Source organism: Streptomyces sp. NPDC047315 (genome assembly GCF_040643215.1).
Lineage (GTDB): Bacteria > Actinomycetota > Actinomycetes > Streptomycetales > Streptomycetaceae > Streptomyces.
Genome location: NZ_JBEYTZ010000041.1, coordinates 1 through 57671, shown reverse-complemented (window position 1 = coordinate 57671; position 57671 = coordinate 1). Strand labels below are relative to the sequence as shown.

At 71.4% G+C, this 57671-nt stretch carries 40 protein-coding genes and 3 pseudogenes (1 of these 43 running past the window's edge); 19 read left to right on the top strand and 24 right to left on the bottom strand.

Going from position 1 to position 57671, the window contains the following annotated elements; translation table 11 throughout:
- The 5 genes from ABZ842_RS33775 to ABZ842_RS33755 all read right to left on the bottom strand — a co-directional run.
- On the bottom strand, positions 1-688 hold the 5' portion of the coding sequence (locus ABZ842_RS33775) for a condensation protein (RefSeq protein ID WP_361545750.1). Its footprint begins 689 nt before the window's first position; only the first 688 of its 1377 coding nucleotides appear in the window; the start codon lies at positions 686-688; its stop codon lies beyond the left edge, outside the window.
- Positions 685-5034: an alpha-(1->3)-arabinofuranosyltransferase family protein gene (locus ABZ842_RS33770; protein ID WP_361545748.1), complete on the bottom strand. Its 4350-nt coding sequence runs from the start codon at positions 5032-5034 to the stop codon at positions 685-687. Before ABZ842_RS33770 ends, ABZ842_RS33775 begins: the two co-directional genes overlap by 4 nt.
- The gene (locus ABZ842_RS33765) at positions 5031-5828 is read right to left on the bottom strand and encodes a class I SAM-dependent methyltransferase (RefSeq protein WP_361545745.1); all 798 of its coding nucleotides are present in this window, start codon (positions 5826-5828) and stop codon (positions 5031-5033) included. The genes ABZ842_RS33770 and ABZ842_RS33765 overlap by 4 nt, the downstream gene beginning before the upstream one ends.
- Before the next feature lie 6 nt (positions 5829-5834).
- On the bottom strand, positions 5835-7076 hold the full coding sequence (locus ABZ842_RS33760; RefSeq protein WP_361545742.1) for a glycosyltransferase family 4 protein: 1242 nt from the start codon (positions 7074-7076) through the stop codon (positions 5835-5837).
- 414 nt (positions 7077-7490) lie between these two features.
- The gene (locus tag ABZ842_RS33755; protein WP_361545740.1) at positions 7491-8468 is read right to left on the bottom strand and encodes a DUF3068 domain-containing protein; all 978 of its coding nucleotides are present in this window, start codon (positions 8466-8468) and stop codon (positions 7491-7493) included.
- A 337-nt stretch (positions 8469-8805) separates the two neighbouring features.
- On the opposite strand from ABZ842_RS33755, the gene ABZ842_RS33750 reads away from it, so the two are divergent.
- The 4 genes from ABZ842_RS33750 to ABZ842_RS33735 all read left to right on the top strand — a co-directional run bounded on the left by ABZ842_RS33750 (position 8806) and on the right by ABZ842_RS33735 (position 12758).
- Positions 8806-8958 carry a hypothetical protein gene (locus tag ABZ842_RS33750; protein ID WP_361545737.1) on the top strand — a complete coding sequence of 51 codons (153 nt, stop codon included), beginning with the start codon at positions 8806-8808 and terminating at the stop codon, positions 8956-8958.
- Positions 8959-9036: 78 nt separating this feature from the next.
- A complete protein-coding gene (locus ABZ842_RS33745; protein ID WP_361545788.1) occupies positions 9037-10272 on the top strand; it encodes a helix-turn-helix domain-containing protein in 1236 nt (411 codons plus the stop codon).
- Positions 10273-10455: 183 nt separating this feature from the next.
- Positions 10456-11496: a hypothetical protein gene (locus tag ABZ842_RS33740; RefSeq protein WP_361545734.1), complete on the top strand. Its 1041-nt coding sequence runs from the start codon at positions 10456-10458 to the stop codon at positions 11494-11496.
- 167 nt (positions 11497-11663) lie between these two features.
- Complete coding sequence (locus tag ABZ842_RS33735) at positions 11664-12758, top strand: endonuclease/exonuclease/phosphatase family protein (protein WP_361545731.1); 1095 nt, start codon at positions 11664-11666, stop codon at positions 12756-12758.
- A 145-nt stretch (positions 12759-12903) separates the two neighbouring features.
- Here the strand turns inward: ABZ842_RS33735 and ABZ842_RS33730 are convergent.
- The 7 genes and pseudogenes from ABZ842_RS33730 to ABZ842_RS33700 all read right to left on the bottom strand — a co-directional run.
- Positions 12904-13090, bottom strand: a pseudogene (locus ABZ842_RS33730) (pyridoxamine 5'-phosphate oxidase family protein); the annotation flags it as partial.
- Positions 13054-14208 carry a cytochrome P450 gene (locus ABZ842_RS33725; protein WP_361545729.1) on the bottom strand — a complete coding sequence of 385 codons (1155 nt, stop codon included), beginning with the start codon at positions 14206-14208 and terminating at the stop codon, positions 13054-13056. The pseudogene ABZ842_RS33730 and the gene ABZ842_RS33725, both read right to left, overlap by 37 nt.
- Entirely contained in the window at positions 14205-15185 is a 981-nt protein-coding gene (locus tag ABZ842_RS33720) for a methyltransferase (RefSeq protein ID WP_361545726.1), read from the bottom strand. Before ABZ842_RS33720 ends, ABZ842_RS33725 begins: the two co-directional genes overlap by 4 nt.
- Positions 15186-15187: 2 nt before the next feature.
- A complete protein-coding gene (locus ABZ842_RS33715) occupies positions 15188-22516 on the bottom strand; it encodes an amino acid adenylation domain-containing protein (protein WP_361545723.1) in 7329 nt (2442 codons plus the stop codon).
- A complete protein-coding gene (locus ABZ842_RS33710; RefSeq protein WP_361545720.1) occupies positions 22513-23085 on the bottom strand; it encodes a DUF6875 domain-containing protein in 573 nt (190 codons plus the stop codon). The genes ABZ842_RS33715 and ABZ842_RS33710 overlap by 4 nt, the downstream gene beginning before the upstream one ends.
- Positions 23079-24347: an NAD(P)/FAD-dependent oxidoreductase gene (locus ABZ842_RS33705; protein WP_361545717.1), complete on the bottom strand. Its 1269-nt coding sequence runs from the start codon at positions 24345-24347 to the stop codon at positions 23079-23081. The genes ABZ842_RS33710 and ABZ842_RS33705 overlap by 7 nt, the downstream gene beginning before the upstream one ends.
- Positions 24344-26035 (bottom strand): non-ribosomal peptide synthetase, encoded by a 1692-nt coding sequence (locus ABZ842_RS33700; protein ID WP_361545785.1) that lies wholly within the window; start codon positions 26033-26035, stop codon positions 24344-24346. Before ABZ842_RS33700 ends, ABZ842_RS33705 begins: the two co-directional genes overlap by 4 nt.
- A gap of 339 nt (positions 26036-26374) precedes the next feature.
- On the opposite strand from ABZ842_RS33700, the gene ABZ842_RS33695 reads away from it, so the two are divergent.
- Complete coding sequence (locus tag ABZ842_RS33695) at positions 26375-27373, top strand: ParB N-terminal domain-containing protein (protein ID WP_361545714.1); 999 nt, start codon at positions 26375-26377, stop codon at positions 27371-27373.
- On the opposite strand, the gene ABZ842_RS33690 is transcribed toward ABZ842_RS33695, so the two are convergent.
- Positions 27281-28624 carry an MFS transporter gene (locus ABZ842_RS33690; RefSeq protein WP_361545712.1) on the bottom strand — a complete coding sequence of 448 codons (1344 nt, stop codon included), beginning with the start codon at positions 28622-28624 and terminating at the stop codon, positions 27281-27283. The genes ABZ842_RS33695 and ABZ842_RS33690 overlap by 93 nt on opposite strands.
- Before the next feature lie 32 nt (positions 28625-28656).
- Complete coding sequence (locus ABZ842_RS33685) at positions 28657-29808, bottom strand: sulfatase-like hydrolase/transferase (protein ID WP_361545709.1); 1152 nt, start codon at positions 29806-29808, stop codon at positions 28657-28659.
- A 174-nt stretch (positions 29809-29982) separates the two neighbouring features.
- Between ABZ842_RS33685 and ABZ842_RS33680 the strand changes: the two genes are divergently transcribed.
- The 7 genes from ABZ842_RS33680 to ABZ842_RS33650 are packed head-to-tail and all read left to right on the top strand — an operon-like array spanning position 29983 to position 37978.
- On the top strand, positions 29983-31647 hold the full coding sequence (locus ABZ842_RS33680; RefSeq protein ID WP_361545706.1) for a radical SAM protein: 1665 nt from the start codon (positions 29983-29985) through the stop codon (positions 31645-31647).
- A gap of 3 nt (positions 31648-31650) precedes the next feature.
- Positions 31651-32682: a sulfotransferase gene (locus ABZ842_RS33675; RefSeq protein ID WP_361545704.1), complete on the top strand. Its 1032-nt coding sequence runs from the start codon at positions 31651-31653 to the stop codon at positions 32680-32682.
- Positions 32679-33422, top strand: a complete 744-nt coding sequence (locus ABZ842_RS33670; protein ID WP_361545701.1) for a methyltransferase domain-containing protein — start codon at positions 32679-32681, stop codon at positions 33420-33422. The genes ABZ842_RS33675 and ABZ842_RS33670 overlap by 4 nt, the downstream gene beginning before the upstream one ends.
- 1 nt (position 33423) lies before the next feature.
- Complete coding sequence (locus tag ABZ842_RS33665; RefSeq protein WP_361545698.1) at positions 33424-33876, top strand: rubrerythrin family protein; 453 nt, start codon at positions 33424-33426, stop codon at positions 33874-33876.
- The gene (locus tag ABZ842_RS33660; protein WP_361545695.1) at positions 33873-35804 is read left to right on the top strand and encodes a methyltransferase domain-containing protein; all 1932 of its coding nucleotides are present in this window, start codon (positions 33873-33875) and stop codon (positions 35802-35804) included. The genes ABZ842_RS33665 and ABZ842_RS33660 overlap by 4 nt, the downstream gene beginning before the upstream one ends.
- Positions 35797-37050: a sulfotransferase gene (locus ABZ842_RS33655; protein WP_361545692.1), complete on the top strand. Its 1254-nt coding sequence runs from the start codon at positions 35797-35799 to the stop codon at positions 37048-37050. The genes ABZ842_RS33660 and ABZ842_RS33655 overlap by 8 nt, the downstream gene beginning before the upstream one ends.
- Entirely contained in the window at positions 37031-37978 is a 948-nt protein-coding gene (locus ABZ842_RS33650) for an arginine deiminase family protein (protein ID WP_361545689.1), read from the top strand. Before ABZ842_RS33655 ends, ABZ842_RS33650 begins: the two co-directional genes overlap by 20 nt.
- A gap of 19 nt (positions 37979-37997) precedes the next feature.
- Here ABZ842_RS33650 and ABZ842_RS33645 read toward each other — a convergent pair whose 3' ends face one another.
- Positions 37998-38408, bottom strand: coding sequence for a DUF6027 family protein (locus ABZ842_RS33645; RefSeq protein ID WP_361545686.1), 411 nt, complete (start codon positions 38406-38408; stop codon positions 37998-38000).
- A gap of 75 nt (positions 38409-38483) precedes the next feature.
- Between ABZ842_RS33645 and ABZ842_RS33640 the strand changes: the two genes are divergently transcribed.
- Complete coding sequence (locus ABZ842_RS33640) at positions 38484-38615, top strand: hypothetical protein (protein WP_361545683.1); 132 nt, start codon at positions 38484-38486, stop codon at positions 38613-38615.
- 801 nt (positions 38616-39416) lie between these two features.
- On the opposite strand, the pseudogene ABZ842_RS33635 reads toward ABZ842_RS33640, so the two are convergent.
- From ABZ842_RS33635 to ABZ842_RS33625, 3 genes and pseudogenes are all read right to left on the bottom strand, one after another.
- A pseudogene (locus ABZ842_RS33635) lies at positions 39417-39699 on the bottom strand (GNAT family N-acetyltransferase); the annotation flags it as partial.
- 62 nt (positions 39700-39761) lie between these two features.
- On the bottom strand, positions 39762-40097 hold the full coding sequence (locus tag ABZ842_RS33630; protein WP_361545680.1) for a hypothetical protein: 336 nt from the start codon (positions 40095-40097) through the stop codon (positions 39762-39764).
- Positions 40098-40711: 614 nt separating this feature from the next.
- The gene (locus tag ABZ842_RS33625) at positions 40712-43222 is read right to left on the bottom strand and encodes a SpaA isopeptide-forming pilin-related protein (protein WP_361545677.1); all 2511 of its coding nucleotides are present in this window, start codon (positions 43220-43222) and stop codon (positions 40712-40714) included.
- A gap of 360 nt (positions 43223-43582) precedes the next feature.
- On the opposite strand from ABZ842_RS33625, the pseudogene ABZ842_RS33620 reads away from it, so the two are divergent.
- Positions 43583-43738, top strand: a pseudogene (locus ABZ842_RS33620) (IS5/IS1182 family transposase); the annotation flags it as partial.
- A gap of 103 nt (positions 43739-43841) precedes the next feature.
- On the opposite strand, the gene ABZ842_RS33615 reads toward ABZ842_RS33620, so the two are convergent.
- Entirely contained in the window at positions 43842-45200 is a 1359-nt protein-coding gene (locus tag ABZ842_RS33615) for an MFS transporter (RefSeq protein ID WP_361545674.1), read from the bottom strand.
- Between the two features lie 116 nt (positions 45201-45316).
- Between ABZ842_RS33615 and ABZ842_RS33610 the strand changes: the two genes are divergently transcribed.
- Positions 45317-46255, top strand: coding sequence for a LysR family transcriptional regulator (locus ABZ842_RS33610; protein ID WP_361545671.1), 939 nt, complete (start codon positions 45317-45319; stop codon positions 46253-46255).
- Positions 46256-46326: 71 nt separating this feature from the next.
- Here ABZ842_RS33610 and ABZ842_RS33605 read toward each other — a convergent pair whose 3' ends face one another.
- Positions 46327-46956 carry a TetR/AcrR family transcriptional regulator gene (locus tag ABZ842_RS33605; protein ID WP_361545668.1) on the bottom strand — a complete coding sequence of 210 codons (630 nt, stop codon included), beginning with the start codon at positions 46954-46956 and terminating at the stop codon, positions 46327-46329.
- A 239-nt stretch (positions 46957-47195) separates the two neighbouring features.
- Here ABZ842_RS33605 and ABZ842_RS33600 point away from each other — a divergent pair, with 239 nt between their 5' ends.
- Positions 47196-48560, top strand: coding sequence for a flavin monoamine oxidase family protein (locus ABZ842_RS33600; RefSeq protein WP_361545665.1), 1365 nt, complete (start codon positions 47196-47198; stop codon positions 48558-48560).
- Between the two features lie 135 nt (positions 48561-48695).
- A complete protein-coding gene (locus ABZ842_RS33595) occupies positions 48696-50183 on the top strand; it encodes a sulfatase-like hydrolase/transferase (RefSeq protein ID WP_361545663.1) in 1488 nt (495 codons plus the stop codon).
- Between the two features lie 48 nt (positions 50184-50231).
- Here the strand turns inward: ABZ842_RS33595 and ABZ842_RS33590 are convergent, their stop codons facing one another.
- The 4 genes from ABZ842_RS33590 to ABZ842_RS33575 are packed head-to-tail and all read right to left on the bottom strand — an operon-like array spanning position 50232 to position 55683.
- A complete protein-coding gene (locus ABZ842_RS33590) occupies positions 50232-51308 on the bottom strand; it encodes a zinc-binding dehydrogenase (protein WP_361545660.1) in 1077 nt (358 codons plus the stop codon).
- Between the two features lie 34 nt (positions 51309-51342).
- The gene (locus ABZ842_RS33585; protein ID WP_361545657.1) at positions 51343-52803 is read right to left on the bottom strand and encodes an aldehyde dehydrogenase; all 1461 of its coding nucleotides are present in this window, start codon (positions 52801-52803) and stop codon (positions 51343-51345) included.
- Positions 52804-52838: 35 nt separating this feature from the next.
- Entirely contained in the window at positions 52839-54710 is a 1872-nt protein-coding gene (locus tag ABZ842_RS33580; RefSeq protein ID WP_361545654.1) for an alkyl sulfatase dimerization domain-containing protein, read from the bottom strand.
- A 52-nt stretch (positions 54711-54762) separates the two neighbouring features.
- Positions 54763-55683, bottom strand: a complete 921-nt coding sequence (locus tag ABZ842_RS33575) for an acyl-CoA thioesterase domain-containing protein (RefSeq protein WP_361545650.1) — start codon at positions 55681-55683, stop codon at positions 54763-54765.
- A gap of 175 nt (positions 55684-55858) precedes the next feature.
- On the opposite strand from ABZ842_RS33575, the gene ABZ842_RS33570 reads away from it, so the two are divergent.
- The gene (locus tag ABZ842_RS33570) at positions 55859-57049 is read left to right on the top strand and encodes a lipid-transfer protein (RefSeq protein WP_361545647.1); all 1191 of its coding nucleotides are present in this window, start codon (positions 55859-55861) and stop codon (positions 57047-57049) included.
- Between the two features lie 58 nt (positions 57050-57107).
- The coding region (locus tag ABZ842_RS33565; protein ID WP_361545644.1) for an SDR family NAD(P)-dependent oxidoreductase at positions 57108-57671 on the top strand (564 nt) is incomplete at its 3' end.

Below are 57671 nucleotides of genomic sequence, written 5' to 3'. Positions count from 1 at the left end.
CGGGCGGGCGGCGCGGTACGGCCAGGTCGACCACCAGCAGGCCGTTGCCCGGGCCGCCGGGCGGGTTGCCGCGCGCCACGCGGGCGGGCGGCACCCAAGGGGGCGTCCCCGGCGGCGCCGCGGCCCGGCCCCCGGGAGGGGTACGGACCGGGGGCGCCGCGTGCGCGGCACGCCGACCGCCGTACAGCTCGGCGGCCGTCGCGAGGACCCGCAGGGCCGCGGGGGCGTCCAGCGCGGTGTGGTTGACGGTGAGGAACAGGGCCGTACCGCCGGGACGTTCCGGGTCGTCGACGACGTCCACCCTGATCGGCGGGGACGCCGACAGCGGAGGAGCGGAGGCCAGGCAACGCTCCCTGGCCCGCTCCAGCGCCTCGGGCTCCGGCTCCGGAACCGTCACCACGTCCACGCCCGGGTCCGGCTCCTCGGTGAGTTCCCAGAAGTAGCGGCGCCGGTACCAGGGGCCGGGTGCCTGGCGCACCTGGGCGCGCGGGTGGCGGCGCAGGGCTTCGGCGAACGCCCGCCGCAGCCGCGCCGGGTCCACCCGCCCCGGCAGCCGGACCTCGATGTGGATCGACTCGGGCTCCTCCTGCCGGAGGCAGTGCCGCTCGACCTCGTCGACGACGGGGAAGGGCACCAGGACGGGCCGCGCGGCCGGCACGCGACGCACGGGCCCGTCCACGGCCGTCACTGGTCGTCACCTCTGGGAGTGCCGGGGGCACCGGACTTCCCGGGGTGTGCCGAGGCGTCGGGGGCGGGCAGACCCTGCTGCTCGGCACTCGGCTGAGGACTCGGCTGAGGACTCGATCCGGTACCGGCACCCGCCCCGGAGCCGGAGCCAGGACCAGAGCCTGAGCTGGGATCGACTTCGGCCGTCCGTCCGAACCGTCCGAGACCACCGACGGTCACCAGGGCCGCGAACAGCGCGATGAACGCGAGGAGCTGGGCAACGTACCCGAACGCCCCCTCCCCTGCGGCCGGAGCCTCACCGGCGCCGGTCGCCGCCGCGACCCCCGCCCCCGCCATCGCGGCGAACGCGATCGGCACCAGCAGCGCGTGCCGCCGCAGGGCGACCAGCGCGAGCGCCGGCACCAGCAGCGCGAACCAACCCGCGACCACCACGGCCACCACGGTCACGGCCGCCAGGCCGAGGACCGTCCCCGGCCCGCTCGGCACCGTCGCCGTCGCGGCCTGGGCCGTGCGTTCGGGGTTCTCCTCGCGCCTGCGGTACAGCACCAGCCCGATCAGCGCGAGCAGGGCGACGCCGCTGACGACCAGCCCGATCTCGTACGTCCGGGTCGGCTCGTACGACAGCTTGACCGTGCCGCCCTCGCCCTCCGGGACCTCGAAGCCCTGCTGCCAGCCGTCGAGCCGCAGCGGCGTGAGCTCCTTGCCGTTGAGCGTGGCCTTCCAGCCGTCGTTGAAGTTCTCGTACGTCGTGAGGTACGAGGCGGCGCCCGCACCGACGGACACCTCGCGGCGGTCGTCCTGCCAGTCGCCGACGGTGAGGTCCCGGCCGTTCGCCGCCGGCGCGGCCGGCTTGCCCCGGGTGAGGGTCACGCCCGTGATCGCGAGCGGGCCCGCGTCCCCGGCCTCCACCTGATGTGCGCCCTCGTCGAGTGCCAACTGTAACTTCTCAACGCCTTGTTGACAGAGTGTCACATCGATGGGGCGGCGTTCCACGAGGTCCCTGACAGTGCCCTTCGCGCTGGTCGCATGGAGGGTTCCGTCGACTGCCAGGGTGGGTCCATCGCCGCACTTCAAGGTGAACGGGCGGTTGGCAGCCGTCTCCTTCGTGCGGTGGTTGGCGAGGAACGGGACGTGCAGTTCGCTCAGGCCCACGGGGAGCTGGAGGTCGTCGTCGGCGAGCGGGTTGTACAGGGTCACCGGCGCGGTCCGGGTGATCTTGACGGTGATCCGGTTGGTCGTGATCGGGTCGAACCGGGCCCACCCGTTGTCGTCGACGTCGGCGGTCGCCGCGCCGTGGGGGGAGCTGATCTCGATCTTCGTGGGTCGGGCGGAGAGCCCGCCGGCGCCGGCCAGCACCAGCGAGTCCACGGACTTCATGCCGCGCCACTTCAGATGGATCACCGGCTTGTCCCCGGCGATCCAGGCGGTCGTCAGATCGCCGTCGGTGAGGTTCCGCGCCGACAGCTCCGCGCCGAGCCGGGCCGTGGAGTCGGCGGTCGCGACGATCTGCCGCCGCTGCTCGGGCGCCACCTGGTACAGGAGCCTGTCGAGCTGCTCGCCGGGCACCGGCACCGCGCTGATCGCGACGTCGTGCGCTCCTGCCGTGCCGGTGGTGAAGGAACGGTGCAGCCCCGGTTCCGTACCGGCCGGGGAGAGCCCGCCCGGGTCGGAAGGCCGGTGCAGCGAAACCGTCTCGGCCGCCGCCTTCGAACCCGCGCCGTCGGTGGGCAGCTTCAGCATCCGCGTCACGGTGACGTCGGGGACGGCGATCTCGGCGAACCCGGCACCGGTCAGCCCCGGCCGGTCGGCCACCGCGTCCATGATGGTGAGCTTCAGCCAGCTCGTCTCACCCGGCGGCGCGGCGATCTTCTGCGTCTTGCCGTCGGCCGACAGCGTGCTGATCACGCTGTCCTGCTCGGTCTCCACCTTCACCCGGGTGGCGGCGGCCCGCACCCCGTCCTGCGGGAGCGGGGTCACCTCAAGAGACGACGGCAGCTGCTGCTTCCCGTCGAACGCGATGCGCAGCCACTGCCCCTTCGAGCTGCCGGGCGCGCCCTCGGCCCACGCCGTGTCGGGGTTGCCGTCGAAGGCGTTCACCGGGTCGTACTGCGGCAGGTGGAACAGCCAGTTGCCGCTGGAGGACGCCGTCACCTCACGCGCCCCGCGCAGCTCCGCGACCGTCTGTCGCTCGATCCCCTTCTTCGGCAGGATCTGGCGCGGGGCGTCCCCGGGGTCCTGCACGCTGTCGGCGTGGTTGCGCTCGTTCTCGGTGTACGTGTACGAGGTGTTGGTGTTCACCAGGCCGAACCGGGTGTCGGCGCGCCGCAGTCCGTCGGCGGTGACCTGGAGCGCCGGTTCGTCGACGCCGGGGTGGTCGTCGCCGGTCAGCACGGTGGGCCGGTTGCGCAGCGCCGGGTCCGCGGAGAGCGGCAGCAGCGACTCGGGCCCGCCGGACACCACGGCCGTGTCGGCGGCGGCGTACATTCCGGCCCGGCCGGGCTGTTCGGAGCCCTTGGCGGGCGCGAAGATCTCCACCGCGCGCTGCTGCGGGTAGAGGCCCTCGACCTGGAGGGGGGTGTCGTCCGCGATCCGGCCGCCGGTCATGACCGGGCCGAGGCCCTGCACCCGCTGGTAGCCGGACTGTTCCAGGGCGCGCTTCACCGTCGGCGTCGGCACGTAGCCGAGCTGGTCCGGGTCGAGGTCGTTGCGGACCACGACGTAGTGCAGTCCGGCCCGGCTCAGGTAGTCCCGCAGGCCCGGTATCGCGGCGCCGGTGAGCAGGGCCTGCTCCACGGCGTCCATGGCGCGCCGGTTCCCGGCGGTGCCGAACGGCACGTAGTCGCGCTGGGCCCAGGGGGATTCGGCGAGGACGTCGAGGGGCTGGTCGATGGGCGAGCCCCAGGTGTAGATGCCGTGCGCGGTCGCCGGGACCACCAGGGCGCGGCTCTCCGGGGAGTTCTTCTCCAACCAGTCGGCCGTGGCCTCCCAGTACGTCGGCAGCTTCTTGAACGAACCCGGTTGCAGGACGGACCCGTTGACGTACGGCAGGAGGAGCCCGGGCAGCACGAGCACCGCCGCGATCAGCGGGGCGAACCGCCGCTCCCACCGCACTCCGTGCCCCGGACGGGCCCCGCGCTCCCGCGCCACGACGGCCGTGAGGTGGACGAGCCCGAGGACCAGGGCGAGTGCGAGCCCCGGCTGGAACTTGTAGATGTTGCGGAACGGTGCCAGCGCTCCGTCCAGCAGATCCTGTACCGGCCCGGCGAACGGGGCGCCGAACTTCCCCGCGTAGCCGGAGAGGGTGAGCAGCGCGACCGTCAACACGGTCAGCACCAGCCAGCGGCGCTCCGGCAGGTCCCGTCGGGCGAGCCCGGCAAGCCCCAGGGCGGCGGCCAGCGCCGAGCACACGATGACCGGGGCCGACGCCGCGACGCTCCACCCGGCGGGCAGCCAGGCGTCACCGAAGTGCAGATACGCCACCCAGTTCCCGGCGCCGCGCAGGGTTTCCGTCGCCGCCATCGTGTCCGTGGTGACCTGTGACGTCTCGATGTACGGGAGGAAGTTCTCGCCGTACGCGCTGAAGATCAGCAGTGGGACCACCCACCACAGCGTCGCCAGGACGACCCCCGGCACCCACCACGCGATGAGCTTCAGCTTCCGCGGGCCGTTCGGTCGGGACAGCAGGTAGAGGCCCACGGGCAGCAGTGACGCGAGGGTCGACACCGCGTTGACGCCGCCCATGAAGGGGATCAGCACTGCGGAGCGCAGCGCGGCGACCCGCGCGCTGTACCGGTCGTCGGTGAGCGGCAGCAGCACCCACGGCAGCAGAGCGCCGGGCAGCGCGGCGGCCGACGTGGACCCGACGACGATGGTGAACGTCGGCCACAGCGCGTACACCACGGCGCCGAGCAGCCGCGTCGAACGGGTGCCGACGCCGAGGCGTTCGGCCAGCCGCAGCGCTCCCCAGAAGGCGGTGGCCACGATGAGCGACAGCCACAGCCGTTCCGCCAGCCACACCGGCAGCTGCACCAGATCGGCGAGGCCGTAGTACGGGAGCATCGGGAAGGCGTACCCGATGTACTGGTTGGCGAGCCCGCCGAAGCCGGCGCGGTCCTGCCACAGCTGCCCGAGGTCGGCGATGAACTGCCACGGGTCGGCGGCCACGCCGAGCTTCGTCTCGAACGTCATGCGCCCCGGCGACACCGCCAGGAAGAGCACGAACACCGCGGCCCAGAATCCCAGGAGCCACCGGCGCGACCGGGGCCCGTCGGGCGGGTCCTGGGTCGCGCCGGTGGTCCGGACGACTGCCGGAGGGGGAACCTGGGCCGCTGGGGCCGTACTGGTCATGGACACCGCCGAAGAATGAGGAGGAGATTCCAGGTAGCGAACTCACGTAGGACCGGCACTCGGGTCACCGCTCCGGCCAGGAACGGCCAGTAGCGGGAGCGGGCGGCGACCACCGTGACGTCGGTCCTGGCCCGTACCTGGCGCAGGGTGGGACCGATGTGCACGGCGAAGAGGTTCTCGCCGAGGGTGTGCTTGGCGGGGCGGCCGGTGCGCCGTTCGTGGCGGGCCCGTGCCCTCGTGGCGCCCAGGTAGTGCCAGGGCGCCCATTCGTGACCGCCCCAAGGGGACAGCCAGTTGGTGAACGAGACGTAGATCAACCCGCCGGGGCGGGTCACGCGGGCCATCTCGCTGAGGAAGGTCTGCGGATCGTCCACGTGTTCAAGGACGTTGGAGGAGAAGCACACGTCGGCCGAGCCGTCCGCGAGCGGCAGCAGGAAGCCGTCCGCGACGACCGCCCCTTCGGGCGGCTTCGACCCCAGCTCCGCAAGGTCGGGCTCGAAGAGGTAGCTGTGCGCGCCGCGCCGACGGAACTCCTCGGTGAAGTACCCGCGCCCGCCGCCGATGTCGACGACGGTCCGCCCGCTGACGGGCCCGTCGTACGCCTCGACCTGGTCGGCGGCGTCCCGCGCCAGCAGCTCGTAGCACGTCTTGGGGTCCTCCTGCTCGCGCAGGAAGGCACGCAGCAGTGCGAAGGAGCGTTTGAAGGAGGGGTCCTTCATTGTGGTGCGGCGGGCGGCCGTGGGCGGGGCCTCGGCTTCCGCCGCGTCGCGGAGCTTTGCGTCGGGGGTCGTCATCTGTCCTCACCTCCGCCGGGAGTGCGCGGCGGACCGCGGAGCGGTTCCCGGGGCCGACCGGGGCGTACGGGCCGGGCCGCACTGTCCTTGGCCGTGGCCGTGCCCTTGGGCGGCGGCTTCCACGGCGACGTCTCGGAACGCCCGTACCGTGTTGGCCCAGGTGTACTCCGCCGCCAACTCCCGTGCGGCCCGGCCCATCGCCGTCCTGCGCTCTTGGCTGAGCGCCAGTGAGGACCAGGCGGCGGCGAACGCGCTCTCCCCGCGGGCCAGCACGCCGCTGACCCCGTCGGTGACCGAGTCCCGCAGCCCCGGCACGTCGAAGCCGACCGTCGGGGTCGACCGGATCGCGGCCTCCGTGACCACCAGGCCCCACCCCTCCACTGCCGAGGGGTGCAGCAGCAGCCAGGCCGAGCAGAGCAGCCGGTGCTTCTCCGCCTCCGAGACCCGGCCCGCGAACTCCACGCCGACGCCGGCGCGTTTCATCAGCCGGCCCCGCTCCGGACCGTCGCCGACGATGACGAGCCGGCCGCCGGTCACCGGTCTGACCCGCTCCCACAGCCTCAGCAGCAGATCGATCCGCTTGTACTCCACGAGCCGACCCATCGCGAGGAACAACGGCTCGGGTGAGCGCGGGAGTTGGGGTCCGGGCGCCTCGACACCGTTGTGCACCACGCGTATCCGGTGCCGGTCGACGCCGATGTCGCGCAGCGCCCCGGCCGTGGACGGAGAGACCGCGACCATCAGGTTCCGCTGCTGTGCCTCCTTGAGGGCGAAGTGCTCCAGCCGGCGCCCGAGGCGGCCGGCGGGCGCGAGGGCCCGGCCGCCGAAGCGCATGTCCCACAGGTCGGTGTGGACGTGGTTGACCAGGCACAGCGTCGGACCGCGATGCCACAGCGGCGCCAGATAGGGCATGCCGTTGCACACCTCGACCAGCAGATCGCAGTCGCCGACGTGCTGGTCGATGGCCCTGCGGGCCCGTAGGAAGTGGCCGAGGTCGCCGCCCGCCGACACCACGCGGTAGTCGCGTCGGGCGGCGGGGCCGCCGCAGACGAGCGTGACCTGGTGGCCGAGTCGGGTGAGCCCGTCGGCCAACCGGTCGACCAGGATCTCGGAGCCGCCGGCAGCGGGATTGTCGAGGTCGCGGCGGGAGAGGAACACGATGCGGCGCGGCTCGGCGGGCAGCGCCACTTGAGGCTGAGCGGGCCGGGGACCGGCCGTGCGCAGTGAAGCGGGCACGTGCTGGGGCATTGGTGCTCCGACTCGTCTCAGGGGGCGGATCCGTGCGGCGGTCGTGGTGCGGGGATCACTTTCGGCACGGGAGGGCGGACGGACGAAAGGTTGGGGACGGAGGAATGACACGGGTGACACGGGGTGGGACGGGATGGGGCGGTACTCGGGGACGTACACGGCGGTACGGAGTTCAGCGGGTCGGGACTGGTGGGGCCGGGTCCGGGACCGCGCCGGGTGCTGCTCGGCGCGGTTCCGGCGGGGTTCCGGCTCCGTGGGGCGAGCGGGCCCGGAGGGTGCCGAGGCCGCTCTGATGTGCTGTGGTCATGCACGGATGGTGTGTTCGGGTGGGTGGATGGACAGTTTTCGCCCAGTGGTTCGCTGCGGCTACTCACGGAGGTGACAAGTTCCGCACCTGTTACCGGCCGTACTTCATCAGGGGGTGACAGATTCCGGTACCGGGGTTGCTGCTGTGTCCGCAGGACGCCCCCGGTACACCATGACCAAGCCCGCCGCGGCCAGCAGCAGCCCAAGGCCGCCCGCCCCCGCGGGCGCCGTCACACCCACCAGTTGGAGCTTGTCGTTGTCGGCCTTCGCCAGCTCGACCTGCTTCTTCTGCGTCTCCTCGGTGAACGCGATGCGCTTGCTCTCCAGCAGCACCACGGCATCGGACTTCGCACCCGGCGCCCGCAGCGTCTTCTTCGGTCCGATCGACGCGAACAGGATCCGCCCGGTCTTCTGGTCCGCGACGAGCTCGATGCCGTGGTTGGCGTACCACTCCTCGGCGTGGACCTGACCTCGCGCCGGCTGCCCGACGAGCACCCCCGGCACCTGCCGCGTCCCGGTCTTCACCGGGTCGACGGAGCCGGTGAACAGGTAACCCTCGTGGCCCTGGACCTTGGTCTTCTCCTTGAACGCGAGCTCCACGGTGCCGCCGAGCGTGCTGTCCCACCATCGGTAGGGGCGCTGCTTCACGTCGAACGGGAACTTCAGATACGCCTCGCCCTCGAATCGCGGGGTCTCCCCGCAGCAGTGCACGGGGGCGTTGGTCTTCCGGTCGGTCACCCAGCGTTCCACGGTCCACTGGAACGCGTCGTGCGGATCGGACGCGGGCAGGGAGTCGTCGGTGTCGACGCTCGTGGACACGTCCCAGATGGCCCGGCCGCTGTCCTCGCTGTCGGCCACGTCCCCGCGGACCTTCCGGGTGATGGTGAGCTTTGTCTCATCGACGGTTTCGACCTTCTTGGCGTCGAAGTAACTGCCCTGACCTGTGAAGACCGTGGTCACGTCGGTGTCGATCGGGGTGCGCTGGGCGCGCGGCTCGACATACCAGGCGAGCATCGCGGCCAGCACCAGCAAGAAGGTGCCGATGCCCAGCAGAACGAGCGAAAGGGGTGAGGTGGTACGTCGCATCCGGGCACTCCAGAAGGGTTCGAGGCGGCTCGACACGGTGGTGGACAATCTCGGAAACTCTCGGAAAAACTCGGCAGGAAACAGGGGCAGAAGCAGGGGTCACGAGGTGACGGAACGTGTGCGCGCGGGTGGGAAAAGTGCAGCCGCGGTATGGGCCGGGAACCGTAGGCGCACCCTTGACTAGGTGTCAATGCATTGCAGAGACTGACCCCAGCCGGTCGGGGCCGGCACGCGCCATCACGAAGGGCACCATCGGGGACTCGTGAGCACTGGCGCCGATCGTGTGGTTCATCCAGGGTGGGAACGACCTTTCGACCGGAGAGGCTGGACCCCCAGCATGCCCAGACTGTTCGCCGCCGCACTGACCGCCGTGGCCGCCGCGGCCCTCGCCGTGGGCGCAGCCCTCGGCGTCGTCGCCCTGCTCAACGCCACCCCGGACCAGCCCAACACGCCCCTCGTCACCTACGAGACGGCCCCACGGGAGCGCTGACCCTTGCCCTCACCCCTCCCGGCCGTCGATCCCCCGGGCACCACCGCGGCTTCCGTCGGCGAGGACCGCACCGCTGCGCTGCCCGGAGCCCGATCGGCCTGGCACGACGTACCGCGCGGCAAAGTGCGCCAGTTCGCTGCGCTCGCCATCGCCGAGGCCCCCACGCTGGCCGAGGAGATCCTGCAGGAGATCCGCCGCGAGTACCCACACGTCCCGCTCATCCTCGACGACTCCGGCGAGCCCAAGTCCCTCATCGGCATCCGGCGCGCCATCGAGATCTTCGTACTGCACCTGGAGACGGCCGAGGACCGGCCCCGCGTCCACCCCGAGGTCTTCCAGGACTTCGGCCGCGGCGAGGGGATCGGAGGCCGCAGCCTCGACTCGCTCCAGGCCATCTATCGCCTGGGCGTCCGCCTCACCTGGCGGCGCCTCGCCGAGATCGGCCAGCGCGTCGACATCCCACCACCGGCCATGTACGAACTGGTCGACGCGGGTTACGAGTACCTCGACGGCCTCGTGGACCAGTCGGTGCGCGGCTACGCGGAGGCCGCTGCCCGGCAGGCCGGTGAACTCCTGCGGCTCCAGCGCGAGCTCATGGAGCTCCTCCTCGCCGAGCACCGCCCCCGCTCCGCCGCCGGCCCGCACGAGATCGCCGCCGCCCTAGCGGAGCGCGCCGCGCGGATCGGCTGGCCGCTGCCCGCGAAGGTCGCGGCCGGGGTGCTGCTGCGCCCCGCCCGTCAGGCCGTCGCCCCCGCCGTCGGGCAGGGCGTCCTGCTGGACATGGAAGCCGAACAGCCCCGCATCGTCGTCCCCGACCCCGACGCGGCGGGCCGCCCCGAACTGCTGCGGCGCGCCATGACCGGCTGGGCCGGCGCGATCGGACCGCCGGTCCCCCTGGTCGACGCCGCCAAGTCGCTGCGGTGGGCGGAGGCCGCCGTACGCCTCATGGAACGCGGCCTGCTCCCGGCGGGAGAGGTGCTGCACTGCACCGAGCACACCGAGGCCCTCGTGCTCCTCCAGCCGGAGGAACTCATCGACGACCTGGCCCGCCGCACCCTCGCACCCCTGGCCCACCGCGGCAGAACCCACGCGCGCCGTCTCGCCGAAACCCTCCTCGCCTGGCTGGAGACGCGCGGCGGCGCCCCCGAGATCGCGGGGCGCCTCGGGGTCCACCCCCAAACCGTCCGCTACCGGCTCCGTCAGATCCGGGAGCTGTGGGGAGACGAGATCGACGACCCCGACCGCCGCTTCGAGCTCGAACTGGTCCTCCGCGCCCAGCGGTTGCGGGGAGAACTGGGCCGCTACTCCCCCTGACCCGCGGCATCCTCCGCGGGCAGGACGACAGTTGGCCTGGGCAACGTCCATGACGAGCCCGGTACGGGGTCACGTGATATCGCCGTTTGCTCTCATCGCTCCCCGCCCCTTCGTGTTGTCATGGTCCCTTCTTTCGCTCCTTCCGGAGGGGGAACCTTGAGACCGTATTCACGCTCCAGAATCGTGTTGTCGGCCCTCGCGCTGCTCGTGACGAGCGGGGTGGTCCTGCCGGCGGCAGGTGCTGCCCCTGCAAGCGCCGGTGAAGAGGACCGGCTGACCCGACTGGCGTCGACTGCCGAGCCCTGCCCCATGCGCATGCTCGCCGCACCGCCCGGGACCCTGCGAGCAGCGGTGACGGGCTCCGACCCGACCGGACGGTTCCAAGTGGGCTACGCCTGGAACGGGACGGGTAACTACCGCCTCGTCCGATGGACGGACGGTGTGCCGCAGGACCTGGGAGCGGAGCACGGGGGTGCCGGCAACGGGATCAACGTGCACGGCCACGCCGTCGGCTACGTCAGCGAAGACGCCACCGGCAAGATCACCGCCTGGTCGTACCGAGGCACGGGATTCAGCAAGCTCCCCGGCCTGAGCGCCGAGGCAGGCAGTCTGGCCTTCGCCATCAACGCCGGCGGCACGGTGGCAGGGGCGTCGCGAGGCGCCAACGGCGACGTTCCGGTCACCTGGACCCCGGACGGCAGCGTGCGCCAACTGGCCCTGCCTCCAGGCCACACCCGCGGACAAGCACTGGGCATCGACGACGACGGCACGGTGGTCGGCTGGTCCGCGGACCAGGGCCCGCAGCACGCGGTCCGCTGGCTTCCCAACGGGGTGGTGGAGCAACTGCCCCAGCTCCAGCCGGGCAACGGGCACGGCACCACCGCCGCTTCCATACGCGGCGGGCACATCATCGGCCAGGAGATCGCGGGGACGACTGTCGTTCGCACCCTGGCGGTCGTCTGGCGCAAGGGTGCGGCGACAGCAGAGTCCCTCGGTGAAGGAGAACCGCAGGCCGTCAACCCCTCGGGGGCGGTCGTCGTGAGGCCCACGCCGGACGTCAAGCTGCGGTTGATCGAGCCGAACGGCACGGTGCGCGCCCTGCCCACCGACACCACTCCCTACCCCACGGGAGAGGTCACGGCCCTCACCGATGACGGTGTCGCCTACGGCCGCTGGAACAGCACGCCCGTCAGTTGGGACTGCCGCACTCCCCGTACCGCGTGACACCCTCTGGGTGGGCCCTGCCGCCCACTGCCTGACCGCCATTGATCATTCAACATCTGACGTTGCGCCTCGGTTCACGTCTCAGACACTAGAGACCACGACAGTGTGTCCCGGCCCGTTCGAACCGTGGACGGGCCGTGGACACAGGCACTTACTGGAGGTCGTTGATGGTCAGGCGTCGCGAACTGCTCGGGATGGTCGGCGCGACCGTCGGGGCGGGAGTGTTGGCCGCGGGCACGGCCGAGGCCGCCCCGCAGAGCGGGCTGAAGCACGGCAAGCCCACGCGTCGAACGCTCAAGGTCATGCAGTTCAACATCTGGCACGGCGGCAACCAGGTGCCGGGCGGGCGGGCCGGCATCGCCGACACCATCGCCGCGGTCGAACCGGACGTGGTGATGCTCAGCGAGTCGAACCCGGAGCGGGTCGCCAACCTCCTGGCCGATCTCGCCGACCGCGGGCTGACCTACTTCGACAACCGGAACCCCGTCGATCCGGCGGTGATCTCGCGCTACCCGATCGTCGAGCACGCCTCCTTCCCGTACTGGTCGAAGGCGGTCATCTCGGTCGACGGCACCGAGGTCGCGGCCTACTCCGGCCACCTGGAGTACCGCTACTACGTCAACTACCTGCCGCGCGGCTACGGCGGCGGGACCCCGTCGCCCCTGGAGACGGCCGAGTACGGCTGGGGCGAGATCCCCACCGGTCCGATCACCGACGTCGACCTGATCACGCGGCTCAACGCGGCCTCGGGACGCACGAAGGTGACGAAGACGGTGCTCGCCGACGCCGCGAAGGAGCGGGCCAAGGGCCGGCTGACGCTGCTGGGCGGCGACTTCAACGAGCCCTCCCACCGGGACTGGGACCGTCGCACCCGGAACCTGTTCGACCACAACGGCACTATCGTCCCGTGGTCGACGACGAAGGCCATCGAAGAAGCTGGCTTCCGCGACACCTACCGCGTCATCCACCAGGACCCCGTTCGCACACCAGGCTTCACCTGGCCGAGCGACAACCCGGGCGCCGACGTCAGCAAACTCACCTGGGCACCGAAGGCCGACGAACGCGACCGCATCGACTTCGTCTTCTACCACCCCGACAAGCGGCTCCGGCTCCTCGACAGCGTGATCGTCGGACCGTCCAGCACCATCGTGCGCAGCAAGCGGGTCAAGGAGTCGGGCAAGGACACGTTCTGGGAGCCCACCTGGACCTGGCCGTCCGACCACAAGGCCGTGCTCAGCACCTTCCGGATGACCACCCGCTGAGCGGGCCCACCTCCCGAGGGCCGCGGCCCCGAAGTCGCGGCCCTCACCGGCCTCACCCGCCCAGCTCTCGTCCAGTCCCGGAGCGGCCGACCGGAGCGAACGGCTCCGGGCTAGAAGGTGTAGCGGGTGTGGATGAACACCTGGCCGCCGTGCCCTCGACCACCATGTCGATGCCCCCCGGCGAGCGCGTTGTTCCCGGTGGTGAGCACGCAGTGGGCACGATCTGCCGGGTTCTTCGCCTTCTGCTCGCCAGTTCCGGTACTGAAGTGCAACGCCCAGTCGCACCAGGCGGCGATCAGCGGCGTGACGTGTAGACGGCCGGCCGGCCGGACCTGGGGGTGAAGGTGACCGGGAGGGCCCGGGGGCCGCGGAACGTCGGGGCGTAGCCCCAGTCGAGCTCGCCGCTCGGGACGTCCAGGGTGAGGTCCGGCAGGCGGTCGAACAAGGTGGTGATCGCGATCTCCGTCTCCAGCTTCACCAGATGGCTGCCCAGGCAGGTGTGCGCGCCGTGGCCGAACGCCAGGTGCGGGCGGGCATCGCGGGTGAGGTCCAGGGCGTCGGGGTCGGGGAACCGGTTCGGGTCGCGGTTCGCCGACGCCAGCGACAGCAGCACCACGTCGCCCTCTCCCACGCGGGTGTCAGCGATCGTCATGTCCTCGCCCGCGTACCGGTACTCGGCCACGTGGTCCGGTGGGTCCAGGCGCAGCAGCTCGTTGATCGCCGGGGACCAGTCGATGTCGCCGCCGAGCAGGGCGGCTCGCCGGCCGGGGTGGTCGAGCAGGCGCAGGATGGTGGTGCCGAGGAACTGGATCGTGGTGATGTGACCGGCGCCGATCAACGTCATGACCATCACCTCCAGTTCGTCCCCGGTCAGCGCGCCCGACTCGATCAACCGCGTCGGCAGGTCGTCCCCCGGGTGCGAACGCTTGTAGGCCACCAGCTTCCGGACGTAACCCAGCACCTCGGCCAGCTTCGCCTCGTCGCGCGGCTGCTGGAACTTCGCGCGGTACCACATGTCCAGCACCTCGGCGGCGGGCGCGCGCTCGGCTTCCGGGACGCCGAGCAGGTCGTGCACGACGGCGACCGGGACCTGCCGGGTGTACTCGGCGACGAGGTCAGCGCGCCCCCGCCCGGCGAACGACTCGACTGCGTGCGCGCAGGTCCGGGCGGTGCGTTCGCGCAGGCGGGACACCGCGGCGGGGGTGAACGCCGCGGCTATGAGCCGGCGGAGCCCGGCGTGTCGGGGGTCGTCCAGGTTGGACAGACCGGGCGGGTGCGGGTCGGGGTTGACCGGGGCTCGGCTGCTCAGGCGGCGGTCCGCCAGGCAGGCGCGGACGTCGTCGTACCGGGTCACCAGCCACGTCCGGCCCGGGACGTGCGGGTCGTCGACGGGGCAGACCGGGTCGTGCTCGCGCAACCAGGCGTAGCCCGGGTACGGGTCGGCGGTCACGAGGGCCGGCCGGCGATCAGCAGCTTCTCCAGCGGGGACGCGGCGAGCGGCACGACCCGCGTCTCGGTGAGCCCGGCCTCGCCCAGCCATGCCGCGAGGTCGGCGTAGCGGTGCACGCCGCCGCCTTGGCCCTGCCACAGGGTCAGGTCGAACGTGCCGAGGAACCCGGCGGCGGCCGGACCCAGCCCCGCCGGTGGTTCCCGGTCGTGGTCGAGGATGGCGACGCTTCCCGTCGGGGACAGCGTTTTCGCCGCGCGCCGGATCAACTCGCGGCATTCCTCGGGTTGGTGGCCGTGCACGACGTTGAAGAGCAGCACCAGGTCGTACCCGGAACCCAGGTCGTCGGTGAGGTAGTCGCCCGCCCGCGCCGTCACCCGGTCCGGCGGGGCGTCTTCGCGCAGGGCCGCGATCGTCTCGGGCAGGTCGAAGACGGTGGCCCGCACGTCCGGACGACGACGGCACAGTTCGACGGTGTGGTCGCCGTGGCCGCCCCCGATGTCCAGGACGGTCGCCGCGGGCGGCAGCGCGGCGGCGATGTCATCGGCCAGGTCCGCGGCGGCGCCGGCGAACATCCGGCGCAGGCGGGCCGCGGTCGCGGGGCGCTCGCGCAGCCAGGCGTAGAAGCCGCGGCGGGGCGTGCCGGTGCGGATGGTGTCCTCGACGTCGGCCCAGTACTCGAACAGGACCTCGTGCCAGAACAGTTCGACGTCCACCGGGCCGGGCGTCGCGGCGGTCGTGACCCCGTCGCAGTCGTCGTGCCGCAGGTAGCCGAAGGTCACCAGCACGTCCACCAGGCTGCGCACCCCGGCCGGGTCGCCGCCGATCGCGGTGGCCAGTTCCTCGACGGTCAGCGGGCGGGCTTCCAGCGCGGTGAACACCCCGAGCCGTACGCCGGCGATCATGGCCCGGTACCCGGCCGCGCCGAGCCGGTCCAGTACCGGAGCCGGGACACCAAGGGATTCTTCGGGCAAAGGCATGATCATCCACTTCCGGAAAGCGCGCCGGCACCGGTGAGGAAGTCCAGGTGCCTGCGCAGCATTCGCTCGTCGGCCGGGGGGAACCCCACCCCTGCCCCGGCCGCGGCGGCCCAGGTGCGGGAGCAGTCGAACCGCGGGTGCGGGCGGGGGCGTTCGGGCAGGGAGAAGGCGAGCGGGGCGAAGGGCCCGGCCGGATCGGCGAGCATCCGCTCCCGCCATCGGTCGTACGGCACCACCTCGGTCGGGTGACCGGCCGCGGTGAGGGCGGCGGCGAGGGCGGCCCGGGTGAGGCCGCCGTCGCCGTGGTAGTGGTGGTCGCGGCAGAGGTGGTTCGGGGCCTGGGAGAGCGCGACGACCGCCGCGGCCACCGTGTCCACGGGGACCATGTCCAACACCTCGGCGGTGTCCGGGACGGCACCCGCGGTGACGCATCCGGTGAGCCAGCGGCTGAACGCGGAGCGCGGGTCGGCGGCGCCGGTGGCGGTGTCGCCGACGATGGCCGCGATGCGGTGGATCGAGACGGTGAGGCCGTGGCCGCGGGCGGCGGTGGCCATGGCGTCGGCCACCCATTTGCTGAGGTCGTAGCCGCTGGTGAGGCCGCTCGGGTCGGTGGGAGCGTCGGCCTCGGTGATGACGCGGCCGTCGTAGGCGTCGCCGAGGAAGACGCCGAGGGTGGAGATCAGGTGCAGCGGTGCGCCGCTGTCACCGGCCAGGCGCAGGATCGCGGCGGTGGCGTCGACGTGGGCGGGCTTGAGGGCGCTGTAGGGCGCGGCGAAGTGCGGCACGGCGGCGTTGTGGTAGATCGCGTCCACGGTCGTGAGGGTGTCGTGGTCCTCGGTGGACAGACCGAGGCCGGGTGCGGCGAGGTCGCCGGGGACCGGGATCACGCGCTCGTTGACCGGCAGTCGGTCGATCGAGCCCTGGCGGACCAGGCAGTGGACCTGGGCGTCGGTCCGGGCCAGGAGTTGGTCGAGGAGGTGGCGGCCGAGGAAGCCGGTGGCGCCGGTGAGCAGGATCCGGCGCGGCGTGCCGGCCGAGGGGACGCCGGGGGGCTGGCCGGTGCGGAGACGGACGTCGGGTGGGGGGACGGCGTCGGCGCGCAACCGGTCGACCGTGGGCAGGTCCGCCGGGGCACCGTCGTCGACGGCTGCCGCGAACGCCGTCAGGGTGGGGGCGGTGAACAGCGTGCGCATCGGCACCGTGACGCCGAGCCGGTCACGGACGGCGGCGAGGACGTGGGCGGCGATGAGCGAGTGCCCGCCGATGGCGAAGAAGTCCGCGGTGCGGTCCACGTCGGACCGGTCGAGAACGGTGGCCCAGATGGCGGCGACGGCGCGCTCAGTGGCGGTCCGGGGCGGATCCGCCGGGGCTGTGGGGTTGGTGCGGGGTTCGGGGAGGGCGGTGTGGTCGACCTTGCCGGTGCTCTTGGTGGGAAGTGCGTCGAGGACGACCACGGTGTCCGGCACGAGATGCGCGGGCAGTCGCTCGGCGCAGAAGGCGCGCAGGCCGGCAACGTCCGGGACGGCGACCCGCGCGTCGGGGGTGGTCGCATCGGGTGCGTTCCGGGCGGGTGCGGTCGGGGGCGGGGTCGGGGCGCCGACGTAGCCGATGAGGCGGTCGCCCCTGGCCACCACCACGGCCTCCGCGACGGCCGGGTGCGCGGCGAGCACGGCCGCCACCTCCCCCGGCTCCACCCGGTTGCCGCGGATCTTGACCTGGTCGTCGGCCCGGCCGACGAACTCGAACGTGCCGTGCGGGCTCAGCCGGGCGAGGTCGCCGGTCCGGTACATGCGGGCGCCGGGGTGGGCGCCGTACGGGTCGGCGAGGAACGCCGCGGCGGTCGCGGCCGGTTGTCCCCGGTACCCCCGGGCGGGCGCCGTCCCTCCGATGTAGACCTCGCCGACCACGCCGACGGGCACCCGGCGCAGGGCCCGGTCGAGGAGGTGGACGCGGACGTTCGGCAGCGGGCGGCCGATCGGCAGCCGGGTGGGGTGCTCTCGGCCGTCGACGGTGCGATGGCTGGTCGCGCAGACGGTGGCTTCCGTCGGGCCGTAGTGGTTGTGGAGGGGGACGCCGTGCTTCGCCCACGCCTGGACGGTCGCCGCCGAGACCACGTCGCCGCCGACCATCATGATCTCCAACGGAAGGCGTTCCCCGGCGAGATCGGCCACCCAGCGCTGCCAGAGGGGAGCCGCAGTGTCCACCGCGGACAGTCGGTGCTCGACGCAGAGCCCGAGGAGGTCCGCTCCGGTGAGGCCGCCCGGGTCGGGGTGGATGACCAGGGTGGCCCCGGCCGCGAGGACCGGGAAGATGTCGCCGAACGCGGCGTCGAAGTGCGGGGGCGGGACCATGAGGAGGCGGTGCGCGGCGGTGAGGCCGTGTTCGGCGATGAACGCGGTGGTGAGGTTGAGGAGGGTGTCGTGCTGTACTTCGACGCCCTTGGGTTCGCCGGTGGAGCCGGAGGTGTGGACGACGTAGGCGAGTTGGGACGGGTGGACGGGCGTGGGTGGTTCGTGATGGCCGGTGGCGGCGAGGGCGTCGCGGGTCAGGACGGCCCTCGCACCGCTGGCGGTGATCAGGGCGCGTTGGCGGGAGGGCGGCTGGGCCGGGTCCACGGGGACGAAGCAGCCGCCCGCCTTGAGCACGCCGAGGATCGCGATGATCGCGTCGGCGCTGGACGGGATGGTGATCGCGACCGGGTCCTCGCTCCGGATGCCGGCCTCGCGCAGGTGGCGGGCGACGGCTGAGGATCTGCGGTCCAGCTCGCGGTAGGTGAGGGGTGCGGCGGCGAGGTCGAGTACGGCGGTGGCGTCGGGGGCCTGGGCGGTGCGGGCCGCGATCAGGTCCACGACGGTCGTGACGGCCGGTCGGGTGTGGACGGCCGGGCCGGTGGACGGCGCGTCCGGTCCACCGAGGGGGGCCGGCTCGGACCGGGTGCGGAGGGCGGTGTGGACGGCGCTGTCGGCCGGGGACAACAGGTCCAGGTGGGCCAGCGGGACACCGGGGTGGCGGACCACGGCCGCCATGACCGCCAGCACCTGGTCGGCGATCCTGCTGATCGTGTCCGCCTCGTACCGGTCGGTGCGGTAGTCGATGAGGGCGGGCCAGTCGCCCTCGCGTTCCCTGATGTGGAGGGTGAGGTCGAAACGGCTGGTGGCCCGGTCGATCGGCAGCGGGGTGCTGGTCAGGCCGGTGAAGGTGACGGGTGCCGTCTCACGGTTGAGGACCAGCATCGTCCGGAACAGGGGGTGGTGGTCCTCCCGTGAGGTGCGGACCGTGGTGAGGATGTCGGCCAGGGAGACGTCGGCGTGGTCCATCGCGTCGGCCACCACCGAGGTGGCGTCGGCGAGCAGGTCGCGGGGGGTGGCTCGACGGTTCGTGCGGAGCCGCAGCGGGAGGGTCGTGACGAACATGCCGATCACGTCGTCCCACCCGGCCGGGCGGGTGCTGACCGGGGCGCCGACGACGAGGTCGTCACCGCCGTCCCGGGTGGAGGAGACGACGGCGAAGACGGCGAGGAGACCGGCGAAGGTGGTGGCCCGCTCGCCCCGGCACCAGGTGGCGAAGCGGCGGGCGAGCCCGGCCGGGACGGTGAACCGGTGAGTGGCGCCGGGGGCGGCGCCCGCGCGGCGGGGGTGAGCCGGGCCCTGGCCGGATTCCGGGTGCGGCGATCCGCCCGACGTGGGGGTCGGCGCCGTTCCGTACGGATGGTCCGGCGGGGGTCCGGAGGCAGGCGGGGCGTCGCGGAGGGTTTCAGCCCAGAACTCGGTGGTGCGTTGCCGCGGACCCACGGCTGGCGGCGCGGGGATCGTTGGCCCCGGTGCACTGGTCTTCGTGCTGAGCGAGGCCCTCGGCCCCCGGACGTCCGTGGCACCGGGCACGGGCGAGGAAGTCGGGTCCACGGTGGTCAGGGTCGTCAGCAGGATCGATATCGATGTGTCGTCGCAGATGATGTGGTGAGCGGTGATCGTCAGGAGACGGGTCGTGGGGCCGGTTCTGATCAGATGGGCTCGCACCAACGGGCGCCGGGTCAGGTCGAAGGGGTGGTCGGCGTCCCGGGCAGCCAGGCGTTCGGCCTCCGGCCACGGGTCCGCATGAGCGCTCAGGTCGGTGGTGCGCCAGGCCCTCGCCAGCAACTCGTCCGTGTAGGACGCCGCGCTCAGCTGCGGGGTCTCGTCATGGACGACGACCGCCGATCGCAGGACGGGATGGGCGGCCAGGGTGTGGGCGAACCTGGCGCGCAGGTCCGCCTCGTCGAGCGCGCCCTCCAACCGGAACGCGGCGTGTACGACGTAGGCGCCGTCGTCCTGGCCCGCCTGGTCGGTGATCCACAGCCCGTGCTGCGGGCCGGACAGCCGTCCTGGTGCAGCGGGCGCCACCCCCGGGATGTCCCGGATCTCTGAGTTCTCCGGAGTATCGGGGTCGCCCCGGCCCGTCTCAACCGCGGCGGCCAGGGCGGCGACGGTGGGGTTGGCGAACAGGGTTCTGATCGTCACCTCCACCCCGACCGACGCCCCGATCTTGGCGACGGCCTTCACCGCCGCCAGGGAATGGCCGCCCGACAGGAAGAAGTCGTCGTCGCGGTTCACCGGGCGACCCAGCAGGCGCGCGAAGACCTCCGCGATCGTGGTCTCCAGACCAGGGTGGGGATCAGGCGCTGCGACGTCCAGCGCCGGTGGGGGCAGGGCGCGTACGTTCAGCTTCCCGGAGCTGGTCAACGGGAACGCGTCCACGGACACCATCGCCGACGGCACCAGGTAGGCCGGAAGGACACGGCTCAGCCGCTCCCGCACCCCCGGCCAGCTGGGCGGCCCGGCGGTCGGGATCACATAGGCCACCAGACGGTCGCCGTCACCGGCCACACGGGCGTCGTCGACCTCCGGGTCCGCCCGCAGCGCCGCCTCCACCTCGGCCGGTTCCACCCGGTGACCACGCACCTTGAGCTGCGCGTCCACCCGCCCGACGAACTCCACGACACCGCCCGGTCGACGCCGCGCCAGGTCGCCGGTCGCGTACATGCGCGCGCCGGGGACCGGCGAGAACGGGTCGGCGATGAACCTCGTCGCCGTCCGGCCCGGCGCGCCGAGATAGCCGCGCGCCAGCGGGAAGCCGCCCAGGTACACCTCGCCGACCACGTCGTCGTCGACCGGTCGCAGGCCCGCGTTCAGCAGATGCAGGGCCACGCCGTCGAGCGGGTCGCCGATGCCGAACGGGCTGCCTTGGCGCACCCGCTCGGCGGTCGACCAGATCGTCGTCTCGGTCGGGCCGTACGCGTTCCACAGCCCGGCCCCGCCCAGTGACCCGGCCAGCGCTTCGGCCAGCTCCGGCGTCAGCACCTCACCGATCGACACCCGGACCCGTACGCACTCCGGCACTCCCCCGGCCGCCACCAGCACCGCCCACACCGACGGGGTGACCTGGACGGCCGTGACCGCCTCGGCCTTCAGACGGCGCGCCAGCGCGGGACCGTCCACGACGGTCTCCGGCGGTATCGCCACCACCCGGGCGCCCACCGTCAGCGGCCCCACCAGCTCCCACACCGAGATGTCGAACGCCGGGGAGATCACGGCCGCCACCACGTCCCCGGCGCCCAGCCCCACCAACGCCGTCGACCGGGCCAGCATCCCGGCCACCGCGCGGTGCGGCACGCCCACCGCCTTCGGGCGGCCGGTCGACCCGGACGTGTGGAACACGTACGCCAGTGACTCGGGTGCGATGCCGGGATCGACGCGCTCGAACTCACCCGGCAGATCCGGGAGTTCGGTCAGCACGACGCGGGCGGCCCCGGTGACGGCCCGGCGCCTCGGCTCGGGCCACGACGGTTCCACCGGCACGTACACCGCGCCCGCCCGCCAGATCCCGAGGACGGCCACCACCAGGTCCGTGGCGCGCGGCAGGTCCACCGCGACCCACGCCTCCGGCCCGGCGCCCTTCGCCCGCAGCACCGAGGCCAGCGCCGCCGAACGGCGCTCCAACTCGGCGTAGGACAACTCACCCACCGAGAGGCCGTCCGCGTCGAACCGGATCAGCTCCAGGACGGTCGACGGCGCCGGAGCACCGGCCGGCCCGGCCACCGACGCGGCCACCGCCGAAGACCCTGCCGTCAACGTCGACAACCGGCGATCGGGGTCGGCGCTCGCACGGTCCAGCAAGGCCAGCAGCCGACCGGCGAAACCGTCGACCGTCGCACCGTCGAACAGGTCCGTGTCGTGCTCGGTGACCACTGCCATCTCCGCGCCGCCGGACTCCACCATCACGGTGAGGTCGACGTCGGCCGTGCCCGTGTCCGGCGGCAACCGGTCGACCCGCACGCCGGGGAGCACCACCTCGGGCGGGTCCTGCATCACGAGGTGTGCCTGGCACAGCGGCGCGTGGCTCGGGTCGCGGGACGCGCCGACCGCCTCGACGAGCCGGTCGAACGGGACCTGCGCGCCGCCCAGTCCCGCCGCGACCGCGCGGCGGGCCCTGGCCACCAGCTCGCGGAACGTCGGATCGCCGCCGATCCCCACCCGCAGCGGCACGGGGTTCACGAACATCCCGACGACGCCGGCGAACTCCGGCCCCGGCCGCCCGGACACCAGGGTGGCGACCACCACGTCGTCCTGGCCCGCCGTCGTGCCCAACGTGGCGGCGTACGCGGCCTGCAGCACGACGAACCGGGTGGCGCGCGTGGCGCGGGCGAGCGCGTCGACCCGCGCGGTGAGACCTTCGGGGACGGCGTGGCGGCGCAACTCCCCCCGGAAGGCGCGCATCCTCGGGCGGGGCCGGTCGGTGGGCAGGGTGAGCAGGTCCGGCACGCCGTCCAGGTCGGACACCCGTCGGGACGGGTCGTCGTCGATGACGTCCGGCGGCGCTCCGGGGTCCGGCAGCGGCCGGGTCGGGTCGGCGTACAGGGCGCTGATCTCCGTGCACAGCAACGACAGTGACGTGCCGTCGACGACCGCGTGATGCGTGTTGATCACCAGGACGTGGTCGGTCGGCGTGATCCGGCCCAGCCGGATGCGGAACAGCGGTCCGGTGCGCAGGTCGAACGGCTCCCGTGCGGCCCGTGCCGCGAACGCCGCGGCGTCTGCGTCCGGCACGGTCCGCACGACGACGTCCGCGGCGCCCGCCGGACCCACCCGCCCGACCGGCTCGCCGTCGACCTCGTCGAACGTGGTTCGCAGCAGCGGGTGCCGGGCCACCACCAGATCCGCCGCGCGCTGGAGCGCGTACACCGACACGGGGCCGGTCAACCGGAACACCGCCGGGTTGTTGTGCAGGGGTGCGCCATCGGCGAACGCCTCAAGGAACCACAGTCGCCGGGCCCCGGGCGGGAGCGGGACCGTCATCGGGGCGCTCCCCGTTCTCCGAACCGGCGCCGGTACGCCGCCAGATGCTCCGGGTCCGCCCGCAGGAACGGCGCGTCGGCGGCCACCATGTGCCGCACCGCCAGCAACGGCAGCGGGCTGCGCAGCGGCCGGAAGTCCGCGTTCCACAGGCCGGGCACGGACGGCGGTCCCGGGTGGAACTCACCGATCATCAGGCCGCGTTCCACGAACCCGGGCTTCAGCTCCCGCTGCATGCGGTCGATCTCCCCGGGCGTGACGTCCGGCAGCACCACCAGGACCGTCCGGTATCTGGCCTGCGGCCCCTCACGCGGCGGCAGGTCGGGGAACCAGTCGCGGTAGGCGGTCATCACCGCCCGCAGGTCGGGCCGTCCGGGGTGTACGGCGAGGAAGAGCCCGCCCTTCTTCAGCGAGACGGCCGTGTACGGGCAGACGTCGCCGCCCCGCCCCAGGTCGGGGTGGGGTCGGCACAGGTAGGACCGCGCCCACGCCAGCACCACCTCGCCCGCGGCAGGCAGGTCCGGGTGATCCGGCTCGAACAGCGCGACGTCACCCGCCGGGTGGCTCAACATCTCCCGCTCCGCTTCCGCCGCGCCGCAGCGAGCAACGCGACTCCGCCGAGCCCGGCGAGTCCACCGAGGAGGCGGTCCTGGCGGCGGGCCCGGGCGAGCGCGTCGCCGTACGGGAGGCTGCTGTGGCTGATCATCGCGTACAGCGTCCGCCACCCCGGCAACAGGCGGCCGAGGGCGAAGTCGATCCGCTTGCGGGCCAGGAACACCGGTGACCGCACCCGGTCGCGCAGCTCCACGAAGTTCTGCGCGGACAACTCGGCGAGCACGTCGGTGTGCGGGCGGCGACGGGCCTCGAACGCGGCGAGCGCGTCGTCCGGGGCGTGCTCGGCGAGACACGTGTCCAGCACCGCGCAGTCCTCGAACGCGGCGTTCATCCCCTGGCCGTAGAAGGGGAACACGGCGTGCGCGGCGTCGCCGACGAGGACGACGCGGTCGTGCTGCCACGGCGCGGTGCGCACCGACACCAGGCTGCCCGGCTCGTGGGCGAGGAACTGCGTGACCAGGTCCGGCACCAGATCGGTCAGGTCGCCGAACTCCTCGGCCAGGAACGCCCCGGCCCGCGCCGGGTCGCGCAGGCCCGAGAACCCGGTGTCGCCGTCGAACGGCAGGAACACGGTGCCGGTCAGCGATCCGTCCGGGTTGGGGTGGGCCACCACCAGTCCCCGTCCGCTCGGCCACACGTGCAACGCTTCCGGTCGGTCCACGGCCGGGATGGTGAACTCCCGGTAGCCCCAGTCCAGGTGCGTCTGGTGGAACTCGGCGCGCACCCGGCGGTGCAGGTGCGTGCGCACGGTCGAGTACGCGCCGTCCGCGCCCACGACGAGGTCGGCCGAGAACGTCCGGGCCGGGGTCCGCACCTCCGTGTCGGCCAGGCCGGTGACGCGGTGCCCGAACCACAGCCGCACCCGGGGAACCGATTCGGCGGCGTCGAGCAGGGCGATGTTGAGGTCGTGGCGGCGGACCGAGTGCAGGACCTCGGTGTCGTCCGCGCCGTAGGGCTGGTAGGTGACCCGGCCGCCGTGGTGGACGATCCGGCCGCGCATGGGAACCGCTTTGGCCAGGGCCTCCTCAAGGAGGCCGATGTCGCGCAGCGCCGCCCGCCCGCGTTCGGACAGTCCGACGCTGATCGACGCGGCGTCCGGACCGTTCGTGTCGCGCGGGTCGCCGCGCCGCTCCACGATGTCCACCCGGTGGCCGTGGCGGGCCAGCCGGATCGCCAGCATCGTTCCGGCCATGCCCGCCCCGACGATGACGACGTTCATGTCCGGCCCCTGACCGAGTCCATCGAGTCCACCGGGTCCACCGAGGCCGCCGCAGCCACAGGGTCCACCGCGGACAGGGCTTTGGCGAGGTCGGCGGGTGTGGAGGCGTCGAACACGGTGGCCACGGACGCGTCCACGGTCAGTTCGACCCGGATCCGGCTGACCAGCGCGGTGGCCATGAGCGAGGTGCCGCCGAGGGCGAAGAAGTCGTCGTCCGGCGCGACCGGATCCACCGACAGCACCTCGGCGAACAACCGGGCGAGGTCGTCGGCGAGCACGCCCGACGCCCGCGGCGCGGGCTCGGCGAACGCGGCCCGGTCCAGCTTTCCGTTGGGGGTCAACGGGAAGTGCCCGACCGTCTCGATCACGTCCGGGACGAGGTGCGTCGGCAGTCGCTCGGCGAGGTGTGCACGCAGGTCCGGCACGCTCGCCCCGCGCGGCACCACGTAGCCCACCAGGTAGGCGCCGAGCGGTCCGGAGCGGGCGACGACCGCCGCCCGCGCCACCGCCGGGTGCGCGCCGAGCACGGCCTCCACCTCGGCCGGCTCCACCCGGTGGCCGCGGATCTTCACCTGGTCGTCGGCCCGGCCGAGGAACAGCAGGTCACCGTCGGGCAGCACGCGGACCAGGTCGCCGGTGCGGAACATGCGCGACCCGGGCGGACCCCACGGGTCGGCGACGAACCGCTGCGCGGTCGGCCCGGGGCAGCCCAGGTAGCCGCGCGCGACCCCGGCGCCGCCGATGTACAACTCGCCCTCGGTGGCCGGGGCGCACGTCTTGTCCAGCACCCGTAGTTCCGTGCCGGGGATCGCCGCCCCGATCGACACCACCGGGCCGCTGGTGAGCGGCGCGCTCATGGTGGCGCACGCGGTCGTCTCGGTCGGGCCGTAGGCATTGATCATCCGGCGGCCGGCGGACCACCGGGCGACGAGGTCCGGGCCCAGCGCCTCCCCCGCGACGATCAGGCAGGCGACGGAAGGCAGCGCCATGTCCGGCTGGGTGGCGAGCGCGCTCGGTGGCATGCACACGTGGGTGACGCCGTGTTCGGCGACGAACCGGGCGAACGGTTCGCCGGGCGGAAGGCCCTCGGGGGGCGCGAGAACGAGCGTGGCCCCGGTGAGCAGTGCCATGCACAGGTCAGCGACGGCCACGTCGAAGCCGACCGACGCGTACTGCAACACCCGGGCGCCCGGTCGGGCACCGAAGCGTTCCCGTTGCGCCGCGACGAGATGAGCGATCCCCGCATGGGGAAGGATCACGCCCTTGGGCCTTCCGGTCGAGCCGGAGGTGTAGATGACGTAGGCGGCGCACGCCGGATCGGGCTCCGCAACCGGGGCGGATCCGGTCACCGCCGCGGCCTCCAACTCCCGCAGCTCCTCCGGCGTCAGCACCAGGGCGGGACGGGCGTCGGCGAGCACGGCGGCCACCCGGTCCGGCGGTTGGGCGGGGTCGACCGGCAGGTAAGCGGCTCCCGCGGCGAGCACGGCGACGACGGCCACCACCATGTCCGCGCCGCGCGGGATCGCGATGGCGACGACGTCGTCCGGTCCGACCCCACGGTCCCGCAACCCGCCCGCCACCGCGCAGGCGCGGGCGTCGAGCTCACCGTAGGAGAGCGTGCCGTCAGCGGCGACGACCGCGATCGCCTCCGGGGCCCGGGCGACCTGGCGCCGGAACATCCCCGCCATCGTTTCGGCCGGCAAGGAATTCACCGTATCTAATCGCGCATCCACTGCGGTTTCACACTCCGTGACCCACGGAAATCCATTAGGGGAACGAGGGGAACTCTGTCCCATGACGCGGATCGGTGTCAACGAGATCGACGCGACGCTTATCTCGTCGCCCGATACGCAGAACAAAATGAAAATTATGAGAACTTGCTCATGGAAACTATGTTCCGCCGGTCTGTTCGGCGCCATAACCTGGCCGGTACCTTGTAGCCGCTTCCCGAGACCTGATCAGTTGCGCGCTGCCGAGCGTTGCCACGTCGTGCTCGGAAATGAGTTGGCCCATCTGGAGGAGTTCGGATGAGCGAGACATCGCTGGGTACGCAATTGAGGGACGCACCGCCGACGTTCGTGCCGGTCGATCAGGTGACCGAAACGCGTCTCGTGCGGGTCGCCGGCTCCAGCCCCGACCACGTCAACGCGCTCGCGCAGTGCACCGACGACCTCCCGCCGATCCTCGTGCACCGACCGACCATGCAGGTGGTCGACGGCGTGCACCGCCTGCGCGCGGCCAAGCTGCGCGGGGACGCCACCATCGGCGTGCGGTTCGTCGACGGCACCGAAGAGGACGCTTTCATGCTGGCCGTGAGCGCCAACGTGACCCAGGGGTTACCGCTGACGCTGGCCGACCGCACCGCCGCCGCCTCCCGGATCCTCGCGTCGCATCCGCACTTGTCGGACCGTCTGATCGCGTCGACAGCCGGGTTGTCCACCAAGACGGTGGCCGCGATCCGGCGGTGTTCAACCGGGGAAATGACCCAGTTGAACGCCCGCCTCGGCCGCGACGGGAAAGTGCGGCCACTCGACGCCTCTCATGGACGCATAATTGCAAGTCGGGCGATTTCCAACAATCCAGACCTTTCACTGCGGGAGATCGCCCGAATTGCTGGAATATCGGTCGGCACCGCACGGGATGTCCGGGAAAGAATGCGCCGCGGCGAGGATCCCGTTCCGCTGCGGCACCGCCTTTCCGCCGGGCACCGCGCGGAAGACGCGGAAGGCAAGCCGCCGGGCAACAACACCGGCGGTGACAAGCGCTCCAACGGCACGCCCCGCGCCGAACGGGACCGGTTCCTGCTCTCGCTGCGCGCCGATCCTTCGTTGCGGTTCTCCGAGGTCGGCCGCGCGCTCCTGCGACTGCTCGACGCCAACACCCTCGACGCCGCGCAGTGGGACCGCCTCGCCGCCGCCGTCCCCCAGCGCTGGTCACCGGTCGTTGCCGACCTCGCCACGGACTGCGCGGCTGACTGGTCGGCGCTCGCCTGCCGGGTCCGCGACCAGCTCCGCGTCAGCGCGTGAGTCGGGCGCGCACGCAACCGCGATCGCCGCCGCCGCCTCGACCACCGCGAACAGCGCGACCACCGGGAGCAGCGCCGAGGATCCGCCGGTGATCGCGACCGCGACCAGCGGCCAGAAGCTGGAGATCGTGACGCCCACCTGGTAGGTCACGGCGATCGCGGAGAACCGCACCATGGTGGGGAACAGATCCACCAGGAACGCCGCCAGGCCACCGTAGATCGCACCGTGCGCAATGGTGAGGGCGGGGATGAACACCAGGGCGACCAGCGTCGGATCGCCCGAGGACAGCCAGGCGCCCGCCGGGATCATCGCCAACACCGCGACCGCGTAACCGAAGATCATGACCCGCCGGCGGCCGAACCGATCGGACAGCGCGCCGAACACCGGCAGCGTCACGCACTCTCCCAGGGCCGCGATCATCAGCCCGGTCAGCACGGTCGACCGCACCTCCGGTCCGGCCTCCGCCGCGTGCGCCACCAGGAACACGGTGAACATCGCGATCACCGACCCGGTGCCGAGCGAAGCGAGAATGCCGATCACCACGCGGCGCGGCCACCGCCGCAGCACCATGATCACAGGCACCCGTGCGGCGGGGCTCTCCGCCCGGCCACGTACGAACTCCGGTGTCTCCTCGACCCCCAGCCGAACCCAGATGCCGATGCCGACCAGGACGATCGACGCCAGGAACGGCAGCCGCCACCCCCAGGTCAGGAAGTCCTCCTCGGGCAGCTTGGAGATCAGCACGAAGGTCAGGTTGCTGCCGAACAACGCCACCGCGAAGCCCATCGCGGGCCAGCTGCTGAAGAAGCCCCGACGTCCGGGCGGGCCGTGTTCGGTGCTGAGCAGCACCGCGCTGCCCCATTCGCCGCCGATGCCGATGCCCTGCGCGATGCGCAACGTCACCAACAGGACCGGCGCGAGGACGCCGGCCGTCTCGTAGGTGGGCAGCAGGCCGACGCCGAACGTGGCGATGCCCATGACGAGCAACGTCCACACCATCATCGACTTGCGGCCCACCCGGTCGCCGAAGTGACCGAACAGCAGGCCGCCCAGCGGGCGCGCGACGAACCCGGCCGCGTAGGTGGCGAACGACGCGAGCACACCGCCGGCAGCCGACGATCCGGGGAAGAACAGCGGGCCGAACACCAACGCGGACGCCGTCGCGTACAGATAGAAGTCGTACCACTCGATGGCGGTTCCGATCGTGCTCGCGACCAGTACCCGGCGGACCGAACGAGGCGCCGGGGCCACCCCTGGCGCCACCCCTGGCGTCGCCCCTGATGTCACGCGTCCTCATCGGACACGAGGACCCGCCCGCCGAGCTCGTGGGGATCGGCGGCGAGGTCGTAGGCCCACACCCGCTGCCCGTCCGCCTCCCAGATCACCTTCCGCCCGTCCGCCCGCACCGCGTGCAGCGCCTTCAGGTCCGGGTAGTCGTCCGAGGCGGCGGCCCGCTCCTGCGGGAAGTAGGTCTCCGAGTACGCCTCGCGGGACGCCCCGGTGCCGTCCGCGAAGAACTCGGCCAGCGAGGCACCGTCCGACGACCGCGGGTCCAACCCGAGGTGGTCGAGCACCGTCGGCATGATGTCGACCAGCCGCACCTGGCTGTCCACGCTCGTCCCCACCGGCACCCCGGGGCCGCTGATGACCAGCGGCACGTGCTGCGTCGCGTCGAACAGCAGGCAGCCGTGGCCCTCCTCGTACGGGTGGCCGAGGTCACCGGCGTGGTCGTTGGGGTACCAACCGGCCAGGTCCTCGCCGTGATCGGAGAAGCACACCACCAGCATCGATTCGACGTCGTGGCCCATCTCGGCGATGCGGCGCAGCAGGAGCTGGACGTAGTGGTCGGTGTAGGCGACCTCGCCTTCGTACGGGTTCGCCACCTCGACGCCGACGTCCTCCGGCGGCTCGTACGGCCAGTGCGCGTCGAAGAAGTGCGCGAACAGGAAGAACGGGCCGCCGTCCAGCGACTCAAGCCAGCGGGTGGCGCGTTCGACCACCAGAGGCGCGCGCTTGAGCGCCAGCCCGCGCAGCTTCACGTCGCCGACCGACAGCGGGTCGCGGCCGTCCGGCAGCAGCGGGATCTCGTCGTCGTAGAAGTCGAACCCGCGGTCGATCCCGTACCACCGGTTCAGGCCGGGGCAGGACACCACCGCGCCGGTCGCGTACCCGGCCTCCGACAGGCACTCCGCCAGCGTCGGCACCCGCTTGTCCAGCGCTTCGCGGAACAGGTGCCTGACCCCGTGGCGGGGCGGCTGGAGCCCGGTGAACACCGTGGCGTGGCTGACCGGCGTCAGGGGGCACGAGGAGATCGCCTGCGTGAAGCTGACCCCGTTCGCGCGCAGCCGCTCCACTCCGGGGAACTTCCCCGAATAGGCCACGTCGGCGCGCACGGTGTCCAGGGAGATGAACAGGACGTTCGGCTGTTGGGTCACCGGGGATTCCTCTGCATTCCTCTGTCGACGCCAGCGGCACCGAAGGCTAACAACGGGCTCCCGGCGTACGACAACGACGAACAAGGCGACATGAACACCCGTGCCGAACAGCGCATCCCGCCAATACAGTTGCCTGGCGAAGCGTCCACGATCATGACGCGAGGGAGAATTCACATGGCGCGCAAGTTGTCCCTGGCCCTGGAGCTGTATGCCGACGCGAACGGCACCGTCGACCAGCGCTACATCGAGCAAATGCGCAATCAGGACTCCGAACCGGTGCCGACCGATCCTGCGCTGCCGAGGTTCACCCTCGTCGTCGGGCCCTCGCCGTTCACCATGCCGCGCGGTTGGGAGTTCTTCCTCACCTCACCCTACGAAGGTGCGACGTACATCTCGACCGTGCTGCACAACGCCGGATACCCGGTGCGCATCGTCGACGTCCGCTACACCCCGAACCCGCTGCAGGCCGCGTACGAGCAGATCGTCGAAGGCACCGACGTGCTCGGCATGTGCACGTTCGAGGACAACTTCCCCTTCTGCCAGGCGCTGATGGCGATGGTCCGCGAATCGCACCCGGAGATACCGATCATCTGCGGTGGCTCGCTGGTCACTTCCGTTCCGTCGGTGTTCATGTCGGACACCGCCTGCGACGTCGCGGTGATCAGCGAGGGCGAGATCACCATCCTGGAACTGATGGAGAGTTACGCCCGCGGCTCGTGGCAGCGGGACCTCCCGACCGTCAAGGGCATCTGTTACCGGGACGAGAAGGGAAAGACGCGCCGCACGCCGCCGCGCGGCCAGATGATGGACCTCGACGCGCTGCCCAGGATGCGGCTCGACCTGTGGCCCCAGTCGCGGTCGCCGCTCGGCATGCAGCCGCAGGTGATCTCGTCCTACAGCCGCGGCTGCAAGATGGACTGCTCGTTCTGCTACCGCACCACCCCGCAGGTGCGGGCGAAGTCGCCGGAGAAGATGGACCGCGACCTCGACTGGCTGAAGACCCAGTACGGCGTGGAGTTCTGCTTCTTCGTCGACCTCACCTTCAGCTCGCACCGCGGCCAGACCATCGAGATGTGCGACGTGATCTCCCAGCACGACCTGCGGTGGACCTGTCTGACCCGGTGCGCCGACATGGACGTACCGCGCATCGACGCGATGCGGGAGGCGGGCGCGGACATCATCCTGTACGGCGTCGAGTCGCTGGGCACCGACGTGTTGCGCGAGGCCCGCAAGGGCAGCAGCGAGAACCTGACCGTCCGCGCGATGCGCACCACGTTCGACGGCGGCGTGCGGTTCGGCTCGCTGCTCATCGTCGGTCTGCCGAACGAGACCGAGGAGTCCCTGTCGCACATGGTGCAGTTCGCCGAGCAGTACAACCACGTGACCCGGGTGAAGTACCTGTCGGCCATGCCCGGTACGACGGTGTACCAGGACGCGGTGCGGAACAAGGTGATTCGCTCCGAGGTCGACCACCTGAACTGGCTGTCGATCGAGCAGGCGCTGCACGAGGACGAGTTCCTGAACGTGAGCGGGCTGCCCGAGCAGGTCTGCCGGGACGCGTACAAGCGGGTGTACGACGCCTATCAGCCCGGCCCGGTGATGGACTTCCGGCACTGGCCGGAGCACTTCCAGTACTTCCACCCCCAGCCGGCCGACGGCACCGAGCGGTCGACGTCGTACGCCGGGACCGGCTGGCGCACGGAGTGGAGTTCCGCCGCCGCGCCACTGGTTCCCGGTTCCGAACGGTACACATTGGACAAGGTCGCCGACCCGGAGGTGGCCGCGGCCGGAAGCACCCTGATGGACTGCGGCGCGAAGAAGCCCGCGGTCGGGGTCTGATCGGTGTCCACTCAGGACGGCCCGATCCTGATCATCGGGACCGAGCGCTCCGGGTCGAACCTGCTGCGGCTGGTGCTCGACGCGCACTCGCGGATCGCGGTCCCGCACCCGCCGCACTTCATGCGGTACCTGTCCGGCATCCCGTACGACGGTGATGTCGACGCGATGGTGGGCGACGCGATGCGGTTGCTGCACCACCACATCCACCCGTGGCCGCACGCGATCGACCGGGCCGCCGTGACCGAGACTGCCGTGAGAGGGAAAGCGCCGTCGCTGTTCGGGGTGGTGTCGGCGATCTACGACCAGTACCGCGTCGCGGAGGGCGCGGCCCGGTGGGGGTGCAAGAGCACCTTCATGGTCGAGCACGTCGACGAGGTGCTCGCCGAACTCCCGGACGCGCGGTTCCTGTGGCTGGTGCGCGACCCCCGCGACGTGGCCGCATCGGCGAAGCGGGCCGTGTTCGGCCACTGCCACCCGTACCGGATGGCGCTGCGGTGGAAGGCCGAACAAGAGCTCGCCCGCGCGGCCCTGGAGCGGTGGGGGCCGGCAGTGGTGCACCTGGTGCGGTACGAGGACCTGGTGTCCGCACCCGACCGGGAGGTCCGGGCGATCTGCGACGTCATCGGTGAGACGGTCGAGCCCGCGATGCTCGCCCACCACCTCAGCGGCAACGCCCGGGTGACCGCGTCGCTGTCGGCGTCCTGGCGCACGGCGGGCGACCCCATCACCACGGCCCGGATCGGCGCCCACCAGCGGGGGCTGTCAGACAGGGAGCGACGGCAGGTGGAGAGCGTCACCGCGCCGGCGATGGAGACGCTCGGCTACCCGTTCGACGGGGCTTCGCTGGATGAACCGGCCCCTGGTCCGCTCGGCGTCGCGCTGCGCGGGTTCGCGGTGCGGCTGGCGGTGGAGACGCGATCGCTGCGCACCGACCGCAACCACTTCCGGCGCTGGCGGCGCGACGCCACCGTCCGCCGGCTGCGCCGCCGCGCGGCACCGGGCCGCGGCAAGGTTCAGGCAGGAGAGAGCAGATGAACGAAACGGGAAGCGTCCGCACGCACTTCGCCGACCGGGCGAGCACCTACGACCGGTCCAGTTCATGGTGCACCGACGACGCGCTCGGCGAGCTGATGCTGTCCACGGCCGCGCCCCGGCCGGGCGACGCGGTCCTGGACGTGGCGTGCGGCACCGGACTGGTCTCTGGGCTGTTCGCCGGGCGGGTGCGGCGGCTGGTCGGCGTGGACATCACGCCGGAGATGGCCGAGCAGGCGCGCGACGTACTCGACGAACTGGTGATCGCCCCGGCGGAGGAACTGCCGTTCGCTGACGGCACGTTCGACGTCGTGGTGTGCCGTCAGGGGATCCAGTTCATGACGCTGCCGGACGCGGTGCGGGAGATGGTGCGGGTGACCCGGCCGGGCGGGCGGGTCGTGCTGACCCACCTGTGCGCCTACGGGGACGACGACCGCGACGAGTACTTCGAGATCCTGCGGCTGCGCAACCCGGCCCGCCGGCACTTCTTCCGGCCCGGCGACGTCGAGGCCCTGCTCACCGACGCGGGGTGCGACCCGGTGCGGTCGCAGCGTTACGTGTCGGTGGAGGACGTGGACGTGTGGGCGGACAACGGCGCGATCGGCGAGGACGCGCGGGAGGCCATCCGGGACCGCTACGGGAGGGCGTCATCCGCGTTCCGCGCACGGCACGCGGTGGACGAGACGGACGGTCGGATCACCGACCACATGCTGTTCGTCGTCGCCTCGGGAACGAGGGTCTGACATGGAACCGGACCAGTCCCTCACCGACGGCGTACGGGCCGCGTTCCGCGCCGAGGCGGCCACCGCGGCGCGGTACGCCTACTTCGCACAGGTCGCCGAGATCGAGGGCCACACCGAGGCGGCCCGGGTGTTCGGCGAACTCGCCGAGAGCGTGGCCTGTGCCGCCCACGGGCACCTGGACGTGCTGCGCGACCTGCTGGGCGGCGACGATCCGGGCACCGGCCGCGCGCTCGGCGACACCCGCCGCAACCTCGCCGCGGCGATCAGCGGGGACCTCGGGGAGGCCACCGAACGCTACCCCGGCCTGGCGGCGCGGGCGCACACGGAGGGCGTGGCCGATCTGGCGAGCTGGCTGGAGGCCCTGTGCACGTTGAAGAAGACGCACGTGGACCGGCTGGAGCAGGCCCTCACCGGGCTGACCGAGCCGCGGTTCGCCGGGAACGGAGCGCCATGACCACCGACTACACCGCCGAGGCGATCACCGTCTACTCCGGGCTGGAGGCGGTGCGCCGCAACCCGTCGATGTACGTCGGGTCGACCGGCCCGGACGGCGCCCACCACCTGGTGCTCGAACTGGTCGACAACGCCGTGGACGAGGCCGCCGCCGGGCACTGCGGAGCGATCTCGGTGGAGCTGCACGAAGACGGCTCCTGCTCGGTCACCGACGACGGCCGGGGCATCCCCGTCGACCCGCACCCGGAGGCCGGGATCCCGGCGTGCGAACTCGTGCTCACCACGCTGCACTCGGGGGGCAAGTTCGACCACTCCTCGTACGCGACCTCCGCCGGGCTGCACGGCGTCGGCCTGGCCTGCGTGAACGCGTTGTCGCAGTGGCTGCGGCTGGACGTGTGGCGCGAGGGCGCCCACCACGGCGAGTCGTTCGCCAAGGGCTCGATCGAGACCCCGCTCAAGCGGATCGGCGACAGCGAGCGCCGCGGCACCCGGGTGTGGTTCCGCCCGGACCCGGAGATCTTCTCCTCCTGCGTGCTCGACGCGGACCTGGCGCACGCCCGGCTGCTCGACATCGCGTACCTGCACCCGGGCCTGCGGGTCGAACTCACCGACCACCGCACCGGGCGGCACGAGTCGCTGTGCGAGACGACCGGGGTGCGGGGCCTGCTCGCGTACCGCGCCCGCGACGCCGAGAAGGTGCACGCCGAGCCGGCCACCGTCACCTGGGCCGGGGACGGGTGCGTGATCGACGCCGCCGTCCAGTGGACCGAGGGGTACGCGGAGCAGATCTTCAGCTACGTCAACACCATCCGCACCGACCTGGGCGGGTCGCACGTGGACGCCCTGCGCAGCGCGCTGGCCGGGGTGGTGGCCGACCACCTCGGCCCGTCCGCGGACAAGATGACCGTGGTCGACATCCTGGAGGGGCTGACCGCGGTGATCGCGATCCGGATCCCGGACGCGCGGTTCGACGGCCAGACCAAACGCACCCTGCGCAACGACGACGCGGGCGCCCGCGTGTTCGACGTCGTCACCGAGCAGGTGCGGCGCGCGCTGGCGGCCGACCCGGAGCTGGCCCGCCGCATCGCGGAACGGGCCGTCGACGCGAGTCGGGCCCGGCTCGCCGCGCGGCTGGCCGGGCGGACGGCCCGCTCCCGGACCCGGGCCGTCGAGGTCGACTACGCGGTCTACCAACGACAGTTCGGGATCCGCTCGAAGGACTGGCACGACTCCTGCGCCTGGCTCACCGACGAGGACCTGCTCGGCAAGCACGCGGAGCTGTGCGCGGTGCCGCCGGACGCGCGGATGCTGGACGTGTGCTGCGGCAGCGGTGTCGTCGGCGGCGCGTTCCGCGGCCGGGTCGGCGAGATGGTCGGGCTGGACCTCACCCCGGAGATGGCCGCGCTCGCCGCCACCCGGCTGGACGTCGTGCACCAGGGCACCGTCTACGACCTGCCGTTCCCCGACGCCAGCTTCGACCTCGTGGTCACCCGGGAGGTGCTGCACCTGCTGCCCCAGCCGGAGCGTCCGGTGTCGGAGATCCACCGCGTGCTGCGACCGGGCGGGCAGTTCATCGTCGGGCAGATCGTGCCGTACTCGGACGTGGACGCGTACTGGATGTTCCGCGTGTTCAAGAAGAAGCAGCCACTGCTGTACCAGATGTTCCGCGAGGAGGACTTCCGGGCGTTGCTCACCGGCGGCGGGTTCACCGACGTGCGGATGGAGGAGTACTTCCTGTGGGAGTCGATCGACCGGTGGATCGACACCCACGAGACGACACCGGCGAACCGGCAGGAGATCTACCGCCTCTACTACGACGCACCGCGCGAGGTGCGCGCCGTGCACCCGTTCGAGGTGCTGCCGGACGGCTCGGTGCGCGACCGGTGGCGCTGGTGCGTGTACTCGGTGCGGAAGGCCGACCATGCCTAGCCGCACCGTGGATCGCCCGGTCGCCGAGGTCGTGCGCGGGCTGGAGGTGCTACGGCCGCTGCGGGGCACGCCGGTGCCGCACTTCTGCGCGAAGGTGCGCGACCTCGTCGTCGTCGCGTCGAGTTCACGGGGCGGGTCGAGCATGCTCGCCGAACTGCTGCGGTCCTCGCCGCACCTGCTGCACCTGCGCGGTGAGCTGAACCCGTTGCTGCGGCTGGTCGGCCTCGACCACCCGCACAGCGGCACCGGATCCGACGTGCTGGACGCGACGCACTGGCACGGGCTCCCGCCGGGGTCCCGGACGTTGTTCGAGGCGGAACTGGCACTGGACGCGGGCTCACCCGGCACCGGCGTGGAGAACCTGGCGGTGGACGCGGCGTGGCGGCTGGTCATGCAGTGGCCGGGGCTGGGCCTCGACCCCGTCGACCTGGTGCGGACCGCCGAGGCCGTACTGGACCCTGATCTGCCCCGGTTCGCGCGGGCGCTGATCGAGATGGCCGGCGTGAACCCGTGGTACTACGACCTGTCCGGGCAGTCACCGGGACCACGACCGGTCGGGCCGCCCGGTGACGTGCTGCTCGAAGAGCCGCCGTTCGTCCTCCCCCGCCCGTGGCGGCCCGCGGACGAACACGATCTCGCCACGAAGCCACTGGTGATCAAGACGCCGGGCAACGCCTACCGGCTCGGCTTCCTGCGGGCGGCGTTCCCGAACGCGCGCCTGCGGGTGCTGCACCTGACCAGGAACCCGGCCGCGTCGATCAACGGCCTGGTCGACGGGTGGCTGCACCACGGGTTCCACGCGTACCGGCTGGACGAACCGCTGCGCATCGCCGGATACGCCGACGTGCGACCGGCCGACCGACACTGGTGGAAGTTCGACCTGCCGCCCTGCTGGTCCGCGTACACCGCCGCCGCCCTGCCCCGGGTCTGCGCCCACCAGTGGTTGTCGAGTCACCGTGCGGTGCTCGCGCACGGGGCGGACCACACGGTGCGGTTCGAGGACCTGATCAGCGGTCAGCACGCCCGCGCGGACGCCGTCGAGCGGATCGCGGAATGGCTGGGGATCCCGTTCGACGGGCCGCTGAAGCGGGCCGCGACCGACGGCATCGCCGCCACCGTGGCCACCGCCGCACCACGCCCCGGCCGGTGGCGGGCGCGGGAGGAAGAGATCCGGTCCGTGCTGAGCGCCGACGTGCTCGCGATGACGGAGAGGCTTGGCTATGCCCGTGACGAACACTGGATCTGAGCTGAGCACCCACGGCGGCCCGGGGTGGGTCCCCCGGGTGGCGTCGCACGTGGACGAAGTCGCGGCCGGGGACGTGTGGGCGCCGTGCGGATACCGGTCGGAGACGGCCGCGCTGCGGTCGGTGCTGCTGGTCCGCCCGCCGGACAGCATCGCCGCGGTGCACCGGCCGGGGGCCTCGCTCATGCTCGGGCCGGTGGACCTCCCGGCGATGCGGGCGCAGTGCGACGCGCTGGCGGACCGCCTGCGGGACAACGGGGTCGAGGTGCACCTGACGTCGCCCGCGGCGACGCCGAACGTGGTGTTCGCGCGGGACCTGTTCTGGATGACCCCGGCCGGGGCGGTGCTGGCGCGGATGGCGTCGACGCAACGGGCCGGCGAGGAACGGCACGCCGCGCTCGCGCTGGCCGGGGCCGGGTTCCCGATCCTGCGCACGGTGTCCGGCACCGCCGTGTTCGAGGGCGCCGACGCGCTGTGGATCGACCCGTCGACGGTGATCGTCGGTACCGGGTTCCGCACGAACGCGGCCGGCGCCGCCGAGGTCGCATCGGCGGTCGCGGGACTGGGGGCGCGGGTGGTGACGGTGCCCCTGGCGCCGGGCGTACAGCACCTGCTGGGGACGGTCGTGTTCCTCGATTCGTCCACCGCCGTCGTCCACCGGGCGGCGACCCCGACCGAGTTGACGGCGCTGCTAGCCGAGTACGGCTACCGGGTGATCGCGCTGCCGCCGGACGACGAACTGCTGGTGCGGCGCGGGATGAACCTGCTGGTGCTCGCGCCGGGGCAGGTGCTGATGCCCGCGGGCTGCCCGGGAATCCGGCGGACGTTGGAACGGGCGGGTGTGGCCGTCGACGAGATCGACGTCGGCGAGTACCTGCGGGCGGCCGGCGGGATCGGCTGCGTGACCGGGGTGGTGCGCCGTGCGCACTGAGCGCCGGTCACTCGGCCGATTACTGGGGCGGGTACACCGTGGGGTCGTCCAACGGCACCTTCAGCCAGGAGATCATCTGCCGGAGCTGGTGGTACGCCGCGAGCCTCTGCTCGTCGGAGTCGGCCTCCTCCGCGGCGGCGATCGGCTCCCACAGGCGCGGCACCATCACCGGCCCGAGTTCGAGCAGGCCGCCGCTGCCGCCGGTGGCCCACTTCGCCAGCACGTACCGGACGATCGCGCCGACCGGGATGTCCAGGTTCCGGGACATCCCGCGCACGGTCTCCAGCGGATCGAGCAGCCCGTATTCGACCACCTCGGCCTTGAAGTTGGCATGCGGGTCGTCCGGTGGCCAGCACCGCTCCCACTGGCGCAGCCGAACCGCCGGCGTACCCGTCGCGTCGTAGGCCAGGTCATCCATGTCGCCGTCCATACCGCCAGCCTAAGGGCGGCACCGAGCTTGTCCCACCGGGCAAGAATGAACACCGAAATCAGGAGAGGAGTACCCATGAACGAGAACCTTCGTGAGGAGCAAGTCGCCCTCGCTACGGCCGACTCGGGCGCCGCGACCAACGGCACCGTCACGGTCGACGACGAGGCGATCCGTCACCAGCTGCGCAGCCTCGGCTACCGCATCTGACCCAACCGCCCCGGCCCTCCCGTGCGGGAGGGCCGGGGCGTCCCCACGAAGGAACGCGATCGCAGAACCCGCAGGCACAGCACCTTCGTCCGACGTTCGCGGTGGCCGCCGGGGTGCTTCCCCCCGCCGCGCCCAGCCATGCCGCTTCCACGCTCATCGTCGGCCAGCGCCGGGGCCACTCCTTCGTGATGGCCCTCCTGGCCCTCGTGGCCACCCCCGCCCCCGCCGGAGCGGCCGACGCGGCGCGGGACGCCCGCACCGACTTCACGGCCCAGGCCAGAAGCACGGGACTCAACCGCACCGCGGCAAAGAACCTCCAGGCCCGGGTCGACGGCTACTTGGCGAAGATGCCCGGAACGCAGGTCGGCGCCAACAAGATCCCCCTGGAGGACGGCGGTGAGCTCCTGCTCACGCTCCCCCGCGAGCGGAACGCCCGCGACCTCACCGCCCCGAACGCGGGGCTCGGCACGGCCGCCGGCTGGCCGATGACGAACTGCGCCTGTACACCTGCAACTACCGCACTTGCATCCCCTGGACCAGGGCCGGCTCCTGGATCAACAACCAGCGCTCCACCCTGTACGCCAAGTTCTACGACCGGAACGGCAACCTCGGCGAAGCGGCATACCCGATGGCCGTCGGGCGCGCAGCCCAGACGTAGCCCGCCGCGGTGATGGGGCGGATCCGGTTGAACGCTGTCCGCCCTTCATGAAGGCTGGCATCGTACGGAAGACGCTGAGCCGCGCCATCAGGTCGATGCCGAGGGCCATCAATGGCCCCGCCGGTCGGAGCCGGCACCCGGTCTTCACCAGGGTCGGCGGGGCCGACGGGGACGAACCCGGCTTTGGTCAGCGCCTTTTGGGACGCGACATTCTGACGGACGGTGGCCACTCACGGTGTGCGCAACCGATACTAGGCCGCGGCCCATTGACACGGCTCCCGGACGGTTGCGGTTGCCAGGCCTCGGCCGACGACGTGCCGCGTGACCCGGTAGCCGGAGCTCCGCAGCGTGGTCTTCGATGTCGACCGGCTCGAAGGCCAGGGCCGCCGGGGCATGACCGGCATGCAGCCGCTGCAACTCGGGCATCGCCCGAATCTACCCAGATGGTGCGAACCGCTCGGCGATCCGCACCGGGCGCACCAGTTGCCCTACGGGGTGGCTTCGCCGTTGATGCGAACGATCCGCACATCAGGAATGTCCAGGGCCTGAACAACTCGGTCGGCGACCTCCGGGGAGAAACGCTCCCTGGTCACACTCAGGATGAATCCAGCCACGGGAGGCTGATGCACTTCCCGCTGGAGGAAGAACGTCTCCCCCTCCGCCGAGCAGAAGGCGAAGCAGATCCACTCCGCGAAGTCGTCCCGGACGGTCTCCGGACCGCCCCAGCGCTCCTCCAGCGCCGCACGATCGACATCGATCAGAGCGAGCCATCTGATATCGCTCAGACTGACTTCTCGTTCGGAAATTCTCCTCAGCCTTGCCAAATCCAAATCTCCCGAATTGAGGCCTACCGTGCCGGCGCGATGCTGACCGGAGTAGAGGCCGACGCCTCGTCCTCCTTGGCGAAGGGTCTGACGCCGGCCTCCACGCCTTCCTCCCAGGAAGCGTATCCGGCTGAGTGCGGCGGACAGCACCCCCCAGGAAGGACGGAAAGGCGGCACCGGATTTCTCCGATACCGCCTGCGACCCGCGAAAGCGCTGGTCGGAACGACAGGATGTGAACCTGCGACCCCTTGACCCCCAGGAGTATGGGTTGGGGGTATTTTCTTGACATAGCGGGCGCTTAATCCGGACGCACATCGTGCACATGACGGCCTGTCGTGCGCCATCGTGCATGCCGTGTGGCCCCCAACTGGTCCCCGTCAACCCAGTCCGGACGCGACCCGGCTGCATTCCGCCGGATCTGGTCTCGCGGCTGCTTGAACGAGGCCATGTAGACGTGGTGGAGTTGCAGGCCGGATGCGGGGATGGCTCGTGCGTGAGGTCGTCAGGTGCGTCCCCAAACGACCTCCGCCCGTCCGCCCACACGAAGGAGCGGGCGTCCGGTGGGACGCCCGCTCCTGTCGTGCGGTTCTGCGCAAAACGGCTGTAGCGGGTGTTACTTCTTGCCCTTTCCGCCTTCGCCGCGCTTGTTGGCGATCTTGACGACGATGGTCTCGTCGGCGTTCTCCGCGGTGATGGTGTAGGGGCCGGTGACCGGGTTGTCAGGCAGGACGTAGCCCTCGGGTACGTCGGTCTCCCTCAGGTAGTACTGCCCGACCGGCAGGTCGCTGAAGGTGCACACGCCCTGGGCGTCGGTCGAGCAGCCGGTCCCGACCTGGGTGTCCGGGTCGGGTCCGGTGGTCTGGAGGCCGGGCACGCCGTTGGTCTCCTGCCACAGTTCGAAGACCGCGCCCGCCAGGGGCTTGCCGTTCTTCTTGTCGGTCTTGAGGACCTCGATGCTCCCCTTCGGCGGGGTCTTGGTGTCGCGGGCGGTGACTGTGACGCCCTGCTCGGCGTTGAGCTGGGTGAGCGGCAGCGGTCCGAATACGGGGTCGGCGGGCAGGTCGTAGCCGGGCGGTGCGGCGGTCTCGCGCCAGTAGTAGGTGCCCGTCTCGACCGTGCGGGAGCAGACGCCGTTGGCGCCCGTGGTGCAGGAGCCGTTGATCTGGGTGTCGGGGTTGGCACCCGAGGTCTGGAGGCCGAGGACGCCGTTGGTCTCCTGCCACAGTTCGAAGACGGCGCCGGCCAGGGTCGCTCCGGTGTCGGCGTCCTTCTTGACGACGGTGACGTCGCCGGTGACCGGGGTCGGCGGGGTGGCCGTGTCGCGCGCGGTGACCGTGACGCCCTGGGAGGCGTTGGCATCGGTGAGCACGAGCGGCCCGAAGACCGGGTTCGCCGGCAGGTCGTAGCCGGGTGGTGCGATGACTTCGCGCCAGTAGTACGTACCGGTCTCGACCGTGCGGGTGCAGTTGCCCTGGGTGTCGGTCAGACAGGGCGTGCCGACCCGGGTGTCGGGGTTGCCTCCGGTGGTCTGGAGGCCGGGGATGCCGTTGGTCTCCTCCCAGAGTTGGAAGAGGGCGCCGGGGAGCTTGGCGCCGGTCTGGTCGTCGACCTTGACGACCGTGACGTCGCCGGTGACCGGCGTCGGCGGGATCTTGGTGTCCTCCGCGGTGACGGTCACGCCCTGAGCGGCGTTCTCGGCGGTGAGGACGAGGGTGGACACCGGGTTCGCGGGGAGCTGGTAGCCCGGGGGAGCCTCGGTCTCCTGCCAGTAGTACGTACCGATCGGGACGTGCGCGGTGCAGGTGCCGTTGGCTCCGGTGACGCAGGGCACGCCGATCTGGGTGTCCGGGTCGTTGCCGCCGGTCTGCAGCCCGGTGACGCCGTTGCTCTCCTGCCACAGCTGGAAGGTCGCGCCGGCCAGGGTGGCGCTGGTGTCGGCGTCCTCCTTGACGACGGTGACGTCACCGGTGACCGGCGGGGTGACGTGGTTGATGTTGGTGAAGGTCACCGTGGCCGCGCGGTAGGCGCCGCCGTTGGAGTCGTTCAGGATCGCGCCGCCACCGGCGAAGAAGCCGCCGACCTCGATCGCGGAGATCAGGTTCCGGTCGAAGTCCTGGAGGTAGGGCCAGGCCAGCAGGTTGTCCTTGAGCGTCTGGGTGACCGGGATGTAGACCACCGGCTGCGTGACGCCCAATTGCGAGGTGGAATCCAGCCGGAAGCCGGCCGCCCACTCCGCGGGGGTGATGTACTCCCACGCCGTCAACTGCCAGCCGGCCAAGGGGTCGGTGTTGTACGCCGACCCGTCCGTGCCGGTCTCGGACGCGTAGATCGCGGTGCAGCACACCCCGCTCACCCCGCCGATCGCGCCACCGAGGTTCTTGTTGGTGAACAGGATCGTGCGCCCGGAGACCGACCCCGACGAGCCGGGAGCGTACTCCTTGACCGCGGTCATGGAGAAGTGCTTGGTGATCGTGGTCACCGTGGTGGTGCCGCCGGCGTCGACGGTGATCGGGAAGATCTTCCCGTTGCCGAGGTAGCCCCCGGTGCCGCCGGAGAAGAAGGCCCGGTCACCGGAGGGCGTGACGTACAGCCCGGAGTCGTTGAAGTGCGACCCGGCCGGGAAACCACCGCCGATCCAGTACCCCAGCGCCCAGTCAGGGCCGACCCCGAACTGCGTCAGGTCCCGAAAGCCGAGCAGGTTCCCGTTGGCGTCGTAGTCCTTCTGGTACTCCAGCACGTAGTACGTGTGCGTGGTGTCAACCTGCACGTCCGTACACGAGCCGCCGTCGACCTCGTACAGCTGCCCGCCGAACAGGTTCGGGCTGCTCGGGTCGAGCAGCCCGTCCGGGGTGTCCAGGTTCGCCGCCACCTGCTGCATGCTCGGCACACCCGGCATGCCGTTGTACGTCTCGCCCACGAACTCGCCCGGGGAGACCCCGGCGTCGTAGATCGCCATGTACGTGACGTGCCCCGGCGGCAGCGGTTGTTCGGTGCTGATGTCACCGGTGGTGAACGGCCCGCCGTCCACGCTCCGGTCCGAGCACAGGGAGAGCGTCCCCGTCGCCGCCCTCGCCTCGGCCGCCGCGGCCCCGTCAGGGGCGCTCAGCCCCGCGAGCGGCAGCACCGCCGCACACACCGCGACCAGCCCGGCGCGCCAACCACCGCCCCTGCCTCTGCCTGCCCGTCTAAGTCGACGACCGATTGGACGGCCACGTACGACCGCCCCTTCTTCGAACGCGGCACCAGGGCCGCTCGTGCTTTGCATGGCCTGTACCTACACGCACCGCCGTGGCTGAGGCTGCCTGGTGGCCGGTTCCACAGGCAAAGTCACCCACTCGCCCCGTACAGCAGACCCGGTTGGATCACCGTCGACAAAATGCCGAAGCGTGTCCCATCTGACGCGGCGGTGAGCGGCGTTCCCACCATGGGAAGGCGGCTGGGCACCACCCCTCAACCCGTACGCCGACAAAGGCGGCTGGTACGCGAGCCCTCAGCTCGCGTAGGCAGCGCCCAAAGCCTCAAGACCTCCGCCAGCACGCCCGCTGCGAATCGCGGAACGAACGCAGGCAGGAAGATCGCGGGCCGTAGGCTCGTCACGGACCCGCTCGGCTCGCTGCTCGCGGTGCTGGTTGCCGCGGCAGAATGCCGCGCCCATCCCTTCTCTGCCATGAAGGCTGGCGTGTACCTGATGTCAGACCGCTCTTGATATCGAGCCCGCCACGTCCCCTCGGTCGAGGCATGCGTCACCCGTTCACGTTCACCCGGGCAGGGTCCCCGCACTGTGCGGCCAACTTCGCCGCGTCCTTTGAGGGGTTGACGAGGAACAGGGCGGCAATCGCGCCGACCGCCATCGTCACGCCCAGGACGGTGAAGCCTGCACCGTACCCCGCGGCGGCCGAGTCGCCCGACGCGACCAGCTTGCCGATCACAACAGGAGCGATGACGGCGCCCAGACTGTAGACGGCGGTGACGATCCCGAAAACCACACCCCGCTGTTTTGCCGGTGCCACGTCGGCCAGACCGGCGAAGGCGACGCCGTAGCCCGCGGAGTTCAGGCAGGAACTGGCGACGATCAGCGCCATCTGTACGACCCCGGCTTCCAGTAGGGGGAAGGTCAGCGTGGCCACCGCCGAGGCGAGGACAAACGCGCCGGGCAGGATGCCGCGGGTGATGTGGTTGCCGATGCCGCGCTTCGTCAGGGCGCGGGACAACAGACCGGCGCCGATCACCGCGAGCGCCGAGCCGAGGAACGGAAGCGCCACCAGCTTCCCGGTCGCCTCCGCGCTGTAGCCGAGCCCTTCGCGGAGGTAGAGGGGCAGCCAACTCACCTTGACCGAGGTGCAGGCGTAGGCGACGAAGAAGAGCATCAGCATGCCTACGAGGGTTCCGGTCCGGAACAACCGCCCGAGCGGCACCCGTTCGGGTAGCTCGGTGACGGCGGGCTCGCCGTGGCCCGGTCCGTCGGAGGTCGCCTCCGGGCCTTCACGGCCGACCAACAGGCAGAGGACGGTGAAGACGAGACCTACGACGGCCAGCACACCGAAGGCGGCGCGCCAGGAGTAGTCGGTGATGACCCAGGTCAGCAGAGGGCTGGCGACGACGGGGCCGACTCCCGCACCGGCGATGACGACGGAGCTGGGCACCGCGCGTTTGTGCGCGGGGAACCACGAGTGCGCGACCTGCATGGCCAGCGCCATCGTGGGGCCTTCGGCGAAACCCAGGACGATCCTGCAGATCACGATCGTGGTGAAGCCCGCCTGCGCGGCGATCGGCGCCAGGCTCGCTGCCCAGAGCACTGTCATGCCGACCAAGAGCCAGCGCACCTTGACCTTGCCGGCCAGCCAGCCGCCGAGTATGCAACCTACTGCGAACAGCCAGAAGAAGCTGCTCTGGATGATGCCGAACTCGTCGGATCCCAGGCCGAGGTCCTTCTTCATGTCGACGCCGGCGAGGCCCACGACGACCTTGTCGGCGTAGTTGACGAACATCAGGCCCACGAGGACGGCGACGACACCCCAGGCGGCCGTTCGTCGCAGGGCAGGTGCGTCCACTGCCCCTGCCTCGGAGGCAGTCGCCGGTTGTTCACCCTGATGAATGGCCATGTGGATCTCCTGAACGGGAGCGGAGCAGGCCCGGGGACGGCCTTTGGCGCACGCTATGGCGAGGATCACCCATAAGTGAACTCTGGGGATTTCTATACCCGTGATAGGCATTGCTTGTGGAACGACGTCATCTTGCGTACTTCGTCGCGGTCGTCGAGGCCGGAAGCATGTCCGAAGCAGCTCGGCGGATGCACTTGAGCCAGCCGTCGGTGTCCCAGGCCATCAAGGAGTTGGAGCGGGAGCTGCGCGTCCCGTTGCTGGAGCGGGGGCGCTCCCTCGTCCTCACGCCCGCCGGGCGGGCGCTCATCGGACCGGCCCGGCAGGCGCTGCGTGCGTTCGAAGGCGCACGGGCCGCCGTCGAGCAGGGCGAGCGGCTGGCCTCGGGCGTCCTTGACCTGGCCGTCGGGCCCCTGCTCGGTGTGCATCCGGTGGTGCCGCTGATCAGCAGGTTCCACGAGCGCTACCCCGGAGTGCGGCTGCGGATCCACGAGGCGGAGGCCGACCTGGAGGGGCTGGACAGTCTGCGTCGGGGCGAGGCCGAGTTGTTGGTGCACGGCCATGCCGCTCCTTTCCCCCGCTACCGGTCCGTGCGGCTGCGCATGGCCGAGCAGTTCGCCGTCTTCCCCCCGGGCACGACGGACTTGCCGGCCGGCGGGGTCGTCTTGCCGGACCTGGTCGGCCGCCCTTTGGTGTTGGGGCTGGCGCGCGAGTCGGCGCTACGTGCCTGGGCAGCCGCCGAACTCGCCGCTCGCGAACTGCCGCCGCTCACCATCGTGGTGGAGACGGCCCACCGTGACGGGATCACTCCCCTGGTGCTCGCCGGAGTCGGGAGCACCGTCCTGCCCGAGCCCCAGGCCCGACAGGCCGAACGGCTGGGAGCGGTGGTCCGCCGCATGGACTTCTCGTTCCCGCGGGCCTGCTACCTGCTGTACCGGAACAGCCCCCTCTCGCCGGCCGCTGACGCCTTCGTCGAACTGGCCGCGGAGGCCTTCGCCGAACCGCCCGTCGAGGACGGACCGCCGCCCTCGACCCGCGGAGCCTTCCCCGGGCTCTGAGTCCGGGGCGGGGCCGACGGCGGAGCCCCGGGCGTGACCTCGCCCGCAGCCGTCAGCAGCAGTTGCCGGTCCTACGGGCCCGCGGGGTCCCCTGCGGGCACCGGGGCTGCGTATCCGACCAGTAGCCGAATGAGGGTCTGGAGGTCCTTCAGGGTCTGCTCGGCGTCCCGAGAGGCCAGGTACTGCAGGAGCAGCCCGTCGGCACCGGCGAGTTGCAGGCGGGCCAGTTCCTCGGCGGGGACGGAGAGCGTGACGCCGGCGCGGGCCGCCACCTGTTGCCAGTGTCCGGTGATGAGGTCGATGTAGCGGTCGTACTGCCAGCGCGCGAGGTCGGCCATACCTGCCGTTCGCAGGGCCCAGATCGACAGTTCGTACTGCATCAATTGTTCCCGCGGGTCCGCGTCGACCAGTCGGGACCAGACGGAGCGGGCGGCTTCGAGCATGGCGGGTTCGAGGCCCTCGACGGTCTCGGACGCCTCGCGCATGATGCCCGACGCGTCCTCGACCACGTCCTGGAGCACCGCCTTCAGCAACTCCTCCTTGCTGGGGAAGGCGTAGTGGACCGTCCCGAGTGCGACCCCCGCCTCCGCGGCCACAGCGCGCAGGGTGGCTCCCGCAACTCCCTGTCGCCCCAGGACTCGCCGGGCAGCCGCCACCAGCAGCCGACGGCGCTCATCCGCCTTCACATAGGTCGTAGCCACGTCTGCTCCTCCGTTCGGGACAGCAGATTATCCGGACGCGGACCTTGTGGCGCGTGTCGCTCCCGTGCCACTCTCGAAAAAAGTCGGACGTCCGACCGACTCTTGCGACCAGGCGGCCCCGTGGTCCCGCCGGTCCAGGCGATCGCCGCGCGGACGGGCGAACCGACGCTGTCGACTTCCCGTTGAGGACTACCGGCATCGCTGGCCGAAGCCTTCACGGGAGCACGAGGAGTGCGCTGATGGAACGCTGTGATGTTGCCGTGGTGGGCGCAGGTCTCGCGGGTCTGACCACCGCGGTGGACCTGGTGGCCCGGGGCCACCGCGTAGTGGTGCTGGAGGCCAGGGAACGGGTGGGCGGCAGGACGACCGGTCGGGTCATGGAGGACGGGCACACCGTCGAGATGGGCGGCCAGTGGCTCGGCCCGACGCAGGACGAGGTGCTCGCGCTCTGCGAGACGTACGGCCTGAGGACGTATTCCCAGTACGTGACGGGGGACAACCTCATCGTCCGGGGCGGTACGGTCCGGCGGTACCGTCCCGGCGAGCCACGGCTGTCTCGCACCGCCGCAGCCGAGTTCGTCCGGATGAAGGCCGAACTGGAGTCGATGGCCGCTGCGGTGGATCTGGAACGGCCCTGGGAGTCGCCCGGGGCGCGGGAGTGGGATGCCGTCACCTTGCGCACCTGGCTGACGGACGCCACCCGGGACGACGAGACGCTGGCCTTCTGGGACTTCCTGGTCGCGGGGCTGTTCGCGGCGGAGTCGCATGAGTTGTCCCTGCTGCACTTCCTCTTCTACCTCGCCTCCGGAGGCATGCTGGAGATGCTGCTCGGCGTCGAGAACGGGGCCCAGGACCGCCGGGTGGCGGGCGGTTCCCATCGGATCGCGGAGGCAATGGCCGCGTCGCTCGGTGATGCCGTACGCCTCTCGTCAGCGGTGCGCGCCGTCGAGCACGGCCCCGACGGTGTCGTGGTCCACCACTACGGCGGGGTGCTCGCCGCCGACCGGGCCGTGGTCGCCCTGCCGCCCGCGCTCGCAGGACGGCTGCGCTACTCCCCCGCTCTTCCCGGCGCCCGCGACCAGCTCACCCAGCAAGTCCCGATGGGGTCGGTCATCAAGATCAACGTGCTCTACGAGAGCCCGTTCTGGCGTACGTCGGGGCTCAGCGGCCAGGTCGCCGCCCCCGGACGGCCCCTCTCGGTCACCCTCGACAACACCCCGGAGGACTCGCCGCACGGAGTGCTCGTCGGATTCTTCGAAGGCGCGCAGGCCCGGTCGGCAGCCGCCCTGTCGGCCGACGCCCGGCGGGCGCTGGCGCTGGAGTGCCTGACGGAGTACTTCGGGCCCCGCGCGGCGGAGCCGCTCCAGTACCTGGAGTTGGACTGGAGCTCGGAGGAGTACAGCCGGGGCTGCTACGGCGGCCGGCTGGGCACCGGGGTCTGGACCGCGTACGGCCCCAAACTCCGCGAGCCGGTCGGTGTCGTCCACTGGGCCGGTGCCGAGACCGCGTCCGTGTGGAACGGCTACATGGACGGGGCCGTGCGCTCCGGACGTCGGGCCGCCCAGGAGGTCCACGCCGCGCTCGCGTCCACCGTGAAGCACTGACCGGCGGCCCTTCCCGGCGCTGAGCCCGCATCACGGCTCGGCGTCCGGCGCCGGGAGCCGACTCGGGCAGCCCGCCGCCGGGCCGCCCGGAGCTCCCCCTCCGTCCTTCCGTCCCGTCAAACGAGGAAGCAGTCCGTGATCAGCACTCCACCGAACATCCTCTTCATCACCGCGGACAACCAGCCCGCCACCCTGCTCGGCTGCCACGGCAACACCGATGTGGAGACCCCGCACATCGACCGGATGGCCGCCGAAGGCACCCGCTTCACCCGCGCGTTCTCCACCAACGGCATGTGCTCCCCGGGCCGGGCGAGCCTCTTCACCGGGCTCATGCCGTCCCAACACGGCGTGCACAGCTGGCTCAACGACGACTCCATGGCGGACTGGCCGGCGGGCTGGTGCGCGGTCCGCGAGTTCCGCACCCTGCCGGCCACCCTCGCGCACCGCGGCTACCAAACCGCCCTCATCGGCAAGTACCACATGGGCAGGCCCGACGCGCCGATGCCCGGCTTCGAGCGCTGGCTCGCCTTCGCCCTCGGCCACACCCACGACTTCTACGACAACCGGGTGATCGACGAAAGCGGCGAGTACGCCGTCACCGGTAGGCACATCGTCGACTTCTTCACCGACAAGGCCGTGGACTACCTGACCGAGGTGGACGCCTCCCGTCCCTTCTTCCTCAACGTCAACTACGACGCCCCGTATCTGCTACCACCGACCAACTACGGGCCCGACCCCCGCAACCGGTTCTACGAGAGGTACGCGGGACGCGACTTCCCCAGCTTCCCGCGCGAGGCGATCCATCCCAACCTGCTGGAACGCATCACCGACCCCGAACTGCCCGAGAAGGGCCGAGCGATGTCGCGTGCCCTGGTCCTGATGCACAACGATCCCGCCACCATGGCAAACGTCTGCGCCCAGGTCTCCCTGGTCGACGAGTCCGTCGGCCGCCTGCTCGCCCTCCTCGACGAACGCGGCCTCTCCGACAACACCCTGGTCGTCTTCACGGCGGACCAGGCCAACCTCTACGGCCAGCACGGACTGTGGGGCCACACGATCAACACCCACCCCTCACACCTCTACGACGCCGGTCTGCACATCCCCCTGATCGTCCGGCGCCCAGGACACGTGCCGGCCGGGCGCACGAGCGACCTGCTGGTCGGCCAGTGCGACCTGGCGCCGACCCTGATGGAGTACCTGAGCTTCGAGGACGCCGAGTTCGCCGGTTCCCCCGGGCGAAGCCTCGCCCCGGTCCTCGCCGGGGGGCCGGTCGACGACGTCCCGGACGCCGTGTTCTTCGAGCAGGAGGAGACCCGGGGGATCCGTACGGACCGGTACTCGTACTGGAAGCGACTACCGGGCTTCGGTCCGCCGGTCCTCTTCGACCTGGAGGAGGACCCGGGCCAGCGCATGGACGTCGCGGCCTCCCCCGCATACGCGGACGTGGTCGCGGGGCTGGACCGGCGGCTGACCGAATTCTTCGCCCGCCATGCCGACCCCCGCTACGACTTGTGGAACGGGGGTCGGGCGAAGGGCTCGGTGCTCCGCCCGCAGCACTACCGGGATCTGTACGGACCGGAGTGGGGACCCATCGCCTCGGTCGAGCCGACGTTCAGCGAGTAGGCAGCGCGCGGACCGGTGCACGGGGTGCCGTGCACCGGTCCGGACGGATCAGACGAGGTCGACAACGGTGCGCAGCGCCTCTCCCGTGCGCATCTGTCGGATCGCTTCGTTGACGTCCGTCAGCTGCACGCGGTGGGTGATCATCGAGTCCAGGTCGAGCCGGCCGGCTCGCCACAGGTCGATGATGGTCGCGAAGGTGCGGCGGACGTCGTCACCGCCGTAGAACGAGGGGAGGATCTTCTTCTCGTTGAGGAACAGCTCGCCCATGCTGATGTCGGTCGTGTCGGCGCGTGAGCCGGCGCCGACCAGGACGACGGAGCCGCCGAGCCGGGTCGCGTCGTAGGCGGCCCGCAGGGTGCCCGGTCTTCCGACTGCCTCGAAGGCGTAGTCGAAGCCGAAGCCACCGGTCGCCCGCTTCTTGGCCTCCTCCAGTTCCTGCGGCGCGACGGCGGCGGTGGCGCCGAAGTCGAGCGCCAGGTCCCGGCGGTTGGCGGTGGGGTCCACGGCGACGATCTCGGCCGCGCCGGCGACCCGGGCACCCTGCACGATGCTCATGCCGACGCCGCCCAGGCCGATGACGACGACGGAGGAGCCCGGTCTGACCTTCGCGGTGTTCAGTGCGGCGCCGACCCCGGTGGCGACGCCGCAGCCGATCAGCGCGGCGATGTCATAGGGCAGGTCGTCGGGGATCGGGATGGCGGCGGTCGATTCGATCACCACCTCCTCGGCAAAGGTGCCCGTGCCCATCATTCCGGGCAGCGGGGTCCCGCCGTCGACGAATCCGGGCTTGGACAGCGAGGCGAACCCGCTGCGGCACAGGTGCCCGTCGCCGGCCTTGCAGGAGCGGCACTGGTCGCACGGCGGCATCCAGCAGACGATCACGCGGTCGGACACCTTGACGCCGGTGACGCCCTCCCCGACCTCGACGACCTCGCCGGCACCTTCGTGGCCGGGGACGAACGGGGCCGGGTGGGTGAGCACGCCGCTCATCGCGGAGAGGTCGGAGTGGCACAGGCCGGCCTTGTGCAGCTTGACGCGGACCCGGCCGGGGCCCGGTGGTGCCAGGGTCAGTTCCTTCACTTCGAGCGCGGTGTCGCCGATCGTGTTGAGCACTGCTGCGCGCACTGTGTTCTCCCTGCCTCGGGTGCCGGTTCGGGGGTCAGCTCTGGGTGGGGGCGGGCAGGTTGACGGTCTGGTACTCGTAGTAGCCGGCCAGGCCCTCCTTGCCGAACTCCCGTCCGATGCCCGAGTTCTTGAAGCCGCCGAACGGGGCGGTCACCTCCAGGCGTACGCCGTTGACCGTGAAGGTGCCGGTGCGGATCCGGCGGGCGATGCTGATGCCGCGCTCGACGTCGGTGGTGAACACCGCGCCGGAGAGGCCGTAGTCGGAGTCGTTGGCGATCCGTACCGCTTCCTCTTCCGAGGCGTAGCGGATCAGGCACACGACGGGCCCGAAGATCTCCTCGCGGGCTATCCGCATGTCGTTGGTGACCTCGCCGAACAGGGTCGGCTCGACGTACCAGCCGGTGCTTCGGTCCGCCGGTACGCCGCCCCCGGTGAGGAGCTTGGCGCCCTCCTCGCGGCCGATGCGGATGTAGTCCAGGTTCCGCTGCTGTTGCCTCTTGGTGACCATCGGGCCGACCGTGGTGGCCGGGTCGGACGGATCTCCCACCTTCAGCGCGCCGAATGCGGCGGTGAGCGCGGCGGCCACCTCGTCGTAGCGGGACGCCGGGACCAGTACCCGGGTCAGGGCGACGCACGCCTGGCCGCTGTTGGCTGCACACGTACCGCCGACGATGCCTTTCACGGCTGCGTCGAGATCGGCGTCGTCCAGGACGATCGCGGCGGACTTGCCGCCGAGTTCCAGCGAGACCCGGGTGAGGTTCTCCGCCGCCGCGGCCATGATCTTCTTACCCGCCTCAACGGAGCCGGTGAACGCGATCTTGTCGATGCCGGGGTGGGACACGAGGTGGGCGCTGGTGTCGCGGTCCGCCGGCAGCACGCTCAGCACACCGTCCGGCACACCGGCCTGCTCGCAGACCTCCGCCAGGAAGTACGCGTCCAGCGGCGTCTCGGGAGAAGGCTTGAGCACCACCGTGCACCCCGCGAGGAGCGCTGGGGCGAGCTTGGCGGCAATGGTGAACTGCGGCGCGTTCCAGGGGACGACGGCGGCGACGACGCCCACCGGCTCCCGTCGCACGAGCACCGGTCCGGCGAGCCCCTGGCGCTCCTCCTCCAGGGTCAGCTCGGCGGCTGCGGCGAGGGCGGCCCCGAAGATGGCGACCGCCGACAGCGCCTGACCTCGCACCGAGAAGCTGACCGGGGAACCGTTCTGCAGGGTGATCAGCTCGGCCAGTTCCTGATGGCGGGCGAGCAGGGCGTCCTTGATCCGGGTGACGACCTCGGCGCGTGCGGCGAGCGTCATGCGCGGCCAGGGGCCGTGGTCGAACGCCTCGCGAGCAGCGGCCACCGCCATGTCGACGTCGGCCGGGGCGGCGTGCGGCACACGGCCGACGACCTGCTCGGTGTGCGGTGACACCACCTCGATGGTCCCGGCACCGGCGGGCTTCACCCACCGCCCGCCGATGAAGAGCTTCTCGTGGGCCACAATCTCGGTCATGTTTGTTCCTCGCCTCACTGCGATGACGTGCGGATCTACGGCAGTACGATCGGGAAGTCCCGCTCGGGACGCTCCAGCAGCCCTTGGAAGGTGGCGAGCACTGAGGCGTCGCCGGCCAGGACCGCTTCACCGGAGGTGACGGCGTCCTGGAAGCTCAGTTGGCCGGCGAGGATCCGGTCGAGGTCGGACCGGTTCAACCGGAGCGTCATGTCCGGTGCCTCGGCCCGCGGAGCGTCACCCCGCATGGGAGTGAGGACGCCATTGCCGACGAGCAGCGTCCACACCTCATCGACGTCTGCGAACTCCCAGCGCATCAGGAACCGGTGGGCCGCGGCGCGGGGGCCGTTGAGCCGGACGGCGAAGGTCTGGAACACCTGTCCCGTGGAGAGGGCGGCCAACATGTCAAGGCTGGCGTGGTGGCCGGCGCCCGCCCGGCGCCGCTCCTGTTCCGCCCCGCGCAGTTCCTGGGCACCGGTGAGAAAGATGTTTCGCCAGGTGCCGTTCTCCTGGGCGAGCCCGAGGCGGGTGTACGCCTCGGCCTGCAGTTCGCGCGCTGTGGCATGGTGCGGTTCGGCGAACAGCACGTGGTTGAGGAGTTCCGCTGCCCAACGCAGGTCTCCCGCGTCGACGGCCTGCCGCGCGTGGGCGACGGTGGCGTCCGCGCCGCCGATGGCCGCCACGTACCGCTTGGCCTGCTCGACCGGCGGGTGCGGCCACAGGTGGGCGGGGTTGCCGTCGTACCAGCCCATGTAGCGCTGATAGACGGCCTTGACGTTGTGACTGATCGAGCCGTAGTAGCCGCGGGTGCTCCAGACCCGGCCCAGGTCACCGGGGAAGCACTGGATCTCCTCGGCGATCTCCGGACCGGTCAGGCCGCTGTTCATCAGCCGCACGGTCTGGTCGTGCAGATAGGCGTAGGCGTCACGGTGCTCCGTGAGCATCCGCAACACCTCGTCGCGGCCCCAGGTCGGCCAGTGGTGCGAGCCTATGAGCACCTCCGCGTCGGCGAAGAGCTGGATGGACTCGGTGATGTACGAGGCCCAGGCATGGGCGTCCCGTACCTGGGCGCCGCGCAGGGTGAGCAGGTTGTGCAGGGTGTGACTGACGTTCTCGGCGACCAGCAGCACCTTGGACTCGGGGAGGTGGAAGTTCAGCTCCGCCGGCGCCTCGGTGTCGGGTGTCAGTTGGAAGACGAAGCACACGCCGTCGAGCGTCAGTTCCTGACCGGTGGCGGTCACGTCCACGGTCGGTGGGATCAAGCCGATGGTGCCCGTGGACAGGGCCTGCCCCAGTCCGAACCCGACCTGTCCCTCGGGGCCGAGCGGTAGCGACCTTCCGTACATGTAGACCGCGCGGCGGGTCATCGCCGGCCCCGCGACGACGTTCTCGCTGACCGCGTGGTGCATAAAACCCTCAGGAGCGACGATCACGCAATCACCGGCCGCCACGGCTTCCGGCGTGGTGACGCCGAGCACGCCGCCGAAGTGGTCACCGTGGCTGTGCGTGTAGATCACGGCCTTCACAGGACGGTCGCCCCGAACGCTCCGGTAGAGGTCGAGCCCGGCGGCAGCGGACTCCCGGGAGACGAGCGGGTCGACCACCACGACACCGGACCCGCCCTCCACGAGGGTCATGTTCGACACGTCCAAGCCGCGGATCCGATACACGCCGGGAACGACCTCGAACAGGCCCTGCGCGGTGTTGAGCTGCCCCTGTCGCCACAGTCCAGGGTGCACCGTCTCGGGGCACCGGCCGGTGAGGAATCCCCACCGTTCGTTGTCCCAGACCACGCGCCCCGCGACGTCACGGATGACGCAGGGGTCCAACGCGGCGAGCAGTCCTCGGGATGCGGCGGCGAAGTCCGAGCGGTCTTCGGAGTCGGGAACGTAGTCGGGTGCGGTGGTCATGGCTCCTCGTTCGGGTTCGCGGCTGGTACGGGTGGAGTGTGCGTCGACCCCGTCATCGCAGGTGCCGCAAGACGGTCTCCTGGACGACGCTGGCCAGCAGGTGGCCCTCCTCACTCCACACGTCGGCGAGCACCAGCCCTCGGCCGTCCCCGGCCCAGGGGCTGCGCTGGGCGAAGAGCATCCACGCGTCGGCCCGGAACGGGCGGTGGTACCAGATCGCGTGGTCCAGGGAGGTGAGGAAGAGCGCGGACTCGGACCCGCGGAGCATGCGCGGCGGCTCAACCGCGAGTGCGGCGGTCGGGGCCAGCCACAGGTCGGAGGCGTACGCCAGCACGCCCGCGTGCAGGAGCGGGTCATCGGGCAGGGGGGCGGCCGAGCGGATCCACAGCCGTTGCTCCGTCTCGCCGTCGACGGGCCGCGGCGCCGGGGCCTCGGCGAGCCGGAGGTCGAGGACCCGGTGGAAGACCGACTTCTCGTGGTGTTGCGGATCTGCATCCGCCCAGCTCAGGCTGAGGTCGCGGGCGGCATCGGGGCCGGCCGTCTCCGGCATCGACCGCCGTCGTTCCGGGCCCGCCTCGGCGCGTTTGAACGAGGCGGACCCGGTGAAGACGATCTCGCCGTGCTGCACCGCCGTGACCCGCCGCGAGTGGTACGAGCGACCGTCGCGCAGCCGTTCCACGCGGTAGTCGACGGGGAGTCCGGCGTCGCCGGCACGGAGGAAGTTGCCGTGGAGCGAGTGCACAGTCCGGTCCGCCGGCACCGTGCGCCCCGCGGCGATGAGCGCCTGGGCCGCGACCTGCCCGCCGTAGGCACGTCGGGGCGCGCCCTCGTGGCAGTGCCCGCGGTGGATGTCGGACGCGGCCCGCTCCACGTGCAGGAGCGTCCCCAGATCCGCATCAACCGGAGAAAGTGCCCCGGGCACCGGGGCGGCGAGCCGTACACGCAGTCCCACGTCCGCTTCCTCCCTGCTCACCGAACCGCTCCTTCCGGAGGCGACAAGCTCCTGGCCCCGACGGGGCCAGGAGGTCGGAACTCAATCCGGTGCCCAATAGTGCATCTCGAAGATTCGATTTATCAACCCCTTGACACTCAGCGGACATCGTTAACAAACTGAAAATCCATTCTCGAAAAATTCCAGGAGGTCGACGATGGGTCGGCGAGTCCTCGTGGCCGGCGTCGGGATGATCCCGTTCGCCAAGCCCGGCAAGAGCGACACGTACAACGTCATGGGCGAGCGGGCGATCCGCGCCGCCGTCGACGACGCGGGAATCGACTACGGCCTCGTCCAGCAGGCTTACGCCGGTTACGTCTACGGCGACTCCACGAGCGGCCAGGCGGCGCTCTACAGCGTGGGCATCACGGGCATCCCGGTCGTCAACGTCAACAACAACTGCGCCACGGGCTCCACGGCGCTGTGGCTGGCCAAACAGGCCGTCGAGGCGGGCATCGTCGAGTGCGCGATCGCGGTCGGCTTCGAACAGATGCGGCCGGGCGCCCTGGTCAAGCACTGGATCGGGGACCGCCCGAGCCCCACCGCCCGTTTCGACGCCGTCCTGGACGAACTCCACGGCATCGACGAATCCCTGCCGCGGGCGGCCCAGCTCTTCGGCGGCGCCGGCATGGAGTACGTCGAGAAGTACGGCGCCGACCCGAGCTTCTTCGCCAAGATCGCGGTCAAGTCCCGCACCCACGCGGCGCACAACCCGTACTCGGTCTTCCGCACCCCGATCACCGAGCAGGAGGTGCTGGACTCCCCGCACATCTACGGCCCGGTCACACGCCTGCAGGCGTGCCCGCCGACCTGTGGCGCCGGTGCGGCGATCCTGTGCTCCGAGGAGTTCGCCCGCAGGCACGGCTTGAGCCCCGAAGTGGCGATCAAGGCCCAGGCGTTCGTCTCGGACACCGACGCCTCGTTCGAACCGAAGAGCATGATCGAGCTGGTGGGCGCCGGCATGACCCGCCGTGCCTCGCAGCAGGTCTACGAGACCGCGGGTGTCGACCCGAAGGACATCGAGGTCGTCGAGTTGCACGACTGCTTCACGGTCAACGAGGCCCTCACCTACGAGGCGCTGGGCCTGTGCGAGGAGGGCGGCGCCGAGAAGTTCGTCAGGGACGGCCGCAACACCTACGGCGGACAGGTCGTCGTCGGGCCCTCCGGCGGACTGATGTCCAAGGGCCACCCTCTCGGTGCCACCGGCCTCGCCCAGTGCACCGAACTCGTGTGGCAACTGCGCGGCCGGGCGGACGCCCGCCAGGTCGAGGGCGCCACCCTGGCCCTCCAGCACAACCTGGGGCTCGGCGGCGTCGGTGTCGTCACCCTCTACGAGAAGGTCTCCTAACACCTTCCCCACCCCACGTCAGTACACCCCCGATCCGAGCTGGAGAGCGAGCAACCCCATGGGACAACTGGATGGCCGTGTAGCGGTGATCACCGGCGCCGGCGCCGGACTAGGTCGTGAGCACGCGTTGCTGTTCGCCGCCGAGGGCGCCAAGGTCGTCGTCAACGACCTCGCCAACGCCAAGAGCGTGGTCGAGGAGATCACGGCGGCCGGCGGCGAGGCGGTGGCCGTCGAGGGCAGCGTCGCCGACCTGGCCGTCGGCCGGACGCTGGTCGACGCGGCCGTGGAGTCCTTCGGCGACCTGCACGTCGTCGTGAACAACGCCGGTGTGATCCGCGACGCGATGCTGGTCAACATGACCGAGGAGCAGTTCGACCTCGTCGTCGCCGTACATCTGAAGGGTGCCTTCTCCGTCGCCCAGGCAGCGGCCCGGTACTGGCGCGAGCGCTCCAAGGCCGGTCACACCGCCGACCGGGCGATCGTCCAGACCTCCTCCGGCTCCGGACTGCACGGCAACATCGGCCAGTGGAACTACTCGGCCGTCAAGGCGGGTGTCGCGATCCAGGTCGTCAACGCCGCCCGGGAGCTGGGCCGGTACGGGGTACGCGCCAACGCCATCGCC

Excerpts from the sequence above, each read along its gene's own strand:
- ABZ842_RS33770 (WP_361545748.1), bottom strand. The coding sequence starts at position 5,034 with ATGACCAGTACGGCCCCAGCGGCCCAGGTTCCCCCTCCGGCAGTCGTC.
- ABZ842_RS33765 (WP_361545745.1), bottom strand. The coding sequence starts at position 5,828 with ATGACGACCCCCGACGCAAAGCTCCGCGACGCGGCGGAAGCCGAGGCC.
- ABZ842_RS33760 (WP_361545742.1), bottom strand. The coding sequence starts at position 7,076 with ATGCCCCAGCACGTGCCCGCTTCACTGCGCACGGCCGGTCCCCGGCCC.
- ABZ842_RS33755 (WP_361545740.1), bottom strand. The coding sequence starts at position 8,468 with ATGCGACGTACCACCTCACCCCTTTCGCTCGTTCTGCTGGGCATCGGC.
- ABZ842_RS33750 (WP_361545737.1), top strand. The coding sequence starts at position 8,806 with ATGCCCAGACTGTTCGCCGCCGCACTGACCGCCGTGGCCGCCGCGGCC.
- ABZ842_RS33735 (WP_361545731.1), top strand. The coding sequence starts at position 11,664 with ATGGTCAGGCGTCGCGAACTGCTCGGGATGGTCGGCGCGACCGTCGGG.
- ABZ842_RS33720 (WP_361545726.1), bottom strand. The coding sequence starts at position 15,185 with ATGCCTTTGCCCGAAGAATCCCTTGGTGTCCCGGCTCCGGTACTGGAC.
- ABZ842_RS33715 (WP_361545723.1), bottom strand. The coding sequence starts at position 22,516 with ATGACGGTCCCGCTCCCGCCCGGGGCCCGGCGACTGTGGTTCCTTGAG.
- ABZ842_RS33710 (WP_361545720.1), bottom strand. The coding sequence starts at position 23,085 with ATGTTGAGCCACCCGGCGGGTGACGTCGCGCTGTTCGAGCCGGATCAC.
- ABZ842_RS33705 (WP_361545717.1), bottom strand. The coding sequence starts at position 24,347 with ATGAACGTCGTCATCGTCGGGGCGGGCATGGCCGGAACGATGCTGGCG.
- ABZ842_RS33700 (WP_361545785.1), bottom strand. The coding sequence starts at position 26,035 with ATGGCGGGGATGTTCCGGCGCCAGGTCGCCCGGGCCCCGGAGGCGATC.
- ABZ842_RS33695 (WP_361545714.1), top strand. The coding sequence starts at position 26,375 with ATGAGCGAGACATCGCTGGGTACGCAATTGAGGGACGCACCGCCGACG.
- ABZ842_RS33680 (WP_361545706.1), top strand. The coding sequence starts at position 29,983 with ATGGCGCGCAAGTTGTCCCTGGCCCTGGAGCTGTATGCCGACGCGAAC.
- ABZ842_RS33670 (WP_361545701.1), top strand. The coding sequence starts at position 32,679 with ATGAACGAAACGGGAAGCGTCCGCACGCACTTCGCCGACCGGGCGAGC.
- ABZ842_RS33665 (WP_361545698.1), top strand. The coding sequence starts at position 33,424 with ATGGAACCGGACCAGTCCCTCACCGACGGCGTACGGGCCGCGTTCCGC.
- ABZ842_RS33660 (WP_361545695.1), top strand. The coding sequence starts at position 33,873 with ATGACCACCGACTACACCGCCGAGGCGATCACCGTCTACTCCGGGCTG.
- ABZ842_RS33655 (WP_361545692.1), top strand. The coding sequence starts at position 35,797 with ATGCCTAGCCGCACCGTGGATCGCCCGGTCGCCGAGGTCGTGCGCGGG.
- ABZ842_RS33645 (WP_361545686.1), bottom strand. The coding sequence starts at position 38,408 with ATGGACGGCGACATGGATGACCTGGCCTACGACGCGACGGGTACGCCG.
- ABZ842_RS33640 (WP_361545683.1), top strand. The coding sequence starts at position 38,484 with ATGAACGAGAACCTTCGTGAGGAGCAAGTCGCCCTCGCTACGGCCGAC.
- ABZ842_RS33615 (WP_361545674.1), bottom strand. The coding sequence starts at position 45,200 with ATGGCCATTCATCAGGGTGAACAACCGGCGACTGCCTCCGAGGCAGGG.
- ABZ842_RS33600 (WP_361545665.1), top strand. The coding sequence starts at position 47,196 with ATGGAACGCTGTGATGTTGCCGTGGTGGGCGCAGGTCTCGCGGGTCTG.
- ABZ842_RS33585 (WP_361545657.1), bottom strand. The coding sequence starts at position 52,803 with ATGACCGAGATTGTGGCCCACGAGAAGCTCTTCATCGGCGGGCGGTGG.
- ABZ842_RS33580 (WP_361545654.1), bottom strand. The coding sequence starts at position 54,710 with ATGACCACCGCACCCGACTACGTTCCCGACTCCGAAGACCGCTCGGAC.
- ABZ842_RS33570 (WP_361545647.1), top strand. The coding sequence starts at position 55,859 with ATGGGTCGGCGAGTCCTCGTGGCCGGCGTCGGGATGATCCCGTTCGCC.